This window comes from Litchfieldia alkalitelluris (genome assembly GCF_002153425.1).
Classification (GTDB): domain Bacteria; phylum Bacillota; class Bacilli; order Bacillales; family Salisediminibacteriaceae; genus Evansella; species Evansella alkalicola.
Map to the genome: position 1 here is coordinate 1136400 of NZ_KZ119600.1, position 57671 is coordinate 1194070.

Sequence of the window (57671 nt, forward strand, 5' to 3'; positions counted from 1 at the left end):
TGAATCGGAAGGATTCGATAGGGAGCATATGGACTTGCCTCACAATCAAAATGATCTTATTAAGGAAATTACATCGATACACGACAACGTTATCATCGTTCTTGTAGGGGGAGCTCCTATTGAAATGCCGTGGATCAACGGTATCAAAGGTCTGCTCAATATGTATTTATCAGGGCAAGGTGGTGCAGAAGCTACCTTTGATTTACTGTTCGGTCATGCGAATCCGAGTGGTAAATTAGGGGAGACATACGGAGAAAAATATAAGGATTACCCATCGGGGAAATACTTTCCTGAAGGCCCGTCAACTGTAGAATATAGGGAAAGCATTTATGTTGGATATCGTTATTTTGATAAGGTTAAGCTGGAACCTCTATTTCCATTCGGTCATGGGTTGTCATATACAAGTTTCGAGTTTTCCAATTTGGTTTTATCCAAGAAGGAGTTGTCTGTTGGTGAGAAGCTCACGGTAAAAGTGGATGTCACCAACACTGGAAGTCGAGAGGGCGCAGAAGTCGTACAGCTTTACGTTAAGCATAAAAATTCAAGTGTATTTAAAGCTGAGAAGGAACTGAAGGGCTTTGATAAAGTTAGCTTGAATCCTGGAGAAACAAAGCAGTGTGAGTTTGTATTAGATGAAAATGCGTTCCGTTTTTACTATACAAAAGATGCAAGATGGTGCGTGGAAAGTGGCGATTATGAGATTTTGGTAGGTTCATCAAGCAGAGATATTCATCTTACAGGTGGAGTAACAGTTCATGGTGTTGATCTTATCGGTCATGAGGAATGGCAAGAAGCCGAAAGTCCTTACACGGCGCCAACTGTTCCATTTCAAGCATCAGACCGTGATTTTTCAGTTATTTTCGGAGAAACTCTCCCAACAAAAGCAGTGTTTCCAGGTGAAAGCTTTACGTATGACTCAACCTTAAAGGATATTTCAAGGACTTATCTTGGGAAAAAAGTCTATGGTGCCGTTATGAAGCAAGTGATGACACCAACAAAGAGCCAGGATGGAGAAGTTGTGTTATCTGAAAACGAATTAGTAACAAATCATATGATGGAAAAAATGCTTCCACATAACCCGTTGAGGAGCTTAGTTATATCTAGTAATGGAAAACTGACCTATGGGATGCTGGACGGTTTGTTGTTGATTTTAAATAAGAAACGGCTAAAAGGCGGCGGGAAGCTAGTGTTAGAGGTAGTGAAGAATCTAATGCCGTAGTAAAGCTGAAATCGGTTCTTACAAATGAAGACTGAAATGGGCTCGCGTCACTGTTTGAGTCTCCATTCTGTGGAAATGAAGACTGAAATCGACACTCCGCGCAGTTTGAGTCTCCATTCTGTGGAAATGAAGACTGAAATCGTCACTCCGCGCAGTTTCAGTCTCCATTCTGTGGAAATGAAGACTGAAATCGACACTCCGTGAAGTTTGAGTCTCCATTCTTGGAAAATGAAGACTGAAATCGACACTCCGTGCAGTTTGAGTCTCCATTCTGTGAGAATGAAGACTGAAATCGGTTCTCGCAGCAGTTTGAGTCTCCATTCTTGGAAAATGAAGACTGAAATCGTCACTCCGCGCAGTTTGAGTCTTCATTCTAATCTGAGGCAGTTGGGATCACGCATCGAATTCAATATTAATAAGACTATTTATTAAATGGATCATATTTCAATTGTGTTCCGCAAAATAATTCAAAAAATTCCGTAATTTAATAGAGGAAAAAACACCATTGTTATCGTAATTAGTTATTATCGATTCCGTAATGGTGTTTTTTTACTTTAACTGGAGGATATTTAGTAGATAATTAGAACGTGATTTAGTGCAACAATCTATCGAAGGGGGTGGTGACATGAGCAAATTAGATGATTTGAAAATGATACTCGAGTCTCCTTTTGATGAAGGGAGATTTTATCAATTAGTAGATATGCTCTTAAATAAGCCCCAATTGAAAAAAGCGCAACCTCATGAAGCCCAACACACCCCACAGGCAGACACAAATTCAATAGATGCAATCACAGTATATGGGACATATCTAGATCGAGAAGCCCAATCAATGATTATATTAATAGTTAGACTAAATGGAGAAAATTCGACGCTAGATAAGCGAGATCGCCAGGCTATTAGCAAAGTATTGGAGTCTGCAGGCTGTCAAAGAGGACTGGCCGCAGTTTATTCCCCAAACTTTGAAAGATGGAAACTAAGTTTTTTGTGTATACGTAAAGAAGGATACCAGTCTATCAAAGGAGGGAAAGGGGTTTTCTCCAACACCCCTCTTCTATCTCGTAAATCTTATCGACTAGGTCCTGGTGAAAGGACAAACTACCCTTATGAAATATTAGCTGAGTTGAATAAGAAAAACTCAAGTTTTCGCATAGTAGAATTGGAGAAAGTCTTTAGCAATGAAAAGCTAGATAAGTTGTTTATGAACCAGTACAAAACAAAATACGAAAAGCTAAAATCCCATTTAGAGAAAAATCAACTTGAGTTTATGCACTTCGGGAACTTGGAAAGAAAAAAGTTTTCACAGTTAGCAAATCAGTTATTAATACAACTCATGTTTAACTGTTTTCTCCGGCAATCCTCACAAGACATCAGCATATTGCACAAGTCTAAAGGGAGTTTTGGGATAGCATCAATGGAGGAGGCAGCATCTCTTGATGGTGATGGGGTTATCACACGAGATACGTTGCAGTTGATAGAGGCGGAGACTTTAAACTCATTTCAACTATTTCCATTTGCTTCAGAAGGAGACCCTTTAGATGAAGACATTGGGATAAAGCCTGAAGCACTAGGAAGAGTTTATGAGGAGTTTATAGAAAAAGGGGAACGGATTTCTAAAGGGACTTTCTATACTCCACGGGAAATTGTTATTCATATGTGTCGTGATAGCTTGTCCAGTTTTTTATCAAGTAAGCTAAAAGTGAAAAGGGAGCTAGTTACTCAATTTATTACACGGGACACGTTCAATACTGCGGAGGAGATCTATCATTTCCTGCCAGATGTGCTTGTTAGCAACCTCGAAGAAATGGATCATGCTTTAAAAAATATAAAAGTTGCGGATTTAGCAGTGGGAGCCGGAGCGTTTCCTATTGAAATAGTCACAGAAATCGTTCGTATAAGAAGTGCAATTACAGAGTATTTCATAATGACTGGAGGAGAAAGTGACGCAAATAGGTTAGAAGGAGCCCGTTCCATTTTTCAGCTGAAAATAGATGCAATCTCAGCTATCTTTGCTGTAGATGTGGAGGATAAGGCGGTAGATATTACAAAGAAGCGGCTTTGGTTATGGCTAACAGAAGGCCGACGATGGATTGATGAGAAACAACTGTGGAGTCACTTCCACAAGCTAGGAGAGAATATTATTGTAGGAAATAGCCTCCTTGATGAGTTGGAAAAGGACTGCATTTTTCAAAACAAAAGGTTTGATATCGTCATTGGAAATCCGCCATATATAGACTCTGAAACGATGATGCTCACAGGATTGCGAGACGAGCGAGAGGATATTGCAAGGAAGTACCGCCTTACTAAAGGTAATTGGGACATGTATATTGCTTTCTTTGAGAGGGGCTTTGACCTGTTATCAAATCATGGTGTCCTCAGCTTTATCACACCCGACAAGTGGATCGCAAAACCCTTCGGGAAGAAGTTGAGGAGCGAAATGCTCCCTCACTTTGACAGTTTTTTAAAGGCGGGGCGGGGTGTTTTTGGAAGTGCAAATGTGGACGCTATCGTAACTCAGATTACTAAGGGGCCGAGGTCTGACATTCGTATTTATGATTTGGAAAAACCACATGGGAAGATTCGCGACAAAGGGACAGTCAACAAGGGAGTTCTGGCAGCAAATCACACTTTCGATGTGCTGTTTTCAAATTACATTGATCTCCTTTCTAAAATAGAGGAAAATTCATACCCCCTAGGGAACATATATACATGTGAAAATGCCTGTGCCACATCAGATGCTTATAAGCTTAAAGAAATATTATGTGATGCTATGACTCTGAATACTGACGCAGTACTTGAGGTGGAGCCGTCCCAATATTATCAGGTGATGAATACAGGAACTATAGGGCGTTACATTGGGAAATGGGGAAGGCGCCCGATGGTGTATTTGAAGGACAAATATGCTTTTCCTGTTGTGGAGAAAACAAAGTTTGAGAAACTTTTTCCTAAATCCTATTCTAAGAAAGCGTCCCGTCCGAAAATTATGATTAAAGGCCTAACCTTACTTGATGCCTGTTTGGATCAAGATGGGGTGGTGGTACCTGGGAAAACAACATTAATGATTGCAGATGAGCGGGTGGATAAGCTGAAGTTTTTACTTGGTTTTATTAACTCGAAGCTCGCTTTTTTCTATATTAAGGAAAAATATGCCTCTGCAAGCTATAATGGAGGGATTAATTTTACAAAGTCCATGATAAACAGCCTGCCATTAAAGAAGCTATCTGGACGAGAAGAACGTGAAATAGTGAAATTGGTAGATGAGATCGTGCGTATGAAAACAGATGATGTGAATGATGATACAACTGTGCATGAACGAGCTATTGATCGTATCATTTATAGTTGGTATGGTTTATCAGAAGACGAAATCAAAATAGTTGAGGGTGATTAAAAGTTGGCAGAGATCAAATATGAGGTAGAAAAGCATTTAGGTAAGGTTTCAGAAAATGCCAAAGGATGGACGAAAGAGCTTAATTTAGTGAGTTGGAATGGTCGTGAACCAAAATATGACCTACGTGACTGGGCACCGGAGAAAGAAAAGATGGGGAAAGGTGTTACTTTGTCCTTTGATGAATTAAAAGAACTAAAAGAGATTTTAAACGGAATGGAAGAGTTAAAGTAGAGAGTTTTCGTTACCAGGTAATGTTGCGCGTAGGCAACATTACCTGGTAACTTTAAAGGGAGATGGGGAGATTGTCGAAGAAAGATATGTTTTTTATTTCAGCAATTATTGTGCTTCTTTTCTTTTCTGTAATCAATTTCAACAAAATTAGTAATCTGGAAAACAACTTAAATCGAGTGAATTATCTACATTATGATGTGGAGGATGTCTATAATGCAGTCCATAGTATCTCATATGAAATAGATACAAAGCTGGAGGAATTTTTGGAGGAGCAGCTTTGGATAAGGGAAAAAAGTTACCTGGTAACGCAGGTGGATTTGGATCGAGAAACTATTGATGTTTTGATGGAATGGAGCATTCGGGACTTACAAGAAGGAGAGGAAGTTTCCTTATTGTATAGGGAAGAATCAGAACAAGAGTGGACTGAGTTACCAGTTAACACTACAAATGGATTGAACTTTAGTGTAGAGCATACATTTCAGCTTACGAAAAATTATGAAACGCAAGTGGTGGCATCCTCAGAGGAGATGACAAGAGGTGAAGGACTCCTTGAGTTAATGTTTGATGCCTATATGAATGACCGTGTTGGGATTCATGCAGATGCCTATCGATTCGACGATAATACAATAAATATTAGTATTGATATTTTCAATACTCTGGAACATGAATGGTTGCAGGAGCACAATAAGAATGACTTCAAAATCATCAAAGCAAATGCCTATTTATATTACGAAGAAGACACCTTATTGTGGGAGTCAGATTTACTCGAGGACAATGAGGATAATTTTTTAGATTCATATCATGAAAATATTTATTTCCACCCTCTTGTAGAGATCGAAGAGGAGTTTAAGGAAGAAGTGGATAAAATGAAGCTTCACGTTGTAGTGGTAGATGGCTTAGGGTTAATTTATGAGACCGTGACGAATGTAATTGAATAATAATGGTTTAGTAGATTAGTTGATATGTGTATTGATTTGATCTTGCAGCCATTTTGTTACACCTGGATGTGGAAGGTAGGCAGCCCCTTCATAATGATGGGGGATGCCTTCCAGTATTTCAGGAAGCTTCTTGGATGTATAATAGCCTTCGCTTAAAAAAACTGGAATAGCAATCACCATCCTATTCCCATCACGACTTAATTTTTTTCCAGTCTTATAGATGGTGTCAGGAAGGACAGTAGCAAAGGCTGCATCTCCGAAACCGAATTTATTCTTAAAATGTGTAACTATTCGTTCCAATGTTGATTCCCAAACTTCTTGGAAGCCTTGTCGGTTACTTCCGTGAGCCATAAGGAGAAGGCTTTCTTTAGCAGGGGTGGTACTTAAGGAACGAATTCTATCCTCCAAGACTTGTAAGATCTGTGGATGGCAATCCATGGCTTGTGTCCATGTAATTGTAGCCTTTGGAAAAATCAGCTCTATGTCTGATTGAAAAGCTGGTGTATTTAATACTCCAAGGGCATATTTAATTTCATTCAGGTGTGTACTTCCAGAGGAGACGAAGAAGGGGATAACAATAATGTCTGTTACACTTAGTTTCTCCAGGTAGCGAACACCATCAGCAATGCTTCTCCCTTCAACTAGCTCGAGATAACCAATTGTAACGGGGACGGACGTTTCAATTGCATTTACTGCGTTCTCGATTAATTTAATCCACTCCTGATTTCTTGAGCCATGTGCGATGACTAAAACACCAGTTTTCTTATTCATGTCGTTAGTTTTCATGGGTAACGCCCCTTTTTTATAAGGCTCTGTTAAACTTAGATGTTGATTTTTTGTTACAGGTACTCGCTTTCCGCGGGCGGCTGGTAAGCCTCCTCGATGCTTTGCATCTGCGGGGTCTTCCCCCTGCCTTTAATCCCGCAGGAGTCTCATACCTTCCACAAAAAATCAAAAGTGTTAAATATCAAAATTATCCTTTAACAGAGCTTTTTATAAAGAAATTGATCTAGGATCTCATTATGGATTAGGCCTTGTGGTAATTCACATTTGTGCATAGTTCAGTGCAGGTAACTCTTTTTCTTTAAACCACGCTATTTTCTCACGGAGTTGAACGACTTCACCAACAACGATAATTGCTGGAGACTTGAACTGTTTTTTCTCCACTTCCTCTACGATGTTTTTTAATGTACCAACGATGGTTTCCTGTTCCGTAGTTGTTCCCCAACGAACGAGGGCAACAGGGGTGTCTGGGGAACGACCGTGTGTGATCAGTTTCTCTTTGATCATGCGTATGTTTCCAACACCCATGTAAAAAACGAGTGTATCGATGGAGGTGGCTAGTTTATCCCACTGAATCTCCTTTTTTTCTCCACCATCCGTTCGTTTGTGTGCTGTAATAAAGGCACAGGAAGAGCTAAAGTCGCGATGGGTGAGTGGTATTCCTGCATATGCCGTTGCGGCGATGCCCGATGTAATTCCAGGAACAATCTCGAAGGGGACATCATAGGCTCTGCAATGCTCAGCTTCTTCACCTACTCTTCCAAAAATAGTAGGATCGCCACCTTTTAAACGTACTACTGTCTTCCCCCTAAGTGCGTGTTTAACTAAAATAGCGTTAATTTCATGCTGAGGGATCGTATGTCGATCAGGCATTTTTCCACAGTAAATGAGTTCTGTCAGTGGAGTAGCGTAGTCTAGAAGCCCTTTGTTAACGAGGCGATCGTAGACAATGACATCAGCTTTCTGGATAGCTTTCATCCCCTTCACAGTAATTAAATCAGGATCACCTGGACCAGCTCCAACAAGATATACTTTACCTTTTTTCATTTCCGTTTCCCCCTTGATAATAAAGATTAATTATATGAAATAATAATCAACTATATAATTGAGGCCACTGAAAAGTGTAAATATTGATTTTTATTAATGCATCAATATTCAAGAATTCTTATATAAGGAAAGCCGATGAGACCGGAGCAAGCGAGACTCCTGCGGGATCGAAGGCAGGGGTAAGACCCCGCAGATGCAATGCATCGAGGAGGCTTACCAGCCGCCCGCGGAAAGCGAGTTTGCGCAGGACTCATCGACATCTATATAGATATAATTCAATTCTTTATATCTTTTAATTTAAGTAGCCTCATATAATTCTTTGTATTTTAATTTTAAGTGACAATAAGTTATAAACCACTGACTGATTGTGTTTCATCAAAGCCCTTCAGCAAATGATCACGCCACCGATTTAAATGAGCTGCCCCTTTTTGAGCCTCTAATTGTTCAGTTGCCAAATCGATACCAGCTTCTATAGAAGATGTTTTTCCAAATAAAGTGTAGCGTGCTGCTGCGTTGAAAATGACTTGGTTTCTGTAGTAGGTTAGCTTTTCAGAATTGTCCCCCTCCAACAGGGAATGAATGATCTGAACTTGTTCTTGTAAACTAATAGCCTCTTTCTCGGGGTCTCTCCGACAAAATAATCCGTAGTCTGCTGGGTCAAGATCCCTGTTATGAACTTGGTCGGGAGTTACTTCATAAATAAAGCTCTTTCGATGAATAGGGAGGTCCTCTGACCCTTCAGCACCTTGCACAATATAAGATTTATCAAATTGAAGTAGTCTTAAATTATCTACATTCGTATCCAATACTGTTTTGTGGAAAATTCCTAACATAATAGAATTTGCGTTTGCTTGGTTTAATAGTTTTTCTACCATATTTAAGAAGGATCGAACACCAATTTCCTTTCGAATGTGACGAACCCTAGCCAGAGGAGGACAAAGTGATTCTGTCCATGAAAAACCAATGTGGTTCGTTTCGATAGAAGACGCAATTTGCTCTCCTGTCAAATCAACGGGAAGGTCTAACCCTTGGAGAACATCCTTGATTGTCGACCCGTTCTTTGGTGGTAATGTGTCACTGCTGTGCAAAAAAACAGGTATGCCACTTTCGGCAAGGAGGATGGAGACAGGTACTGTTGCTGCAAATGTTTTTCTTCCGTCATATGGGCCTGAGAAATCTACTAAATTTTTTCTAGTTTCCTCTGATAGTGGAATGGTTTCTGTAGCTCGACGAAAAGCGTGTACAAAGGCGGCTACTTCCTCCGGAGACTCTGTCTTTAACCGCTGTGCAATGAGGAAAGCTGCAATCTGGACATCTGTAGCTTCACCATTAATGATAGAGTTTGCAGCAGCTAATCCTTCATCGAAGTTTAGATCCCGTGCTCTTTTTTTCCCTTTTGCAACTTCTTTAATCCATTCCTTCATCTTGAAGACCTCCTTGACCTTGACCATGATGGACTAGTTTCTTTTCAATCAGTGGTGCTACATTCACGCTCGAAACCTTGAATTCAGGCATCTTACAAACAGGATCTAGTGCGGGACTTGTTACCCGGTTAATCGATTGGGAATTTCCCCAATGAAAAGGAGCGAAGACTGTATCTCGTCGAATTCCATTCGCGTATTTGCAACGAATAACCATAGTGCCACGGCTTGACTTAAGTTGAAATATGGAGCCGTCTTCAATTCCATATTTTGCAGCTGTGTCTGGGTGAATCTCTAATAACGGTTCCTTTGACCTTTTTAACAAGTCAGGGCTTCTCCGTGTCTGAACCCCAGTTAAATAATGCTCCATCCACCTACCAGTAGTAAGCATGAGCGGGTATTCTTGTGAGGTTTCCTCAGGATTTCTCGGCTTTTGTAATGGATAAAACTTTGCTTTGCCATCATCGTGATAGAACGTAGTTTCAAATAAACGAGGCGTTCCAGGGTGTGACATGTCTGGGCACGGCCAAAATACTTCTTCTTCCTCAAGACGACTGTAGGTTATCCCGGCATAATCTGCGAGTCCACCCTTACTTGCTAATCTAAGCTCTTCGAAAATTTCCTCTGAGGAGGTGAATGGGAAGTATTCCCCTTTTCCTAATGCAGCTGCAAGTTCACAAAGGATTTCCCAATCATGTTTTACTCCATTAGGCTTTACTCGTCCAGCCCGGCGTAGTGTCACCCTACCTTCAAGATTTGTCATTGTCCCTTCATCCTCAAGATAGCTAGAAGCAGGGAGAATGATGTCTGCCATCTCAGCTGTTTCGGAGACAAACATATCTATGACGACAAGAAAACGTAACTTCTCCAAAGCCTTTTCTACAAAAATACTATTTGGGTTTGAAACAACAGGGTTCGATGCCATGACAATCATTGACGTGATTTCTTCTCTATCAATAGCCTCCATCATTTCATAAGCTGATACCCCTTTACGAGGTAAATCCTCTTCAGGAACTCCCCATATATCAGCAATGTAGTTTCGGTGTTCCTGGTTTTCAATGGAACGGTAGCCTGGTAGCTGGTCAGCTTTTTGTCCGTGTTCCCTTCCACCTTGACCGTTTCCTTGTCCTGTTATTGCCCCGTATCCTGAAGCGTACCTTCCAATCTTACCAGTAGCTAAAGCGAGGTTGATAAACTGTCGAACATTTTCGTAACCATTAGCGTGCTGTTCTACACCACGAGCGGTGAAGATAAAGCCTGTTTCTGCTTCTCCATATTTTCTAGCAGCAAGCTCAATTTGGTCTACTGACACCCCTGCTAAATCAGCAAGTTCACTTAATTGAAGGGACTGGAGGTCGTTGGACAACGCATCAAAACCAGTTGTTCGATCATGAATGAAAGTTTTATCAAAATATCCCCCTTCAAATAAAACCTTTAACATTCCGTTTGTGATATGGGCGTCCATTCCTGGTTTTACTTGAAGATGAAGGTCCGCTATTCTAGATGTAGCTGTTTCTCTAGGGTCAATGACAATAATGAATGCACCATTTTTTTTCGCCTTCCTAAAATACGGGAGGATGGTAGGCTGACAATCTGCTATATTTGTACCTGCAAGAATGATGCACTTGGCATCTGGAATTTCATGTAGACTATTGGTGAGTCCACGGTCGATCCCAAATGCCTTGTTGGCCGCAGCTGCGGCAGCACTCATGCAAAACCTGCCGTTATAGTCAATGTGTTTCGTTTTCACTGCAACTCTGGCAAACTTTCCGAGAAGGTATGCCTCCTCATTGGTAAGGGAGCCACCGCCGTAAACGGAGACGGCATCTAATCCATCCTCTGTTTGAATGGCTTTTAGCTGTTCAGCAATATATTCCAATGCCAGTTCCCATGGGATTTTGACAAACTCTCCATCAATTTTTAAAAGGGGGTGAGTGACCCTCTCATTGCTGACAACATGTTGATGCGCATTAACTCCTTTAATGCATAAACGACCTTCTGAAGTTGGGTCTTGTTTATTCGGCTTTGTTTTAAATCGTTTCCGAGTTATTATTTTTTCTTCAATTAAATCCATGGAGCACTGGACACTACAATAAGGACATTGGGTTCGCATAATCTTTTCTTTGCCTTTGACCAGTTGCTCTGATCGAAAATGCTTTAGAAAGTCACTCAATTTTACTCACACCTTTATGGGAATGTTGGGAATGTCGTTCTCATTCTATTAAATGACGATAAAGACGATATTATCGACGACTTCAACTGGGTAAGTTTTGACACACCCGTCGTCAGGCTTTTGTACTTCTCCCGTTGTAACATCTATTTTCCAATCATGCAGGGGACAAAAAACATGTTCCCCACTCACGATCCCCTGAGCGAGGGGACCTTGCTTATGTGGACATTTATTCTCGATTGCTTTCACATTACCGCTTGTTAACCGAAACAACGCAATATGATGATTGTCGATGATAACTTCTTTTCCGATTTGAATAGGTAGTTCATCTAAGTGAGCAACTTTTACTCGTTGACCTTCTTTCATCTCATTCATGATATAATCTCCTTTCCTATTTAAGAATGACTTGTTCTTGTTCGACTTGCTAGATTGATAGGTTTACGTCTCAAACTTCTGTTTGTTCAGGAGTGATTTTATGATTTTGTTACTTCTAGTGCTTTACTTTGAAATAATTCCTCTTTGTCTTTTTCACTCTCAATGAATTTTTTCCAAGGGTCTCCAGGTATAGCAGAGAGTGTTATATCCATTCTGGAAACTAGTTGTTCTTTCATATCTTGATCTTCTAGTAATACTGATTTAACGTGATCTAAACCGACACGCTCTAACCAGTGGGAAGTTCGTTCTAGATAACGTGCATTCTCACGATACAATTGAAGGTAAGCAGCAATCATTTCTAACACTTCCTCGGAGGTTTTTACTCTGCATAAAAGATCTCCTGCACGCAGGTCAGTCCCGCCGTTTCCGCCCACGTAAATCTCCCAGGCGCCATCAACACCTACAATCCCAACGTCCTTAATTCCTGATTCAGCACAGTTTCTTGGACATGCAGATACTCCCATCTTTACTTTGTGAGGTGTATTCAAGCGTTCAAATTTCTTTTCAATCTCTATGCCTAAGCCAATGGAGTCTTGCGTTCCGAATCGACAGAAGTTTTCACCAACACAAGTTTTTACCGTTCGGATGGTCTTTCCATATGCATAGCCTGAAGGCATATCAAGGTCTGCCCAAACACTAGGTAAATCCTCTTTTTTAATTCCGAGAAGATCAATTCGCTGGCCGCCTGTAACTTTGAGTAAAGGGACATTATATTTATCTGCCACGTCTGCAATTTTTCGTAGATCCTTTGCATTTGTCACACCGCCGTACATTCGTGGGACAACAGAATAAGTACCGTTATTTTGGATATTTGCATGCATTCTTTCATTTACGAAACGTGATTCTTGTTCATCTTCATAGTCAGTAGGATGAACCATTCCGAGATAATAGTTAATGGCTGGTCGACACTTGGAGCACCCCTCTGGAGTAGACCAACCAAGAACATTCATGACTTCTCGGGTATGAGAGAGTCCTTTGTCGCGAATCTCTGCAACAACCTCTTCATGAGTAAGCGTCGTACAAGCGCAGACAGTTTCTTTTTCTGTACCAACTTCAAATTCGTCACCGAGGGTGTGTTCCAGTAAGTCACCGACTAAGCCTTTACAAGTACCGCATGATCTTGAGGCATTAGTACAGTCACGAACTTCAGCAATGCTTGCTAAACCATTTTCTTTAATTGCGGAAACGATGTCTCCTTTTGAAACACCGTTACAGCCACAGATTATTTCACTATCATCCATGTCGATGACGATGCTTTCACTTTGATCAACGCTTTGTAGAATGTTTACTTTACCTATCTCAGAGATATCTGTTTCGTTGTTAATCATATTAAGGAGCTTTGTGCCTTCTGTTGTATCGCCAAATAGAACAGACCCTACAATTCGGTTATCACGCACAACTACTTTTTTATAAATACCTTCAAATTCATCTTGAATGCGAATAGCCTTGTTGTTCTGGCTATCGTTAAACTCACCTGCGGAGAAAACATCTACGCCGCTAACTTTTAATTTCGTGGAGAGGATAGAACCTTGATAACCATTTTCAGCATCTACACCACAAATCTGTTTTGCTAAAACCTTTGCTTGTTCCCAAAGGGGTGCTACAAGTCCGTAAACCATCTCCCGGTGTTCTGCACATTCACCAAGAGAGTAAATGTCTGGAGCACTTGTCTGCATATAATCATCGACAATAATTCCACGGTTGGTTTCTATATCACTAGCTTTGGCGACGTCCACATTCGGTTTGATACCAACAGCCATCACGACGAGGTCTGCTTTGACTACTTTTCCACCTTTAAAGGTTACTTTTTCCACTCGTTTTTTCCCAAGTATGGCTTCAGTATGGTGATTCATGAGGAAATTCATCCCTTGCTTCTCTAGCTCCTCTTGTAGCATGGCAGAGGCAGTAGGGTCGAGTTGTCGCTCCATGAGGTAGTCAAGGATGTGCACGACATCTACTTCCATTCCGAGATTCAGAAGGCCTCGTGCTGCTTCCAATCCTAGAAGACCACCACCAATGACTACAGCCCTCTCGTATTTCTTTGATGTATCAATCATCGTTTCACAGTCTTCTATATTTCGGAACGCAATGACGCCGTCCTTATCTGCTCCAGGTAGTGGAAGCATGAAGGGGTGGGAGCCCGTTGCGAGAATGAGATCGTCGTAAGGGACAGAACGACCTTTATCGGTGAAAACTTGTTTGGTGTCTTTATCGATTTTTTCTACTGTTTCTCCTGTATAAAGCTGAATGTTATTTTCTGCGTACCATTCGTAGGAATTTAAGACAATATCATCGACTGTCGTGTCGCCTTGAAGGACGGATGACAGCATAATTCGATTGTAGTTAGGGTGTGGTTCTGAACCGAAGACAGTAATATCAAACCTCTCTGGATCAATGTTGAGTATTTCTTCTAAACATCTAATTCCAGCCATTCCGTTTCCAACGAGAACTAACTTTCTTTTTGTCATAATGAATTCCTCCAATTGATTATTTGTTCACTGCAACCTTTTTTACTTCAAGGTCTGGATCTGCTTCAATGGCAGTAGCGCTTACTGCTTGCTCCCGGTCAATAGAAGATTCATAGTAGTCATCAGCAAAGGAGTTTTCAGGTTCCTCTAACCAAAAGAAGCAGATGAGAAAACTAACGAAAGCCCCGCCAGCAAGAATGAAGAAAAACTGCTGTGGCGTCACAAAGGTGTATAGTGTTAAGTAAATGGTGGAACCGACATTTCCGTAAGCACCAGCCATTCCTGCAACCTGGCCTGTCATCCGTTTTTTTATCATAGGAATGATTGCGAAGGTTGCTCCCTCAGACCCTTGAACAAAGATCGATGTAAGAATGGTAAGAGCGACAGCGAGTATCAGTGGCCAGCCTGAATCGATAAATCCCATTCCTGCCATACCAAGTGTGATTCCAACCATATAAATCAGCATGACTTGCTTCCGGTTGCCCATCCTGTCAGAGAGAATCCCACCTAAAGGACGTGCGATTAAGTTTATGAAAGCAAAGGACGCGGCGATTAATCCAGCAGTAGTAGCGCTTAATGAAAATGTCATTTGAAAAAACATTGGTAACATAGATACAATAGCTAGCTCTGCGCCAAAGTTAGCAAAATACGTACTGTTTAGGGCAGCAACATTTTTAAACTCATAGCGATCATCTTCCGGCACTCCTTTACGGAGGTTAGGTACATTGACCTGCAATATTTTATAGATTTGGTAAATCATCACGACACCAATGATGCCGTATGTAGCATAAAGAACGGTTTGAGAGATAAACCCCATTCCTTCAAGTCGCCAAGCTAAAACTGCTAATGCACCACCTAAGGGAAGGGTCCAAAGAATGAGTTGAATTAAATCCTTCCAAGAGCTTACCTCCATGGCACCGCCTTTTTTAGATGGAACAAAGGTTTTTCCTTCTGGTGTATCGCGAACGGAGAAAAAGTAAATGATCCCATAGACAATACAGAAGACACCCGTTAAAGCAATGGCATAGCGCCAGCCATTTTCTCCACCAAAGGCAGTAAGGGCGATCCAAGGAAGTAGCATGGCACCAGCTGCGGATCCGAAATTCCCCCAGCCACCATAAATTCCTTCAGCAAAACCAACGTTTTTTGGCGGGAACCATTCTGCTACCATTCTGATACCGATGACGAAGCTGGCACCAATACTACTTAGAAGAAGTCTAGAGATCATAAGTTGAGTCCACGAATCCCCGAATGCAAATAAGAAAGTAGGGATAGACATTGTAATGAGTAGGCCTGAATAAACAACTCTCGGCCCGTAGCGATCAATCAGCATTCCAATAACAATTCTTGCTGGAATCGTCAGTGCTACATTAATGATCCCTAGGGCGGCAATATGTTCACCTGTAAGCCAGTCGTTAGTTTCAAGCATTGTCGTTGCTAGAGGAGCCATATTGAACCATGTAAAGAACGAGATGAAGAACGCAATCCAGGTTAGGTGTAAAACTTTCATTTGTTCATTTTTAAATTTAAAAATGTCTGAAATTCGCATTGTTTTCTCGACTCCCTTTGTATACTAGTTTTTCTTTTCTATATTTTCTGAATTTTATTAGTAAAAAAATATAGAAACTATGTAAAAAAAGATAGCCACTCAGGCTGTTATATTTGTTGACATTATGGCATAGCAAATTTGGCAGTAGGTGCTTTGTGATAGATTATCTAACAGAGAAAATCCTTGTAATAATAAGGTTTGTAAGCCCTTTATACACTATAGAAATAGGAATGTAACCGCTTTTATTTTTAAGTGTATTTACTTTATTAATTTGCCTGTAATAGAGTAAAATTAAAGTTGTACCATACTAGATGAAAAAGGTGGTACTGATTTAGCCAATCATTTTCTTTTGTAGGCTACTTTCATTTACTAATTGGAGGGATTTTGAATGAAGTACAGACGTCTTGGAAAAACAGGATTAAAAGTTAGTGAAATTAGTTTAGGTAGCTGGTTAACATATGGGAAGTCTGTAGAGGATAGCCTTGCAGCTAAGACAATACATAAAGCATATGAGCTTGGAATCAATTTCTTCGATTCTGCAAACGTTTATGAGCGCGGAGAAGGGGAAAAAGTAATGGCCCAAGTTTTGAAGGAGTATCCACGTGAATCATACGTGATTACAACAAAAGCATTTTGGCCGATGGGGGAAGGTCCGAATGATCGTGGTTTATCAAGAAAACACGTCATGGAGCAAGTGAACGCTAGTCTAAAACGAATGAACTTGGACTATGTGGATATCTTCTATTGTCACAGATATGATCCAGAAACGCCTGTGGAAGAAACATTACGCGCTATTGATGATTTAGTTAGCCAAGGAAAGATCTTGTACGCTGGTGTTAGTGAGTGGAGCGCAGCGCAAATTGAAGAAGCAGTTGGAATTGCTGACAAATCCTTATTAGATCGCATCGTTGTAAACCAACCGATGTATAACATGTTTAATCGTTATATTGAGAAAGAAGTTATTCCAGTAAGTGAGAAGTATGGCATTGGACAAGTTGTATTTTCTCCATTGGCTCAAGGTGTACTAACTGGAAAATATAAAGGTGGTAAAGTTCCTGAAAACAGCCGTGCTGCAAACGAATCTATCAATCAGTTTATTAGCGGTATGTTAAATGAAGATGTTTTCAATAAAGTAGAGCAGCTTGAGGCTGTTGCAAGTGACATCAATGCGACATTGCCAGAATTAGCATTAGCATGGATCCTCCGCCAACCGAATGTAGCTAGTGCCTTGATTGGTGCAAGTAAGCCTGAGCAAGTGGAACAGAACGTGAAAGCAATAGATGTGGAACTGTCTAAAGAAGTTATTGAAAAAATAGAGTCTATCTTAGGCTAAGTGGTTGAATAGAAATCGCAAAGAGACCCTGATCGTTCGTTGCAAAAGAACGGTCAGGGTCTTTTTTGTGGTGTTTCTAACGTTGGTACAGAGTTCGGTTGGAGGTCTACAACGATTTCAGGGCTTCACTCACTGGAGTTGTACCATCTATCAGGTCGAAGCCTCGCTTAAATGTGTTTTCTTCATTTAAGGAGGCATAAATGACTTTAGCCACATCTTCCCTTGGAATAAAACCTCGTTCAAGGTTTTCCGCTACAGTGACTTTCCCAGTGCCAGGTTCATTTACTAAACCGCCAGGACGTACAATTGTATAGTTAAGGTTGCTTGCTTCTAACATTCTATCAGCATAATGTTTTGCTACAAAATATGGTTTGATGACGTCGTTCCAGTTTTCACGGTTGTGAGCTTGGATGGCACTAACCATAATGAAGCGATCAACACCTGCTTTTTCCGCAGCTTCAATAGATTTAACAGCTCCATCTAAGTCGATTAATAAGGTTTTATCTGGTCCAGTCTTTCCTCCAGACCCTGCACTGAACACAATACCATCGATCCCTTTCATTGCCGCAGCAATTTCATCAACTGTCCCTTCCAAGTCAGCCAGTACTGTCTCTACTCCTTTTTGTCTAAAGGTTTCTGCCTGCTCTTCTTTTCGAACCATAGCAACGCCTGTATGATCAGTGCTTTCTTGTAATAAATTGATTAAGTGCTTACCAATTTGTCCGTTTGCTCCAATAACAAGTATTTTCATGTTCAATATCTCCCTTCTATATAGGATTTCCGTAAAAATAGGTCTTGTGTTGGAGATCGTTAGAGTCCACTCGCTTTCCGCGGGCGGGTGGTGAGCCTCCTCGTGCATTCGCACTGCGGGGTCTCACCAGCCTTGACTTTTGTTCTATCTCAATTATTTCAAATTGTTTTTCACTAATCAAATGTCTTGTTTATAAGAAACTTGTTCCAGTTTATATTTAGTTATTTTTACAAAAATGCAACAATTCTGTTAAATTGGGCTTGAATTACTGTCCAAGATGAAGGTGGGATGAGATAATGAGGCTAGATTTGCTCAAAGCTTTTGTTACTTCGACTAAAAACCAGGAGGGTGAAACAGTGAAGTGTAAAAAGTGTAATGGCAAAGCATTAATTCAATGTAAAGACTGTAGTGGTTTAGGGACACAGATGGGTAACAGATTATGTGAAACATGTGCTGGGGAAAAAGAACTCCCATGTCCTGAATGTAAAGGGACTGGTAAAGTCAGTATCATGACAATCTTTAAGAAATCAGGTTAAACTGCTGTGATGTGTTGTGACATTCAACTTAAAATATAGGGACTTAAGTATAAGTCAGCCACTTCTATTTTCACGATAGAAGTGGCGATTTCTTTTTAGGCTATATGGTGTTGAGTCATTAATAACCTTTGTCATAATCAACTAGGTTAGTCGTTGGAGGTTTTTCTTGTAAATACTCCTTTAAGTTAGGAATGAAAATATCCTCAATCACCCGTTGATCATAATGCTCGGTGGAACCTGCTGTATGGGGAGTAACGATGACATTATCCATTTCCCACAATGGGTTTTCCTCTGGTAGTGGTTCTGTTGCAAAAACATCGAGACCAGCCCCAGCTATTTGCTTATTCTGCAGTGCAGCAATCATATCTTCTTCCACAATGATATTCCCTCTACCAATGTTAATAAAGAATGACGATTCTTTCATGAGATCAAATTGTTTTTTGGTAAATAAATGCTCTGTTTCCTTCGTAAGGGGAAGGGTCACAACAACATAATCGCAGCGCGGAAGCATGCTATTGAGCTCGTTGGGTGTAAACATTTCATCTACAAATTCAGAAGTTTTTCCTGAATGGCGAACTCCAAGTACGTGCATTCCGAAAGCTTTAGCTATTTTAGCTGTTTCCTTTCCAATAGCCCCAACGCCAATAACTCCAATTGTTTTATTGTGTATTTCTAGTTTCATATGGGAGTGATGCCATGTCTTTTCTGTCTGGTTTCGCACATATGTATGAATTTTCCTTGTTAAGCCTAACATTAAGGCAAAAATAGTTTCAGAGATGGGATAAGCATGGACCCCATTTGCACTCGTTGTATATACGTTTCTTTGTTGTAATTTCGGTAGCGGCAGGCTATTAACTCCAGCACTCCACGCTTGAACCCAGCGAAGCTTGGAACCATCAACAAGACTGGCACTATCAATACCATCTTTCCACCCAGCAATAATTTCTGCATCATTTAAATGATCTTCCCAAATAGATCGTTCTTTCCCTGCGATAATCTCCCAAGTTGGGATAACGGCTTTGATTTGATCTAATAATTCTTCTTTTAATTGGTGAGTGATGACGAGTTTTCTTTTCATTGTGATCACGCTCCCTTCTTCCTCATCTTACGTTAGCTGGTAACTTTGCACAAGGGCAAAATCATCAAAACCCCTCTACAACAACGTTTATAGAGAGGGGTGGGGTGAGGAGTGTGCGAGTTACCTGGTAACTCGCACACTCCTCAGGGTGAAATCGCGTAAGGGTGCGGTTAACAGCCCTTTAAGTTACCAGGTAACTTAAAGGTAACTTAAAGAACGTAACTTAAATTAACAAGATCGCAATGACAGTCGCTACGAATAATCCAGCCATCACGGGTATAAAGTTTGCCCGGACGAGATCCATTGGTTTCACACCTGCAATACCAGCATCAGCTGCAACTCCGAATGCCCATGCAGCGAGTGTTCCGCCACCTGCGAAAATGGTTGCTACTTGACCGATTGAGGCTAGAACTGCAACATCTACACCAGCTGCACCTCCAAGTCCGGCTGATAGGGCGCCTACTAGTGGTAGACCTGAGAAGCCAGATCCGTCCATTCCTGCTAACAAGGAGATGATAACCATACCTATGACAAGAGTTACGGCATTTGCATCTATATGGTGTGCCATTGCCGTGCCGAGGTCAAACAGAAAGCCAGGTGCTCCTTCTCCAAGTACTGTTTCCGCATGATCAGGGTGCCCAAGTAAGAAGAATGCAGCGATCGGAATAACTGGAGCAAATATTTTTATGGCGAAATAAAAGCCTACCCGAATGTGTCCTACAATGTCTTCTATCGCTTTATTTTTCCTTGTTGTAAAGGAAGCGACAAGCATAAGAACGACAGCTGTACCCCCAAGCAGTGCTGTTGCTTCGCCACCTTGAATTGGGCTATCAGTAAAGAAGGCGCGGTACAGCATAAGGAATACAACCCCGAAAAGCATAAAAGGGACGAAGGCTGCTAGGAATTTCGTCTTCCATGTTGGAGACACATCTTCTTTTTCGCCAATATCTAAGCTATCTTCCGTTTTAACTGACCATTTTCCGTTCTTCATATTCTTCCTAAGTTTTAAATAAGCAAAGCCGATCGCAACAAACCCAACGACGAGAGAAAAAATAGCCGTGTACGGGAGAATCTGCGCTGACTCTAATCCAGCAGCAGAGGAGGTGATACCTGTTGCCCCTTGAATGACAAGGTCACCTGACAAGGCCATTCCGTGACCGAATAAGTTAATGGCGACAGCAGCTCCCATTGCAGGTAGACCAGCCTTGATGGCGATTGGAATGAGGACCGTTCCCACTAATGCAACGGCAGGTGTCGGCCAAAAAAATGTTGCTGCTAAATACATGGTTGCACCAAGTACGAAGAAGGCTGTCGTTGGATTTACCATAAGCCGCTTCATAGGGGATATCATGAGTACGTCAGCCCCGCTCGACTGCAGAGATTTTAACATCGCTACCATGAGGGCGATAACTAGCATGATATCAAACAGAACCATACCTGAATTTAAGAATGCTTCAAACACCACTTGCGCCGATGAGATGACACCGTCTACGATGCCGTGTTCCAGGTTATAAATAAAACCAAGTAGGAAAGTTCCAATGATGGATGGAAGTACTACATCCCTGCGAAAAATCATGAATGTAAAGATCGTAATGATCACAAGGAGAAATACCCAATGCGCCATTGTTAAAGATACTTGTTCCATGTAACCTCTCCTTTTTATGAAAAACGCGTTATTTCTTTTGTTTGGCTATGTTAATATTTGATGTTGATTTCTTACAGGTACTCGCTTTTTTGCGGGCGTTAACAAAGCCTTATGATTATCATTAGAAGTGGAAATAGAAACTGGGAATTGCTTATGATAATGTATGAACATCATGGGTAGATGTGCCATGTGTAAAAGCCTATTTGCAGTGGGTTATGAGTAGTGGTGTAAGATTAATGGCGTAAGAGCAAGGGTAGCTGGAAGGGAGTGGAACCAATGGAAATTGTTCAACACAAGTTTTTTCACCAAAAGACGTTGGATTTGGCTAAAAGTCTAATCGGAAAACTGTTAGTAAAGGAAACGGACGAGGGCACCTGTGCTGGCTGGATTGTGGAGACGGAAGCATATATTGGACCAGGGGATAGGGCTGCACACAGCTTTGGAAATCGGCGAACGGCAAGAACAGAGGTGATGTTCGGTCCACCTGGTTATGTTTATACGTATGTGATGCATACCCATTGCCTTGTGAACGTCGTCAGTGGAAGGGAAGGAGATCCAGAAGCTGTGTTAATCAGGGCAGTGGAGCCATGTGAGGGTGTAGATTTGATGTTTGAACGAAGGGGGAAAGGCAAGAAACGGAAGGAGTTAACGAGTGGACCAGGGAAATTGACGAAGGCGATGGGAATCGTGAAAGAGGATTATGGTCGTTCCTTGTCTGAACCACCTCTTTACATAGCCGAAGGTCGTGAACCTGGTGAGGTCGTAAGTGGCCCAAGGATTGGGATTGGAAACAGTGGAGAGGCACGGGACTATCCTTGGCGGTTTTTTGAAAAAAATAATGAGTTTGTGTCAAGGTGATGACTGTTGTTTTCCGAAAGGTGTTAAGGAGTGGAGGTGATTTGTTTAGAAAAATTGTCTCCTGTTTGATACATAAATTGTGAGTTTGTGAGCATGATAATGGATAAGGAGGCGATAAACATGGCAAAAACGGTAACCGCAGTAAGGAAGAACAATGAAGGAGATATCGTAGAGTTGCAATTATCGTCAGGAGAAGTGGTTGACTACAAGCAGGCCCAGCAAATGGCTAAAGCTGGGGATATTGAACATGTTAATGTGTTCCGCGGTCGCGATGGTGAAGAACATTTGCGTAGTGATGCAGATGGTATTGAAGAAAACAATTTAGATAATTTACCGACATTCTAAATTTGAATGAGGGCCCGTGCAGATGGAAACGATCTGCACGGGCCTATTTTTATTTAGAAGGACAAGGTTACGGGCACTATTAACAGTTTATAGTGCCCGAAATGGTGGAGTCATGGTGTTTCCGGGCACTATCCCAGCTCAATAGTTCCCGAACCCAATTTGTGAAGTGCGCTCCGGGCACTATCACGGCTCAATAGTGCCCGAAATCCTTATGGGAGGTGGGCTCCGGGCACTATGACAGCTTATTAGTGCCCGAAACCATTTTGAGACCTGGACTTCGGGCACTATCACGGCTCAATAGTGCCCGAAATCCTATTGGGACCTGTGCTTCGGGCACTATGACAGCTTATTAGTGCCCGAAAAGAATTTGTGATGTGAGCTTCGGGCACTATCACAGCTCAATAGTGCCCGAACACAATTTGTGAAGTGCGCTGCGGGCACTATCACGGCTCAATAGTGCCCGAAATCCTTATGGGAGGTGGGCGCCGGGCACTATGACAGCTTATTAGTGCCCGAAAAGAATTTGTGATGTGAGCTTCGGGCACTATCACAGCTCAATAGTGCCCGAACACAATTTGTGAAGTGCGCTGCGGGCACTATCACGGCTCAATAGTGCCCGAAATCCTTATGGGAGGTGGGCGCCGGGCACTATGACAGCTTATTAGTGCCCGAAAAGAATTTGTGATGTGAGCTTCGGGCACTATCACAGCTCAATAGTGCCCGAACACAATTTGTGAAGTGCGCTGCGGGCACTATCACGGCTCAATAGTGCCCGAAATCCTTATGGGAGGTGGGCGCCGGGCACTATGACAGCTTATTAGTGCCCGAAAAGAATTTGTGATGTGAGCTTCGGGCACTATCACAGCTCAATAGTGCCCGAACACAATTTGTGAAGTGCGCTGCGGGCACTATCACGGCTCAATAGTGCCCGAAATCCTTATGGGAGGTGGGCGCCGGGCACTATGACAGCTTATTAGTGCCCGAAAAGAATTTGTGATGTGAGCTTCGGGCACTATCACAGCTCAATAGTGCCCGAACACAATTTGTGAAGTGCGCTGCGGGCACTATCACGGCTCAATAGTGCCCGAAATCCTTATGGGAGGTGGGCGCCGGGCACTATGACAGCTTATTAGTGCCCGAAAAGAATTTGTGATGTGAGCTTCGGGCACTATCACAGCTCAATAGTGCCCGAACACAATTTGTGAAGTGCGCTGCGGGCACTATCACGGCTCAATAGTGCCCGAAATCCTTATGGGAGGTGGGCGCCGGGCACTATGACAGCTTATTAGTGCCCGAAAAGAATTTGTGATGTGAGCTTCGGGCACTATCACAGCTCAATAGTGCCCGAACACAATTTGTGAAGTGCGCTGCGGGCACTATCACGGCTCAATAGTGCCCGAAATCCTTATGGGAGGTGGGCGCCGGGCACTATGACAGCTTATTAGTGCCCGAAAAGAATTTGTGATGTGAGCTTCGGGCACTATCACAGCTCAATAGTGCCCGAACACAATTTGTGAAGTGCGCTGCGGGCACTATCACGGCTCAATAGTGCCCGAAATCCTTATGGGAGGTGGGCGCCGGGCACTATGACAGCTTATTAGTGCCCGAAAAGAATTTGTGATGTGAGCTTCGGGCACTATCACAGCTCAATAGTGCCCGAAACCATATTTGGACCTGCGCTCCGGGCACTATGACAGCTCAATAGTGCCCGAAACCATATTGGGACTGGTGCTCCGGGCACTATGACAGCTTATTAGTGCCCGAAACCAATTTGTGACGTGAGCTTCGGGCACTATGACAGCTCAATAGTGCCCGAAATCCTATTGGGAGGTGGGCTCCGGGCACTATCTCATCTCAATAGTGCCCGAAACCCTGATGGGAGGTGGGCTTCGGGCACTATGATAGCTCAATAGTGCCCGAAACCAATTTGTGACGTGAGCTTCGGGCACTATGACAATTCAATGGTGCCCGAAACCAATTTGTGACGTGCGTTCCGGGCACTATCACGGCTCAATAGTGCCCGAAACCATTTTGAGACCTGGACTTCGGGCACTATCACGGCTCAATAGTGCCCGAAATCCTATTGGGACCTGTGTTTCGGGCACTATGACAGCTTATTAGTGCCCGAAACCTGAGCTTCGGGCACTATGATAGCTCAATAGTGCCCGAAACCATATTTGGACTGGTGCTCCGGGCACTATCCCATCTCAATAGTGCCCGAAACCATATTTGGACTGGTGCTCCGGGCACTATGACAGCTCAATAGTGCCCGAAACCATATTTGGACTGGTGCTCCGGGCACTATCACGGCTCAATAGTGCCCGAAATCCTATTGGGACCTGTGCTTCGGGCACTATGACAGCTTATTAGTGCCCGAAACCAATTTGTGACGTGAGCTTCGGGCACTATCTCATCTCAATAGTGCCCGAAACCCTGATGGGAGGTGGGCTTCGGGCACTATGATAGCTCAATAGTGCCCGAAACCATTTTGTGACGTGCGTTCCGGGCACTATCACGGCTCAATAGTGCCCGAAACCATTTTGAGACCTGGACTTCGGGCACTATCACGGCTCAATAGTGCCCGAAATCCTATTGGGACCTGTGCTTCGGGCACTATGACAGCTTATTAGTGCCCGAAACCAATTTGTGACGTGAGCTTCGGGCACTATGACAGCTCAATAGTGCCCGAAACCAATTTGGGACCTGTGCTCCGGGCACTATCATCAAGGAATAGTGCCCGAAACGCTGAAGTCGCTGTAGCTCCGGGCACTATCATCAAGCATCAAGAGGTAGCTCCATCTTTTTTATACGAAGCAAGAGCCAGCATAAAAAAGGCCCGTGCAGGTAGGAAGGAAACGATCTGCACGGGCCCTATAATTAACCTAACAAGTTCTTGATGACTGCATTTGTTAGGTTTGGAACGATTTCTAAGGAGTAGCTCTTTTCCATTCGCTCATATTGTTTGTGAGCGTCAAAGCCATACGGTCCGATATTAATAACAGGAACATTGATCTCCCTTATATCATCATAATTTGCATAATGCTTTGTACCCCAACTCGGGTTGTTATCTGTGACTGCTTTTATGCCAGCATCATCATCGCTTAAGGCTACGAAGCTCATATCTGAGATATATGGGAAAAAGTTTTTCGTCACTATTGGATGTGGGTAATGCGGTTGAACAGATTCCACTCCTTTTTCCAAGGAATCGATCAAGTTTTTCTCCAAATCATTCTTTCCGCTCACTTCGATCCTAGGTGAGTAGAGGGAAGAGTAAAAGACGATAATTGCTGGATCCTTGTCCGTCATCCATTTCCATGCCTCTTCCACTACCCTCACTGCAAACATTCTTGTATCAAGTGATTCGTCGAGTAAAAGCTCTTCTTTGAATTCCTTCATATGGTCTTCGTAAGCAGAACCATGTTCCGTGTTGAGTAATTGATCCAACTCTTCATACGTCATCACTCGAGTTTTCCAAGGGATATCCACATAGGGCTGAGAACTTGCTTTGCTAAAAGCTTTGTACCTTTCTTTGTATAAGTTTAAGGCGTTCTCAAAGGCAATCTCAGCTTGATCCTTTAGCTTGGACAGGACATCACGTGGTGACCATGAATGGATGAAAAAATTAAAGTAAACGTAAGCAGAAAGTGCTGTTTGAACTGTATAAGATGGCTTTAAATCTGTCTGTTTTAACGATACTGGAGGCACTGTCGTTTCTCCAAAAGCTTCATTACAAAGGTCTGGATTATAGTTAATTTGTCTTGTTAGTTCTGCTACTATAAAGTTAGGATCTAGGCCTTCAAAACAGGAGCCGACGTGCGTTTCTGCTCCAGTGATAAAGAAGGAAGGCAGCAGTTTTCCAACGGTCCCCTTGTAGATATATCTATTCTCGTCCCCTTCATATCTAGGTGAAACGAAGTCAGCGTTAATGGCTGCAACATATTCAAAGCCATGTTCTTCCCGAAGACTCTTCAGATCCTTTAATGCTGATAAAATGCCCCGGGAGCCGTCCTCTTCATCACATTCCAGTACAACGAGTAAATTGCCTTCTAATTCCTCAGGGTGCTGGGAGTAATATTTTAATAAATAGAGATGACTGGCGAGACCGCTTTTCATATCAAGAACTCCGCGTCCAAAATGATAGTCTCCTGATTGTAACTGCTCCTCCACAAGTGAGGGAAGGTCTTCAGACTCTAGTGCTTTATGAAGTTCCTCAGGGTCACAAGCCACATCTTGTAATTGATTGAAATCATCGATTCCTACAGTATCCATATGACCCATTAAGATGACGGTTTTATTAGATTGGCCCTTGGTCCCCTTTACGAAAGCTAGAACATTGTACCTTTCTTGTTCATCATTCACCGTCTGCTGTCGAATGATATGGGACGGGTTTTCCTTGAAATAAGGGAAGGAGGAAATTAGTGTATGTAATACTTGGCTAATCTCCTTTTCCCCTTCTGTATTAACAATGCTTGTGATATTCACAAGCTGATTGGTGTAAAATAGAACGTCTTCTCGGCATGGAAGCATGGTCATAAGGCCGTTCACACTCCTTTTTTATGAAAAATAAAGTTGTCTTTGCAAACAAATGATCATTAGCCACATTATGATGGATAACTGGCAACGGAAAAATGAAGCTAATGGCTAGTTTTTTATAATTACCTAATTATAAAGGAAGAAGTCCGATTAGTAGAATAGAAAGGTATGAAATCTACCAACAAATTTTTTCCGACAATAGTTGCTGTGTTGTAAATAAGTTATTCATCATCATCTGCGTCTTCATCATGCTTCTTCTTCGCGAAAAATCCAAAGGTATAGGCCCCTAAAAAACATAGGAAAAAGACGGTTGCAATAATGATTGTGTCACGGATCGGATAATCAGGTGTTACGAGCTGTATAAATAGTCCCATGATAATTCCAATACTTAATGAGATCGTGAATCCTACGGGATAGGAATTAAAATGGATTTAGCTTTGGGCGGCTTATTTTCATTTGCGATGGAAACTCTCATACTAAGAAGTCCAGAAAGAATCCCCGTGATAAGAAGGATAAAGGTTAAAGGTGTTCCTGAGGTGCCTTGACCTTGAATGAAGGCTTCATAGACCCAAAGTCCAGTTAATAAAAGAGTCTGTACAATCGCAATAATACGGATATTTTTTAAGTTTTCGAGCTTCAGTCGTTCGTCTTCAATTTTCTTAAACAAGTTACTCACTCTCCTTATCAATCCAAAAAATTTCATCTAAGGTTTTGTCAACGGTATGACAGATGTCGAGGCACAGCTTCAGGCTAGGGTTATATTTCCCTTTTTCAATCAGACTGATGGTTTGTCTAGTTACGCCAATTTTTTGAGCAAGTTGCTGTTGGGTTAGTTCTGCTTGTACTCGAGCAATCTTTACATTGTTTTTCATCGAGCTAACCAGCCTTTCTAAAAGATGGTGCATTCATTGCTGTTGGATGTTATTTTGATATGATTGTAACATATATATTCCTTAATGCAATGTATAATTTACATTAGTGAGTTGTGAGAAGTTAGGATTATGTGGGATTAATTTAACTAAGTAAAAAAACTGTCTGGTTAAGTTAGACCAGACAGTTTCCTATGGGAAAGGAATAGAAAAGAAGTCACACCCGTTCAAAGCATGACCCCTTTTTTGCAACGATATAATTATTTTCTTCCAAAATAAAGCAATCCAAAGATCAACCAGAATAAGGTAACGACTATGGACAGGATTAATATGGCGACAGGTCCGAATTGGAAGATTAGCGGTAAGGACGCCGCTGTGAACAAACCACCACCAACAAGTGGTTCAAATAAGATCTGTTTATACCCGAAACCTTCCAGTGCTGGGGTACGAACGTTAGGGTCAGCAATTCGGATTAACAAGAGTCCTGTTGCGGTGATCCCTGTCGCTTGACCGAAGTCACCGATTCCCCGTTCAAACCAGTATGATGGAATCATTTTAGGTGCCAGTACTATAAAGGCAAAGACGTTCCAGATGACACCAGCCGCTGCAAGGGTAAGGAATGGAACGATATTATCCCCAATGACTGCTAGGGATACGGTTCCTAATGCACTGACGATTAATAAATCGAGGGAAAGGCCTCCGATTCGGTCGATCATACTTCTATCGATGACTTTGAACCTATCGTATTTATCGGAAAAAGCTTGTACAATAATTCCCCCAACCATGGCTAATGGGAATAAAGGTAAATAAATCATTAAATAAGTATCTGTTAATGGTCCCCAAGTCACAGACTCTAACCAGATTAAACCTTCTAGCAAAATGGCGCCAATACCGATTGCAACCCCAACGTAAGCGAGATGCAAGGAAAGAGGCTCAATGGATTCAGGACGCGTCGTAATTTTTCCAGCAGCTTCACGGTGTTCAAATTCAATGATCCCATGATTCTGAGTCGTGGATATTCCAGATTTAGCGCCAATTTGTTTGGCTCGGCCAGTCCGCGCCCCCCAGTTGATTAAGATGATTCCGACAATCACCCCAGTTAAGATACCAACTGTAGCGAGACCGATTGCTAAATCGACTCCTTCCGCAAAACCCAGTTCCTCAAATGTCCCAGAGAGACCAGCAGCAGTCCCGTGTCCACCTACAAAGCTAATTTCGATCAAGGCACCAGCTAAAGGGTTTACGCCAAAAAACGGTGTTAGTATAAATATAACGAGTAATAAACCGATCACATATTGTCCCCAGGATACCATTTGTCCCATCGCCACTTGAGGTCCACCAATAATCCAAACATTTTTTAAGCTAGGGAGTGTTTTTCCTAAAAAGAGTGAGGCAAAAACGATATTAATGAAAAGTCCAGGCAATGTTCCCCAGACTGCTAGGATGTTATCACTAATAAATCCGTTTGCTAAAAATGCATCATCAGAACTAAATAGTCGTACAATTCTTCCTAATACTTCAGGACCTACTAGCAGAGCTATGATCCCGGCGATAATGGAGGAGGGGAGATAGAGTCGTTGAAGCAATGGTGTAAAAACCCGTATCCATTTCCCCAATACGATAAATATGCCTAATACGATAAAACTAAGTCCGACTATTTCTGGTGTCATCTGGCAAATCCTCCTTGAATAAAAATTTGGTAAAGTTAGGTGAAACTGTTATTAGATGTAATATAATTTAATCTATACTGCAAATTTGACAAAATATCAATAGAAAACTCACATTTTCTTAGTTTGGTGTAAAAAGCCATCAATATGCACAATGTGACTTCTCTTTCCATATTCGCTTACCCTAAATTTAGGAATTTTAAAAACGTTTATAATTGGCTTTTCCTACAAATAATTTTTTTTACCTCAGTAAACGATATATAGTATTGATGAGATGAATAGGCTGGTGATTTAAACATGACTTATGTATTACTACTTATAGGCTTTGGTTTACTGATTAAGGGTGCAGATTATTTTGTGTTGGGATCGTCAAAAATAGCGAGTTTATTGAACATCTCTCCTCTTATTGTGGGGCTTACCATTGTGGCATTCGGAACAGGGTCTCCAGAAGCAACGGTTAGTATCATTGCTGCAATTGAAGGGAATTCTGAGGTGACTATCGGAAATATCGTAGGGAGCAATATTATCAATACGGCCCTTGTCATTGGTCTGACAGCATTTATTTCTCCTTTAGTTGTGCAGAGTCAGACCCTTCGTAAAGAAATTCCGTTTACATTGCTCGCTAGTGTTGCCCTACTTGTTTTAATCAATGATATGCAGTTTCAGTTAACAGATGTAAATGTGATTACACGGTCTGATGGGATTATCCTGCTCATGTTTTTTTCAATCTTTATGTACTATATTTTTGAGATAGCTCGAAATAGTCGTGATAAATCATTGGAAGTTAAGGTGGAAACAAGTCGTAAGGAGTGGGGGAAGAATATTCTCGTTACTGTCGGTGGACTTGCTGCCATTATTTTAGGTGGGTATTTTGTAGTAGAGAGCAGTACAAGTATTGCACTTAACTTTGGAATGAGTGAAACACTGGTCGGTCTAACGATCGTTGCGATCGGTTCCTCCTTGCCAGAGCTAATTACTTCCGTTACAGCTGCTTTGAAAAAACAAAGTGAAATAGCTCTTGGGAACATTGTTGGTAGTAACATTTTTAATATCCTTTTTGTACTTGGAGTGTCTTCCTTAATCACGCCACTTCCAGTAAACAATATCATTTTTGTTGATGTTATCTTCATGATTGTCTTGACGGTTGCACTACTTATTTTCTCTAAAACGCAGTGTAATGTTGGTAAGTATGAAGGTCTAACCCTCGTAGTGGCTTATATTTTATACTTTGTGTATATCATTATTAGAAATTGATCAGACTTTTCCCTTGGGCAATCCGCTCGGAGGAATGAGGAAATCATCAACACCAGATGGGTTGATATAATAAGGGGAGAAACTTCCCTTATTTAAGAAATGGAACCAAAAATAGTGAAAATAGAAGGAAAAATTCCTGCTAATTTCTAAATAAACAAGATAATTAGATGTCTGTTTGTTCATAAAGGGAAAAACGAGACTGTCGATTTATTGTAGTTTATTTCACTTCTATCCCTTATTTCACAAACTTCTTGGCTTTTATTGAGTTTTTTCACAAAGTTTCACTATTTTAATGCTTTCTGCCCTTTTTAAGGCCTTCGATATTGTCCTAATTTACCTATTTTACCTAATTTGGGCAGACGGGGGCCTTTATCCGATTTTCGCATTTTTTATAACGGTAAAAAGGCTTTATGGGTTCAGCTAATTTCTTCACCATTATTTTCAAGTTGATAACCATTGCCGTCAATTTAGATGTTATCCTTAATGATTCTCTCCCTCTTGTTCTTGGTTTCCTGAGTCCATGATGGTTGGCTGCTTCATTATTCGTTCTTTCCACATCGTACCGATCCCTTAATGCATCTTTTCCAACTTCAGTTAAATTATAGGATTTTCCTTGTTCCATTATTTCATAGTAATCACTGATAAAAACGGTACGACCTTTTTCATTGGTTGTACATTGTTCAAATAGTGGACAAACTTGACAAGTTTTCGCTTCGAATTTGAATTGATTCCCTTGATTTACGTTATTTCGCACTTTCTTAGAAGTCGAATACCCTTGAGGACAGATGACCTCATCCAAATTGGCATCATAAACAAACCAATCGCTTTCTAATAACCCCGTTGGATTTTTATATTTTTGTATAGGAGCTGTCATTAAAATTTTCATTCCTTGTATTTTCTGACGATTTTCACCTGTGCCATAGGCCGTATCACCTATGAGCTGTTTCGGTGCAATTCCGTAACTACCTATCATTTCTTTCACCATTGGACCAAGACGCTCTCCGTCCCACTCATTGCCTGGAATGGGTTCAATATTCAAGACTAATCCGTTCTCCCTCGACTCTAAGACTTGGATTTTATCTCCGGTAAACTTCAAGGATTTCGATTTATATCCACTCCGAATTTCTGGATCATAGGCACTTCGAATTCGATCTTTTGGTTTTTCTTTTTTTGATAATTCTTGGTACTGGGGTTGTCCCTGTTCGGCCCCTTCGTGCTTATCCTGATCAATTGATTTAGTGTTTTCCTGTAAAATTTGATAGAGAATGGCTTGAAGTTCCAAACAACGAAGTTGTTGTTTTGATTTCTTCCATGTCCAGAATATAGGTTTTACTTTTTCATTTTCTAGCCAATGTAACAGGCTATAGGCTTCCACCACCAGGCGACTAAATAATACCAATCGTCGCTTTTCAGGTATTTGATCCGAGAGTGGCTTCATAAAGCTTTTGAGTGCACAATCCTTTTGAAGATAGGTATACAGCTTTGGATATGTACGTTCGATGTGATGAATAATTTGAAGGATTCCTTGTTGGATTAAGCGATACGACCCTACTTTGGCAATGTTAGCATACGTATGAAAGGAATCAATAAGCCAACGATCATCTTCTTTCCCCCACAGCCCTTTGTCTAAAGCTTGGGAAAGAATGTGGTGGTGACACGCATCAAATAGGGCAGAACCCATGCGATCTCGATCGAGCCCTAAGGTACTATGGTCGAAACCGTTAAAAGCAACGGGCACTCCCAAAAAACGTTTTATATGTAGATGATAAAGAATGGCCACTTCCATTTCACGATCAGAGTAATTGTGATAGCGTTGAGCAAAATGAATCTTTAATTTAAGAGAAGGAGCATAAGGACGTTGTCCTTTAGAGGAATACAAGGATGCACAGAGTTCATCTGCAAAGGAAAAGTCAATCACTTGTTCTACTCGGCTCCAGAAAGGATGGGAAGGGACTGAAGAGAAAACTTCATAATCTGCGAAAGACAACTGACCAAATGTTTTATATTGAATATGAGCCATCACGATCACTCCATATATAAGATTTGTCTTAATTTTACCTTAGATATGGAGGAAAGTGATAAGTTAATGAAAAAAGTATGTGAAATAGGGGTTTATTATGAGTTAATCGACAGTCTCAAAACTACCCTTATTTATGCCTAACTAAGTTACATCTGCTGTTTAGAGGGAAAAACTCCTCTTAATTTATATATAAAATTTGGTTATTCAACTATTGAGGAATGATTTTATTCTGTAAAAAACAATTTTGACAATTCTTCCTCTTCCTGTGTTTCTTTATGCACATTCATAGACAAAGTGAATATATAACAACAAAAATCACATGTGATTTCTGCTATGAAACCGCATGTGATTTTGCTTGCGAATGGAACGTTAGAACCTCTGAAGTAAACCCCTTAATGGTAGAGGAGGTCCAGCTTTTGTTTTAGCCAAAACCGCCGATTGAGTTGATTAGTTGATTAATGATTGAAGTGGTGCAGGAATTCTACCACCTCTAGATACGAAACGATCAGAACTAAATGGATTTACACCCATGACAGGTGCACGGCCGAGGAGGCCACCGAATTCAACCATTTCCCCTTCTTTTTTCCCAGGGACAGGAATAACACGGACAGCCGTTGTTTTCTTGTTAATCATCCCGATAGCTGCTTCATCGGCAATCATTGCAGACAAGGTCGCTGCTGATACCTCTCCTGTAAGGGCGATCATGTCAAGACCAACGGAACATACGCAAGTCATGGCTTCTAGTTTTGAGAGGGTAAGGGCATCGTCCATAATCCCCCGAATCATTCCATTATCCTCACTGACAGGTATGAAGGCTCCGCTCAAACCACCAACGTAGGAGCTAGCCATAGCACCACCTTTTTTCACAGCATCATTCATTAGGGCAAGGGCTGCAATGGTTCCGTGGGTACCTACACGTTCTAATCCGATCTCTTCAAGAATTTCTGCGACACTATCGTTCATAGCGTTGGTTGGTGCGAGGGATAAGTCCATGATTCCAAATGGCACTTCAAGCCTCTCAGCGACAATTCTTCCTAACAATTCCCCTGCTCGGGTAATTTTAAATGCCGTCTTTTTGATCACGTCAGCCACCTGTCCTAAATCGGCATCAGGATGACGCTTCAACGCATTTAGGACAACGCCAGGGCCGCTAACACCTACATTGATGACTGCTTCCCCTTCACCAGAACCGTGGAAAGCCCCAGCCATGAATGGATTATCTTCTACAGGATTACAGAAAACAACGAGTTTTGCACAGGCAATTCCATTTCTGTCTTTCGTTAGTTCTGAAGCCTTTTTAATGATTTCTCCCATTTGGCGAACGGCGTCCATATTGATCCCTGTGCGCGTTGTAGCCACGGAAATGGAGGCACACACACGCTCCGTTGTGCTCAAAGCTTCAGGCAGGGCATCTAACAAAGTTTGGTCCCCTTTGGTAATTCCCTTGTGGACGAGGGCAGAGTATCCACCGATGAAGTCCACTCCTAATTCTTTAGCAGCCCGATCTAACGTTTTTGCCAATTCTACCGCTTGTTCAACCGTGGCATTGCCTAGAATTTCAGCAATTGGAGTGATTGATATTCTTTTATTGATGATTGGGATGCCATATTCCTTTTCCACCTGCTCGGCTGTTTCCTTTAATTTCGCTGCATAGCTTGTTATTTTTTCGAAAACTCGTGTATTCATTTTTTCAAAATCTGAGTCTGCACAATCACGAAGGTTGATCCCCATGGTGACAGTACGTATATCAAGGCTCTCCATTTGAACCATTCTGATTGTTTCTTGTATTTCCGCAAATGCTAAATTCACAGTAGTTACTCCTTCCAAATTCAGTAATTCGTTTATTCGCAGCTTTAGTTAAACTATAATCTAACTAAGGTTCCAATTAAGCATACAATCTATTTGCAGTTCTAGTTAACTATACTCGGTGCATAGATTGGAAAATTTCTTCGAGTTGTATATTTATTTTTAACCCTAATTCGTTACTCACTTTATCGAAGGCGGTTTGTAATTCTTCTAGATCCTCCAGTTCCGATACATCTACAAGCATCATCATGGTGAAAAAATCTTGTAGAATGGTTTGACTAATGTCCAATACATTAATATGGTTATCCGCTAGAATCGTAGTAACCTTTGCGATGATTCCAACTTGGTCCTTTCCTATAACACTTACAACAGCTCTTTTTTGACTCATTTTGATCAACACCTCACAAGTATTTTGGGTAATAAAAAAAAGATTGGAATATCTCCAATCTCATTGAGGTCAGTACCGAATAATTGTACACAAAATATGTATGAATTACTCTCCTGTCCTTTTGCCTGAGATTGTGAATCCTTCGGCGCCACATGACGTGAACTCTCCAGAAGTTGCTCCTGTTATAGTTTTATCCATAACGATCATTGCTACTTATAAATTATTTAATTAAAGTGATATTACCAATATTTATTATATCCGTCAACATAATGGTTTGTTAATCGTATTTTGTTGGAGTTGTTACTACTGTGATGTTGTTTTGGTTGAAGGGGTGGGGGAGGGTCGGATTTAGGGATGGCTGGAATGGGGCCTCGAATCTGTCGGGGTTGGGAGTTTAGGTTGTGTTATGTTGGAATGCGGCCTGAACTCGCTGGTGGAGGGGAACTCAGTCCGCATTATGCAGGAATGCGGCCTGAACTCACTGGTGGAGGGAAACTCAGTCCGCATTATGCAGGAATGCGGCCTGAACTCGCTGGTGGAGGGGAACTCAGTCCGCATTATGCAGGAATGCGGCCTGAACTCGCTGGTGGAGGGAAACTCAGTCCGCATTATGAAGGAATGCGGCCTGAACTCACTGGTAGGGGGAAACTCAGTCCGCATTATGAAGGAATGCGGCCTGAACTCACTGGTGGAGGGAAACTCAGTCCGCATTATGAAGGAATGCGGCCTGAAATCGCTGAGGGAAGGGAACTTAGTCCGCATTTTGCAGGAATGCGGCCTGAACTCGCTGGTGGAGGGAAACTCAGTCCGCATTCTGCAGAAATGCGGCCTGAAGTAGCTGGTGGAGGGAAACTCAGTCCGCACTCTGCATTATCCAATAATGCGAAAACGCTACACACTGAGTTCTGTTACTAAGGTGGTTGCCATGCATACGATGAAGAAGGGATACCTGATACTATATTTCATTTAAATGAACTTGAAAGCTCTATTATTTGTAAAAAATGGTTGTGTTGGATTACGGTAAAATATGATACAATTTTTCATCAATAAGGTCTATTGAAGTTTGATCTTGAGTTATCATCACAATCCTTAAATAGATTCATTTAAAGGGGAGAGGCTAATATGTTTTCTAAATTGTTTGGAACAAGGAAATGCTACATTTGTAAAAAGAAACTCGTGAGTCCAAGCAAATATTTAGATGATGCTGGACAGCCGGTAAAAGTCTGTCAAAAGTGCGTTCCTTACGCTGAACGGAGGGCACTTAGAAAGATATAGGATTTATGGCGCCATGAAAGAGAGCGCCTCGCCAGTTATGTCAACAGCCCATTTCATAGAGACATGAAATGTAATACTTCGTCATTTAAGTCGTCAAAGTCCATTCCATGGCGAAATAAAATAGCCCCCCCGCCCCTAATTATGTCGCCCTTAGCTAGCTATTTGCTACCCTTTCAGCGCTATCATACTCATGCGATTCCCCAAAAATCTCAACTATTCTCCTCGCCACCTCCCCATCCTCTTGCCCCGCCCTCGCGCCACCCACGCCACTAATTACAACCACGACCAGGATAACAACCACGTACTGCCCACAACCACGCCACTAACTACGACCACAATCAAAACAAACTAACTTCAATTCTTTCTCTCTTCCAACAAACTGTACTAGCCTATACCAATAGAACATTGTATACTCGACTGTAGCAAATATGATGAAGGTGATGGTATGGGGGAAACGGAAACGCAATTTAAGGACCTGCCGCAGGGAGCAGAACTTAACAAAGAACTAAAAGCAAAAATGGCACCAGCAGATACAAGTGATAGCCTCGTGAAAAATCATGAGTTTGATGCACCTTATTTCAGAGAGTTGGAGAAAAAGGGAATCCACTTAAATAAACCGCAAATTGAAGCAGTTCGTCATTTTGAAGGGCCACTTCTCACCCTTGCTGGAGCAGGGTCTGGGAAAACGTCTGTGCTTGTGTGTCGAACTGGATACTTAATTTCCGTCCAAAAGGTCAAACCGACAAATATTCTCCTTGTAACCTTTACAAGGAAAGCAGCAGATGAAATGAAAGAAAGAATTAGTAAGCTACCAGGACTAACGCGGCAGCATGCGAACCAGGTTCAAGCAAACACTTTTCATGCTTTTTTCTTAAGGCTGTTAAAAAGCAGAGGATACGATCAGGAGATATTAAGTAGCGAACGGCAAAAGCAAATTACGATAAAAATTATTCTCAGAGAGCTCGGTTTAGAGGATACGTACCAACCAGAAACACTAATTGCTCTCTTGTCCTCCTATAAAATGAATATGATTAGCATGGACAAGATACCTGAGAAAACAAAGGTGGATCAGGAAGCGAAGGAAGTTTTCAAGAGATATGAAAGCTGGAAAAAAACGAATCACAAAATAGATTTCGATGATATTTTGGTAGAAGCCTATCAGTTATTACAAAGAGATCCGCAGCTTCTTCAAGCCCTTCAAAAGCGTTTTACCCAAGTTATGGTTGATGAATTTCAAGATACCAATCTTCTTCAATATGAACTGATAAAGATGATTGCGAAAGCGCACTTGAACCTGTTCGTTGTGGGAGATGACGATCAGACAATCTACTCCTTTAATGGTGCGCGCAATGAATTCATTCTGGAGTTTACGAATGAGTTTAAGTCGGCAAAAACTGTGACACTCGACATTAATTACAGGTCACCTGACACAATTGTTGGCTTGGGAAATGCTGTTATAGAGAAGAATACGATGCGGAAAAAGAAGACGCTGCAGGTAACCCGCGAGAGTAGCTCGCCTCCTCAATTTGGACAACCACCTACAACGGATGAAGAAGCCGTTTTAGTCGTGGAGGATATTCAACAAAAAGTGGAAGCAGGAACCCATCAATATGGTGATTTTGCCATTCTTCACCGAGCTGCGAGTAACAGCAGGGCGATCTTTGAACAATTAACAATGGAGGAAATTCCTTTTCTTCAGTTTTCCATGAATGATCAGCTGTTTTATGACCATTGGACCGTAAAACCAATTGTGGATCATTTACGCCTTTCCATCAACCCACGTGAGTTTTCTGCAATGGAGAGTATCTTGCCGACTCTTTATATCAACAGGGAGAAGGGCATGCATGTCATTCATGGCCAAGAGCTGGGCAATAAAAAGAAGTATCCATTAATTCACTTGATGAAACTGGCGAGCTTAAAGGACTATCAGAGGAAAAAAGTAGAAGAGCGGATTCAACTGATAAAAAGTCTTAGTGGAATGGAGCCACAGCATGCAATCAAGAAGCTTAGACAGAAGTTTTATGAGAGCTATGTAGAAGCGGATGATCGCCAGACCCTTACTGTTCATAAGGAAACTGTGAAGGAAATGCTGGATGAGCTCGAGGCATCATCCAAGAGGTTCGGGACCATTTCTTCTTTTCTTAGCTTTATAGATGATATGAACAACATGCACAAGAAAATGAAAGAGCTTAATAAAACTCCTGACGCGAATGTGGTAAAACTGATGACGATCCATCGATCAAAGGGACTGGAATTTCCTGTTGTCTACTTAATTGGAGCATCTGAAGGAATCTTGCCACACACCTCGGCTTTAGAAGCTGGGAAGATGGAAGACAACGTGAGTTTTCAGAAAAATAATAGCGTTAAGCACGCGATCGAGGAAGAACGACGATTGGCTTACGTTGCTATCACCCGGGCAATGAATGAGCTTATAATCACGTCCCCTGAGTACAACCGTGGGAAAAGCGTGAGGCCATCGAGGTTTATATTAGAGCCTTTTGAGAAGGAAAAAACAAGTGGAGCTGTGAAAAAGAAAATTAAAATCCACGACGGGAAGAAGAGGAAGAGGGACGGAGCCACAGAAAATGGGGAACAACTACTTATCACAGTCCTAGCTTGGATCTGCACAAAGGACGGGTGTCGTGCGTGGACGAGAATAAGGACGGAAGTGGATCAGAAGTTGTCTGCCAAAAAATGTCCTCTTTGTCAAAGTGAAATGGAGCAAGGGGAGAAGAAACTGCTTGAAAAAGCTTAGTGAAGTAATTTCACTATATTTTTGCAAAAAAATCATGTAATTATTCTGTATTTGAAATGACATCATCCCTTGTCTTTATGCTTCTTAAAACGTATACTTCGAGGTGAATAGGAAGGAAATAAGTCCGAGGAGTGATTGGAATGAAATACCGTACGCTTGGAAAAACAGGATTACGTACATCTGTCGTAGGTGTCGGAACTTGGCAGTTTGGGGGAGAATGGGGGATGGACTTCACGCAAAAAGAAGTCGATGCAATCTTACATAAAAGTAAGGAAGTCGGGATTAACCTCATTGACACGGCAGAATGCTATGGAGACCACCTTTCCGAAAAATTTATAGGCAACTTTTTAAAGCAAGATCACAGGGAAGACTGGCTGGTGGCTACTAAGTTTGGTCATAAGTTCCACCATAACTTCGAACGGACGAATCACTGGTCCCCTGAGGAGGTACTTCAGCAACTAGATGATTCATTGCGAGCCCTTCAGACTGATTATGTAGATTTATATCAGTTCCATTCCGGTAGTGATGAAGCATTTAGAAACGATGATTTGTGGACCTTGTTAGATAAACAAGTGCAAGCAGGAAAAATAAGGCATTTGGGCATATCCATCGGTAGTAATCAAAATATCTATCAAACGGAGCTTGCTACAGAATACAATGCAAAGGCCATTCAAGTTGTTTATAACCGATTAGAGCGGGAGCCAGAGGAGGAAGTTTTCCCGTCCTGTGAAAATCAAAATCTAGGAGTTCTTGCAAGAGTTCCTTTAGCGAGTGGATATTTGAGCGGGAAATATAAGCCAGGTGCACAATTCGGAGAACAAGATGTAAGACATAAGCATGACATGGAAGAGGTGGCCAAAAAGCTACGTGAAGTGGAACGAATTCAACATGAAGAAGTTCCTGAAGGCGTCAATATGGCACAGTGGGCCCTTGCATGGTGCTTAAAGCATCCAGCAGTAACAACCGTTATCCCTGGCTGTAAAAATGTGGAGCAAGTGGAGCTGAATGCAAGTGCAGCAGATCTTGACCTTGTGAAAGAGGACCATCCACAAGCAGTAAAGTAACGATATAAGATATAAGGTATAAGGTATAAGGTATAAGGTATAAGCTAAAGCGCAAGTAACGCGTAGCAAGTGGTGCTGGAATTAGAGATAAAATAACTTCATCTTTTACAAAAAAGCTGTCTCAAAAGTTAAGTTAAGTTTTAACTTTGAGGCAGCTTTTTTTAGGTGGCTCTGCTAATGCCCAGGTCAAGGTTTTTCCTTCATAGACGCTATTGCTTTAAACATTTCTTCTGGATTCTGTGTGCCGATCACTATCGTTTCCTTATTTAGATGTAATTTGATTCCATGCTTCCCGTGCATTGTATAGGAGGTTCCTCCTTGGAAGTCGAACCGAATTCCCGAACCTCCAAATTCAAGGGGGCTAAAAACTATTTGCTCATACTCTTGTATATCATGATATAAAAATTTTCTATAGTGAAGATGAAACGGGATAAAGCGGATATAGACACCATCATCTCGGACCTCGGTTATTAATTTTAGAAAAGCTATGAGTACCAATGGAAAAATAACTCCAAATATTAGCCAGAAAATAATCAGTATTACATTCGGAGCAGGATTAGTACCTACAGGAACCCCTAGAATTACTTGTTGGATAAAGGCGTACCACAAAAGTAAAGCCAACCCGAAAACTAACGCCTTTGCCCAAATTTGACCTGGTTTTTGAATTTCTCGATAGATAACTTTACTTTGACTCCCCATTCAATTCACCCTTTTTCACGGAAATCAGACTTTCACTTTTACCTATATTAACATAAAGAGACTCTATTTTTCTTTTTTAAATGCTTTTCTTGAGAGGTGTGTGTAAAACGTTAAATGGCATGATTTTATAAGGGGAAAATCTCCGTGGCTTGTTTGCACCTCCGAAGGAAACCCGTTATCTCTTTTGGGTTAGTTGAAACCATATGGTAATTAATGACTTTCGTTATTTGAATGTATTGCATAAGTTAGAAGTAAGTGTGTTTATATAGAGAGATAAAGGTGGGCATACCATTGTCAGATCAATTATTAGACCTCACAGGTAACTGGATAGAATCGATTGGAGCGACAATCGCAGCTGTTGGCGAAACACAGCAATTATATAGTCAAAAAGTTGAGGGCTTTAAGCTTGGTGTAGTTGGAAATAGTGTCCAAGGGGTAGGAAATGCCTTCCAAGCGATTGCAGAAACAGATGATGGGTATGTAGAGTTAGGTAACTGGCTACAGGCAGCAGGGACGTCAAGTAATTCCATTGCTGAATATCGCATGCTTTATGATCTAGGTAACAAATTTGATAACAATCTAATGGAAATAAACGGAGATGTTCTCCAAGCAATTGGAGCATTTTATGCTTCCATAGGGAGAATAGAGCAAAATCCTAAATTAGTATACGGAAATTTACTTCAATCATTAGGCGCAATTGTAGAAGCTATTGGGGTAATACACACAATTAATTCAGATGAAGTAACAGGACAGAAAATGGAGACTGTTGGTGGGTGGCTCCAATCAATTGGTACTATGTATCAAGCAATCGGTGCTACTAGATTGTATTTAAATGGCATGAGCCCTGATGGAAATAATAGTGCGAGTGAAGATGGGGTGGGTACAGATGAAAACGAACAAGAAACTGCCGTGGACACCTAGGTAATGACAAATAACTCAATTGACTATTAACTTTAGGATTATACTAATAATATATTTTTTTCAAACAAAAGGTGGACGATCAAATGTCTAACCATTTATATACTATCAGTAATTGGATTGAGGCAATTGGTGCCAATCTGGCCGCCTTGGGTGTAAGTATTGAGATTAGAGATAGCGTAGATGGAAAAAGAATACGCGTTATTGGCGATGGTATACAAGGGGTGGGGAACTTTCTAATTGCAGAGACCACCCCTGCAGATGGTCTTTCAATATTGGGTAACAGACTACAGGGGATAGCTTCTTCTGGGAATGCAGTGCTTGCATATAGGGAGATATATGTAGATGAAAAAGTGAACGATCAGCTGGAGATCATAAGTGATTGCGTTCAAGTAATTGGCTCCTACTTAAGTGCGATTGCAAGAAGAGAGGATAATCCTCCAAAGGCAATAGGTAATACAATTCAAGCCCTTGGTGCTCTTATTGAAGCTGCTGGTGTGTTACACATATTAAAAGATGATGTTGAAAAAGGGGATGAATTAAGGAGTGCAGGAAAATGGATTCAAGGATTTGGTACGATCATTCAAGCAATTTCTGTAACTCCTGGTTTAAGGGAACTCCTAAACCAAGGGGAAGACAATGACTTGGAAGTGAGAGAGAGTTAGTTATTTTTTTTGCAAAAATTGATATGAAGCCATCGATTATGGCTAGTTTAATATACAATCAAAAACTAAGGTTATGAATATAAGTAAATGAAGGTGGATTCAATTCATCAATTCATGTTTAGGTAGATAGAAGGTGAAGGAGATGGCAACGGATTCACGGGACGTCATAGGTAACTGGTTAGGTGCGATTGGAACTACCATTGGTGCGGTTGGACAGACAAAAGATTTGTTTGGAAGACATATTGTTGGCCAGCATTTGTGGATTGCTGGTAAAGGGACACAAGGGGTAGGTGCTGCTATCCAAGCTGTGGCAGAGGATGAAAATGTGTTAGCAGAGTTAGGTAACTGGCTCATATCAGCTGGTTCGTCTACCGTTTCAGCAGTCGGTGTTAAGGATCTACCAAATGCCTATGAGAAGGAAGCTAAGAAGCGATTTGGGATAAAACATGATAATGAACCTAAAAAGCAAGATGAAGTAGATAATAAAAAATTAATTGTGATTGCGAATGCGCTGCAAGCAAAAGGTGCTTTTATCGTTGCTTCACAACGGGATCATCCTAAGCGTAAAGTAGGAGGTTTCATACAGTCTTATGGGGCCTTCATTGAAGCATTAGGGACATTAACTGAGATATCTTCTGATGAAAAAACCGCACAGTATTTAGCAGTATTAGGTGCGTGGCTACAGGCAGCCGGTATATCCTTGCAAGCTGTAGGAACAACGGAGCAATTTATTGAAGATAATGCTGAAGGGGAAGATACTGATATTGCCTAACTGTATGTAAGGGATATAGTATGAAGAAATGTTGTATTTAGGGCTAGGGGAAAGTGTTGTTTATAAGAAAGGCTCTGTTAAAACTAAGTTGTTGATTTTTTGTTACAGGTACTCGCTTTCACGCAAGGTACAAGTGCGACATCTGCTCAACTTTCGCAGTGTCTTCTTTGCCGCGGGCGGCTGGTAAGCCTCCTCCAAATTCCGCCTAAGAACATGCCCACTTCCTGTGGGCAACGGCGTAATGTCGGCGTCCTGCCTCCTGCATCTGCGGGGTCTTACCCCTGCCTTTAATCCCGCAGGAACGAGCGTTTACATCACGAGTAAGCTTCGAGTTGTCTCGACGGATATACTACAGAGCATTTGCTTGTAGAGGAAGAGACAGGTATACCTTCCACAAAAAATCAAAAGTGTTAAATATCAACATTATCCTTTAACAGAGCTATAATAAAAGAACTTATTACCCCCTTTGTGAATAAAGTAGCAGGAATTCAATGTTTATCTATCGAACTAAAGTACAATTACTACTACTTTATTTTTGCAATATTAAAGGAGCTGAGGGGATATGGAGATAGAGGATATTTATGGAGATCTACCAAGCTTAGAAACCGATAGACTCGTTTTGCGGAAAATAACGTTAAATGACGTAGATGATATGTATAGCTACAGCTCCAGTAATGATGTATCAAGGTATGTGACTTGGGATACTCACGACAGTATTAAAGATACGAAAGCCTTTGTGAAGTTCGCCAAAAACCAATATGAAAATAAGAAGATAGCTCCTTGGGGCATTATTTTAAAAGAAAATGATAAATTCATAGGAACGATAGACTTTGTATGGTGGAAGCCCGTTCATAAAACAGCCGAAATTGGTTACGTCCTCTCGCAAGAATATTGGGGACAAGGGCTTATGCCTGAAGCTGCAAGGGAAATCATTAAGTTTGGATTTGAGAAGATGGATCTGGTGCGAATCCAAGCTAAATGTTTTGTAGAGAATGTTCCTTCGCAGAGGGTCATGGAAAAGGTAGGAATGACATACGAAGGAACATTACGAAAAAGTATGTTGGTAAAAGGTGAGCATCGGGACTTAAAAACTTACTCGATTTTAAGAGAAGAGTTTGAAGGAAAGAGTGTTGATTAAGTCTTCCATTGATGATTCTCATTCATTGGGGATTTTCTATATTTAGATAGTTATTTATAGTTTTAAACAGGTTTAGTAGAGGATGTTCCATCAGTGGCTGAAAGGTGAGGGTGATGCCACTTGCAGGAACATCTTTTTTTGTTTTTTGATTGTTTGTTGGTTGTTTGTTTCTTTGTATACGAGGGGGGTTTTTATGGACAGTTTATCAATTTGAAGCTTGCTTAGTGTCTTTGAGAGTGAGTGTCATGGACAGTTTAGCAATTAAAAATAGGAAAACTGTCTTTGAAGGCTTGTTTGAAGGACAGATTTCTAATTAAAACTAGGAAAACTGTCCAAGAGAGATCAAGAAGTTTCATAGACAAAAATTTTCGTATTACAAATATCGACATATTAATATTTTAATATAACATTAATATTGGAAATTAGACATAATTTGTGCGATAATTGTCTGGTTTTTAGTGGTAATATTTTATTATTGTAGAGAATTAAATTAGGAGGGTGACAGAATGGGATTTATCGATTCAATATTAGATGGAGTAAACTACATCGTTGACTTTGGAAATAACATCTTGTGGACTTATGTTCTTATCGGTTTATTGATTGGGTTGGGGATTTATTTTACAATTCGAACGAAATTTGTACAGTTTCGACTCTTCGGAGAAATGTTTCGAGTTATAACGGAGAAGAAAACGAGTGACAAGGGAATCTCCGCGTTCCAGGCGTTTACAATCAGTACGGCATCAAGGGTTGGAACGGGTAACTTAACAGGTGTGGCACTAGCAATTGCGATAGGTGGTCCAGGTGCTGTTTTCTGGATGTGGATGGTTGCAATTATTGGTATGGCGACTTCTTTTATAGAAAGTACGTTAGCGCAAGTGTACAAAGTGAAAGATGGGGATAATTTCCGAGGTGGTCCGGCGTATTACATGGAAAAAGTGCTTAAAAAACGTGGACTTGGTATCGTCTTCGCTATTTTACTTACATTATGCTTTGGTTTGATCTTTAACTCTGTTCAAGCAAATACGATTACAGGTGCATTTGAAAATGCATTTGGAACGAGTCCATTTATTCTAGGATTAATCATTGCTACTGTTGCGGGGATTATCATTTTTGGTGGCGTGAGAAGGATTGCGCGAGTAACGCAAGTCGTTGTTCCGTTTATGGCTATCATATATTTAATCATTGCCTTCTATGTCGTTGTTACAAATATCACAGAAATTCCAGCTGTGTTTAACTTAATCCTATCTAGTGCATTCGGTATGAATGAGATGATTGGAGGAGGAATTGGTGCTGCAATCATGCAAGGGGTTAGACGTGGTTTATTCTCCAACGAAGCTGGTATGGGTAGTGTGCCGAACGCAGCTGCAACAGCAAACGTTAGTCACCCTGCAAAACAAGGGTTGTTACAGAGTCTTGGCGTTTTCTTTGATACAATCATTATCTGTTCAGCAACGGCGTTTATCATTTTATTAACAGATGTGTATCAAATGGGAGAATTAACTGGTATTCAATTGACACAAGGAGCTTTAGAAACGCATGTTGGTGCATGGGCGACAAGCTTCGTTGCAATCGCTATTTTATTCTTTGCATTTAGCTCCATTATCGGTAACTATTACTATGGTGAAACGAATATTGAGTTTATCCGTAATAATACAATTTGGCTTCAAGTTTACCGTACAGCAGTAGTTCTCATGGTTGTCTTTGGTGCTGTTGCTGAGGTTGGCCTCGTATGGAACATGGCTGATTTATTTATGGGACTAATGGCGGTTATTAACTTGATTGTGATCTTCCTCATTGGTAAAGTTGCTTATCAAGTATTGGATGACTACACGAGTCAACGTCGCAAAGGCAAAGACCCAGTTTTTTATTCAGAAAACATTGAAGGACTTGAAGGTGCTGAATGCTGGGACAAAGCTGAATTAACTTCTCGTGAAAATAAGTAAATTAGGTATCTCATAAACAATAATTTTTTCAAAAAATGATGATGTATCATAAAATAAGCACCCGATGTGACACCCCCATTCAAACAGTGTAGAATGGGGGTGATTACGTTTGGAAATAAAAGTATAGAGGTGTAAAAATGAAAACATTGTCACTGAAAAAATCAATATTTGCGCTCATTGTTACTAGTGTTCTAGCTTTGGCAGCTTGTGGGCAAGGGGACGGAGACGAATCTGATTCTCATGGTGCAAATTCAGAACTAAATTTAGATCCATTGGCAGTAGAGTTAATTATGGATGAAGAAGGGGATCCAGGTACGGAGATTGTAATCCAGGCATTAGTTACACAAGGAGAAGAAAAAGTGGACGATGCTAGTGAAGTCATATTTGAGATTTGGGAGCAAGGACAGAAAGAAGAAAGTGAATTCATTGAAGTGGAAGAGTCTCTTGGGGATGGGGTATATGAGTTAGTCCATATATTCGAAAATGAAAACATCTATTTTGTTCAACCACATGTTACTGCCCGCGGCCAACACATGATGCCAGTAGGGGAAATAAAAATTGGTGATGCTCCAGAAAGACTAGAAGAAGATGAGTTAGACGATCACGACCATATGGATCACGACCATCATGGTGGTGAAGATGGAGAAGGTGATGGCCATCATCATCATGTGGAAGATCTGACGATTGACTGGAAAACAGGAGAAATCATTCAATCAGAAAATACAGAGTTGGCGGTATACATTGAATTAGAAGGTTCCGCGTTAACAGGTGGGGACATTCAATTTGAAATTTGGCAGGACGGTGATGAGCGGCATACATGGCTAGAGGCCGACGAAACTAATCCAGGTGAGTATACGGCGACACACACTTTCGAAAGAACTGGAGATTATTTCATTGAGATACATGTAGAAGATGATTCTGGTTTACATGAGCATAAATTAATGGAAGTGTCGGTTGACCATTCGCACTAGAACAATGAGGCTGATCCTAAAACAACTTTTAGGGTCAGCCTATTGTATAGATAACAAACATTCATGGGTGAATCTTTGTTAGAGGGTAAATCCATGATAGAATGGGTGCTGGTGATGAAAATGAGGAACAAGTATATACAAATATATAAAGACATTGTGGATGACATAACTAAAGCTACATACCAGCCACAAACCCTATTACCTTCAGAGCATGAGTTAATGGACAAGTACGGTACTTCTAGGGAAACGATTCGTAAAGCTTTGACGTTGCTTGCACAAAACGGTTTTATCCAGAAGGTTCAAGGGAAGGGTTCGATCGTATTAGATACACCTCGCTTCGATTTCCCAATATCAGGTCTAGTCAGCTTTAAGGAGTTAGCCAATCAGCTTGGGGAAAACCATAAGACAATTGTGGAAAAACTTGAGTTGCTCCCGCCTACAGAAGATATGAAGGGCATATTACAAATAGATTCTTCAGAGGAAATGGTGTGGGAAGTACAGCGTGTGAGGGAAATTGATGATGAGAAGATCATTTTGGACAAAGATTATATTAAGTCCTCTAAGGTGGAAAAATTAAGTAGGGAAGTCTGTGCTTCCTCCATTTATGAATACATCGAAGGGGAATTGGGATTAACGATTAGCTTTGCTAAGAAAGAAATCACAGTAGAGGAACCAACGAAAGAGGATAGGAACCTTCTTGATTTGGAAGGCTTTTCGAATGTTGTTGTCGTCAAAAACTATGTGTATTTAGAGGACGCTAGTATTTTTCAATATACAGAGTCCAGGCACCGTCCCGACAAGTTCCGTTTCGTCGACTTTGCAAGGAGAACGAAAAACTAATCAAATTAAAAACTGTCTTTACTGCTCCTGCTGAACCTAACTTCAGATTTAGAGTTTTGTAAAGACAGTTTTTTTATAGGCGCTTACGCTTTTCTTGTCTAGCTCCAGCGCCTATCGGCCCAAGAAACTTTCCTCACCTCGTCTACGATAAGTCAACATCAACTCACTACGTTCGTTGTGTTTCCTTTATCTCACGATAGCTTCTTCGGATTAGCTCCTCCAACGAGCGTTTACATCACGAATATGCTTCGAGTTGCCTCGACGGATACACTCCAGAGCGATGCTAGTAGAGGAAGAGGCAGTTTTTGTGGCCGATGATCAAGGCGCTTGCGCTTTTCTGATTAACCTGTTTTTTTCTTAAGGTCACTGATGATGGTGCGTTTTAGCTGGCGATCGTGAATCGTTTCATTGAGCCAGTCTTTTGGTGTACCGCCAGTTTCTTCTTTTACACGGCGGATCAATCGGCTTAAAATGTGGCGCATCACACCAGTGTAGAAAAGATTGTCAATTTTTTTAGCAGAATTCAATAGCTGTTCTACAGCATTGTGATCACTCACAGGAACATGCTTGACGGCTACGTTTAGGAAGTCTTCAACTATAGCAGATTCGTTGTAGGAAAGGTAGTAGGATGTAATGTCTTCGATGAGGTCCGGGTGAGTGGCAACTCGTTCCCCCAACTTAGGGATAAAAGTGTCTAATCTGTGATTGATTATAAATTGGAACGATTTTATTGGATTGGCTAGTTTAATGGCTTCTGATAAGGCTGACATAATCAGTGATTGATCAGATTTACCATCAGCATTTTGGATAGCAATGAGCCTTGATGGCCACAAATGTTTAATGTCCTCTAGATGTTCGTCCGTGAGATGTTTCAAGATATTCTCGTTTTTCATCCTTGCTTCTTCCATCGGCCTTAAGGCATCGCGGAGGTCGTCCTGCGTCACTGTATGCAGTTTTTTCCGTTCTACAATTTCCTTGTAGTTTTCTAACGTCTTCGCTGCTTCCTGTGTTGTCTTGTTTGATAAATAAAAAGAATCTAGGAAACGTCCAGTTCGGTCGATGACTGCAAAAATCACAGGTGTTTCGTGATCGAATAAGAGGATATTCGACTTTTTCTTTGATATATGTTCCTCGTATTTTACAACATAGCTGCGACTATTTTGTCCATCTAGATTTACATTTTTTCCTAAGAAGCTTGGTGGTAATGTACCCATTGGCATTCACCGGTCCTTTCAAATGTTTTAATTAAAGTGACAGCCTTTACTTATCTTAAGTAAAGGGAGGCTAAGCAATTTGAGGTTTCATTGCTTTTATGTGCTTCTTGGTGTGAAAGGAGTTGGTGGGTAGTCGTGTTTTTTTATCTCCTATCTCCATCATACCTGTCTTTTGCCTTTAATGCTAATAAGAATAAAAAAATTCTTAAAATTGTTAATGTAAAAAAAACGAAGTCACTTCGTTTTAGACGATAGGACTTCGTTATATTTGATTATATATTTTCCTTATTAACACGCTGCGTTGCGGCTTCTGCACGAGCTTGTGCTTCACGATCTTCCGCATCAGCTAATTCTTCAGAATACTCTACTTCGTGATCCTTTGAAATATTTGGTAACTTTTGATTGCTTCTTTTTTCATTATGTTTTGCCATGATGTCTTCACCCTTTCGTCATCTTGGTGTTGGAAAGCTATTAGAGGTTCGCACCATTACCTTTCGCACGTTGATACTCCCGATCCGCAGCTTTAAAATCAGATTGATATAATACTTCCTGAGTTTTATTAATAGTACGGTGCTCTTCTTTTGTTCTTCTTTTCTTGCTTTCCATATCTATCACCTCATTAGTCATTTTAATCACATATACAGTATGACCTTTAAGATGTAACAATATTCAATTGCCCCAACATTACTCACCTCAGTATGTTTATTAAGGCTGGCTTCAGATTAGGGTATTGGAAGGTAAAACCATGTTCCTGAAGCTTATCTGGTAGAACCCGTTGTCCTTCCACTACTAAAATGCTCATTTCCCCTAACACGATTTTTAGCAGGAAAGCTGGCACTGGCGCCCAATGCGGCTTGTTCAAAACGCTTCCCAATGTTTTGCCAAAGTCGTTCATCCGAAGAGGTTCAGATGCTGTCATATTGACTGGTCCACTAATCTCTCCTTGCATGAGGCAGAAGTGAATGGCATTAACTAAGTCGTCGATATGAATCCAGGACAACCACTGCTTCCCACTGCCCAATGGACCTCCGATAAAAAGCTTGTACGGAAGCAACATCTTGTTTAATGCCCCTTCATCTTTATCTAAGATCATGCCAAATCTAGCAAAAACGACGCGGACGGAATCGGGAACATCGTTTGCGGCTTGTTCCCAAGTTTTTACGACATTGGCTAAAAAATCATTACCGCTCTTGTCCGTTTGTTCAGTGAAAGTTGATTCTTCCGAAGTGCCGTAATATCCAATAGCAGAAGCGTTAATCAATATCTTGGGCTTCGTCTCCATCTTTGTGATGATACGAGTGATTTCCTTCGTAGCATCGATTCTACTTTGCAAAATATCTTGTTTCTTTGCTTTCGTCCAACGACCACTATTGAGGTTTTCGCCAGCTAAATTAATGAAGGCAGTTATATCAGTCAATGCCTTCTCTGGCTCAGCTTGTTCTGTCAGCCATTCCACATATGTAATGTCTTTATGTTGTGTGTGTGGTTTATTTCTTGTCAGAATAACTACCTGGTGCCCTTCTGCCACAAGCTTCATTGTTAGATGCTTTCCTACAAACCCAGATCCACCTGCAATTGCGATTTTCATAACGCACACCCCTCAGAGCATTTTATATTACACGTAACCGTTTGTGTATAAAATCAAACTATTTTGTTAGAACATTAGCATTGCTTTCATAGGAATGCAATGAAATAATCATAGAGACAATAATTTTTTATCGTAAAAAATACAGAGGTGACGGTGCTATGCCAGCTATTAGTAAAATAACAGTAGCTAAAAAGAATAAAGGTCGTTTTCATATATATGTAGATCGCGGGCAAGGAGATGAATATGCCTTGACAGTTTCTGAGGATATATTCGTAAAATGGAGTTTTTCCAAAGGGATGGAATTATCGGAAGACGATATCGTAAAAATTCGTGAAGAAGACGTACTAGATAAAGCGTTTCAAAAGACCCTGAACTATCTCTCATATAGAATGCGTTCTGAAAAAGAAGTGCTGCAATATATGAAGGACCAAGAGGTTGGGGAAGAGGAAGCTAGGCGACTACTTGATAGATTACAGGACTTGAACCTTCTTGATGATCGGGCGTTTGCAGAAGCCTTTGTTCGGACGAAGAAGAATACACAAAAAAAAGGTCCACTTCTAATAGAGCAAGAGCTGTATCAAAAGGGGATTTCCCAAAAGGATATTGATCATGCCTTAAAGGAATATCCTGAGGAAGAGGAGCTTGAAAATGCTATAAAGACGGCTTCGAAAAAGCAGACGAGCTACAAGAAGGAAGGAAATCGACAGCGTAAACAAAAGCTCTTGCAGTTTTTAATGCAGAGGGGCTTTAGTAACGGCATTGCTAAACAGGCAGTGGACAAATGTGAAGCGGAAATTCCTGAGGATTTTGAATGGGAGGGCTTAGTTAAACAGGGGGAAAAGGCAATAAAGAAGTTTCAGAAGTATGAAGCCTGGGAAAGGGACCAACGAATCAAGCAATACTTGTATCAACGGGGGTTTTCTGGGGACTCCATCGAGGCTTGGTTTTCTAAAATGAAAGAGGAAGGTTCTCTTGCGGAAGATGAATGAGGCTTGGGTCTTCTTTCAGTTTCAGGGGCAGTTAGGAATAACAGACTAGTTGATGGTGCATGAGGTAAATAGGATTTGGACAATATAAAACTGGAAAATGTGGCACACTAAAACACTGAGATTCGATTTCGGTGTTTTTTATTTGAAAGTTGTATGAATTGTTTGAAAATAATTGTAAAATGGAAAAGGAATGTGTAGGGGTACTCATATATATAGTTATTTGATGTGAATTTTATTTTTTATGGAAAGGATTTTGAATATGACTTCAATCGTTGCTCTCACGCCAATTCTTGCTGTAATGTTATTCCTCGTTGTCCTAAAAATGTCTGCAGTACGTGCTATGACGATAAGTTTAATTGCAACAGCAGTTTTGGCAGTTATCTATTGGAAGGTGCCACTAAAAATTATTGCAGCTTCGACAATTGAAGGGATTATCATCGGTATCTCTATTTTATATATCGTCTTTGGTGCAATTCTATTGTTAAATACATTAAAGCTTTCTGGGGCGATTGATAAGATTCGGACAAGCTTTATGGGAATCTCAGGGGATCGAAGGGTTCAGCTCATTATTATTGCATGGCTCTTTGGTTCATTTATTGAAGGGGCAGCTGGATTCGGAACACCGCCAGCCATTGCAGCACCATTGCTTGTTGCTTTAGGTTTTCCAGCATTAGCTGCAGTAGTATTAGCATTGATTGCAGATAGTAGTCCTGTTTCCTTTGGTGCAGTTGGAACGCCGATTATTGTCGGTGTCGGTCAAGGGGTTCAAGAGGGAGCGCACGTTTCTCCAGTAGTAGCACCTTATGTTGAAGCAAGCGGTGGTATTACTGGTTTTCTACAAAGTATTGCTAGCCAGGTGATGCAGATAGATATATTTGTAGGAACGTTTATGCCACTTATTATCGTTGCTATGCTCACACGATTTTTTGGTGAAAATAAATCGTGGAAGGAAGGTTTGGCAATTTGGAAGTTTGCCATTTTTGCAGGGTTAAGTTTCACTGTTCCAGCTTTACTTGTGGCTACATTTTTAGGGCCTGAGTTCCCAGCTATTTTTGGAGGATTGATTGGTCTAATTATTGTGGTTCCAGCGGCAAAAAAAGGGTTTTTATTACCGAAGGAAGAATGGGAATTTCCTGATCGCAAGGATTGGCTACAATCATGGATAGGAACATTAATTGAGAAAGATGACGATAAAGAAGGGGAAAAACCGAAGCTTTCGTTAGTGCAAGCCTGGATTCCATACTTATTAGTTGGCTTTTTCTTAGTATTAACAAGACTTGAAGTATTGCCATTTAAAGAGATGCTCCAAAGTGTGAGCATTGAATATAATCAAATTCTCGGTTCTGACATACGAGCGGCAATTGAACCATTTTACTTACCAGGATTTGTGTTCCTTCTTGTAGTTATCATTACAATATTTATTCATAAAATGAGCTTTTCAAAGGTGAAAGCTGCTTTTACAAAGTCTGGAACAGCAGTTATTGGAACTGGAATCACCTTATTTACGGCAGTACCAATGGTGAGAATCTTCATCAATTCTGGTGTCAATGAGAGTGGACTCATGAGTATGCCGTTAGAACTCGCTAGTACAGCGGCTGGCATCATGGGAGGTGTTTGGCCGTTAGTAGCTCCAATGATCGGAGCGTTAGGATCGTTTATATCAGGGAGTGCTACGTTCAGTAATATGATGTTTTCTTTATTCCAGTCAAGTATCGCTGAACAAATTCAGGCTGATCCACGTTTGATCTTGTCGTTGCAAGTACTAGGTTCGAATGGTGGAAATATGATTTGCGTTGTAAATGTAGTAGCCGCAGCTGCAGTAGTAGGTTTAGTTGGGCGTGAAGGGGCAATTATTCGTTTAACGATTGTGCCGATGCTGTATTATTCCTTATTTGCAGGGGTCATTGGTATGATACTCACCCTGTTGCGATGACTTGTTGCCTGCTAGGTAGGGCGTAGTGAAGGAGTAGACCGAATTGTGTTTTTATAATGGCAAGGATAGGTGTGGTTTGGAATCACGAGGTATTGACTATCTTGTGGTTCCTTATTTGATTCTACCTCGTCCTATCCCTAAGTGTAGCTGGAGTTATGCGTTATTCTTTCATCTTTTCCAGGCTTTATTTATAATAAAGGTAACAAAGTAGCTTTTAAGGAGAATAATATATGGATAAGCGATATAGCCAAATGACAGAAGAAGAGTTACGTAATGAAATTGCAGACTTAAAGGTGAAAGCACAAAAAGCTGAGCAAATGGGAATGGTAAATGAGTATGCAGTACATGAGCGCAAGATGATGATGGCTCAAGCATATATGATGGATCCTTCAGCATTTAACTCAGGTGAAACGTATGAAATAATTGGTTCAAGGGATACTTTTAAAATATCTTATATGAACGGTGTTTTCGCATGGGGAAATCGCAACAACAGCCAAGAAGAAGAAGCATTACCAATCTCTGTGTTAGGAAACATCATCGTAATATAATTTTAAATTAAAAAGCTGCTTCAAACAGCTTGGTAGAAGCTGTTGAAGCAACTTATTTGTAGAGTTTCAACTACGATCTTTTTCGCGTCTGAACCTCTAATATTTGCACATCTAATGCTCGTCTGGTTTCCCCATTCACTTGGTGATACGCATGCTTTGGATTTGAACGTGGTGATTGGAATGGATCCTGATAACCTCTTCCCGTTTGTGGCAGGTGTTTATAGTGCATGACTTAACGCCTCCTCAAATTTGGGTATACATGCATCAATCTCTAATCAAGGTCCCTTATTATTTAGGTTTTCGATCTTGAGTTGAAGCTTGCATACGTTCTTGTGGGTGGTCATTGATTGTTCCATCAGCCCGCTTGGAAGCATAAGCTGCTTTTGCCCTTGGCTCACCGTCTAATGACATACGCTCTGGAAAATCCTTTTCTTTGTTGCGCATTGGGAAAACCTCCTTATGGTACTTAACCCATGTAAGCATCTGCCCTTTTTCTCTCTTTTTTAGGGCAGTTATAGTGTGTGTGTTCTTTAAAAAATAATGAAATGTAATTCCTGACAAGGGGGGAGAAATATGAATGATTATTTTGAACGATTAACGAACAAACTCTTGGAGCAAAATGAGCAAATGTCTTATTCTGAAGCAAGAACTTGGGTGGAAATTCTTTGGGAGGATTTCGAAAGTACTTCTGCGAAAGCAGGCCGTAAGTACCGTGGTTCAGAAATGACAGAGAAAATTATTGAAGAGTGGATCAACCGTTATGGTCCAAAGCTGCATGAGGTATTATTGGAAAAACCAAGATACCGCAAGCTTTTCAAAAATAAAGAATTTTACCATTAAAAAGAGGTTTTCCAGTGGTCGATATAAAGCCACTTGGAAAACCTCTCTTATGTTTCTATGGCAATTTCAAGCTTTCGCTGAAGTGTTTCATTATTATAAATCCAGCCTGTATAGGAGGATAAAATACTTAAGTTTTCATCCAATCGAACAATGGCGATAAAAGGGTAATGGCCTTTACTACGGTAGCGCAAATCAACGAATTTCACTGTGAAACCGTGATCTTCCTCTGTTACCTGCCAATGATAAGCTGGTGAAAAGGATAGAAAGGCATGCAAATTTTGATCTTTACATGCAGCGTTGATAATTGGATCATCTGGAATTGGTTCGAATGGATATGTTTCGTAATAGTTAATCACCCCATTCTTCACTTGAGCAACGTGCATTTTTTCCTGTGTTCGAATAACAACATGCCAATGGTGCCATTTAAACGTTGGTGAGGTGAAAATGTGCGTCGCATCAGGGTGCTTCCTTTTTAACAAATGGTAGACCTTCCGTTGGGTCCTAATGCGCCAAATATAGTACCCTGTTAACAGGATATACAAAGTAAGGAACGTCCAGCCTGGATCTGTTCCGTAACGCCAAAATATAATAGCCACGATATGCGCCGTAAAAATAAGAGGATCAAATATATTGATAATGCCAAGTGCAATCCATTTTTCCCTTATGGGTGAAAAAAACTTGGTCCCGTATGCATTGAAGATGTCCACAAAAACGTGGAGAAAAACAGCGAGAAACGTCCAAAGCCATAAATGTAATAAATTTAAATCAGGCATCGTAGCACCTAATAATATGGTGATGGCAGTTGGCCAAATAAACCAAAAGGGGATAGAGTGGGTGACGCCACGATGATTCCGAATGTAAACAGCATTATTTTTTAATTTCAATATTGTATCAAAGTCAGGAGCTTGTGATCCGATTAATGCACTAACCATTACTGCTTGTGTCATGGCAGGATTACTTGATACAACTGGGTCTAGCGTAGCGAGGCCCCCGATTGCGATTCCCATTACAACATGGGTTCCCGTATCCATTTGATAACCCTCCTTACCTATACGACATTTTCTTGATACAATAATTTATAGTTATTTTATTATGTTATGTAGAGTGGAGTTTATCCCTATGCTTTATGTGAAAGAGAGCAACCTGTAGCCCAAATTCTAACATCATTATTTTTCAAAGGCTACTTCTAATCTAAGGGGATTTTAGAAAACTCACTACTATTATTACCCTATTCAAGCAGTTTTCAAAAGGAGAAATTCAAATATGAATGATTTACAAATTTTTATTGAATATAAAATATCTGCTGACATGGTACATGAATATGAGAACCATATGCAGAAAGTTCTAGACGAATTAAGGGCATTTGGTGCTGCAGATGTTGAGTGGTTTGAAGCGGCAGACCAAGAAAATTTGTATGTGGAGATGTTCCTCCTTCCCACTATGGAAAGCTACGAATTGATAAAGGGAAAACGTAGAGACGGTGCTGACCCCGTATTTGGACAGCTCGACAAATATATTGTTGGTGGTTTACAGAAGCTCCATTGTTGGGCATTTGTCCAAAGGGGGAGCAACAGGTGACGACTTTAGAAAAATTAAGTAACTGGAATATAAAAGGATATCAACAGGATCTCTTGAAATGGTACGACGAAAATAAACGAGACCTTCCTTGGCGTCGAGAAAGGGATCCATATAAGATTTGGGTTTCTGAAATTATGCTTCAACAGACGAAGGTTGACACAGTTATCCCATATTATAATCGCTTTATGAAGTTTTTTCCAACCGTACAAGCCCTTGCGGAAGCTGAAGAAGAAACGGTTTTGAAAGCATGGGAAGGCCTTGGGTACTATTCAAGGGCTCGAAATCTGCACAAGGCTGTGAAGGAAGTCCAAGAGAATTATGGTGGACAAGTTCCAGCTGAAAAAGAAGAGGTGCATAAGCTAAGTGGAGTTGGTCCGTATACAGCAGGCGCAATCTTAAGCATTGCATTCAATATCCCAGCACCTGCAGTGGATGGTAACGTCATGCGAGTCTTATCACGAATTTTTTCCATATATGACGACATTTCAAAGGCTACTACGCGAAAACGATTTGAAAGTATTGTGGACGAGATTATTTCAAAGGAAAATCCTTCTCATTTTAATCAGGCATTAATGGAGCTTGGGGCGTTAATATGCACGCCAAAGTCACCTGCCTGTTTAATCTGCCCTGTTCAAGAGCATTGCGCTGCTAGGGCAGAGGGAGTTCAAGAACTATTACCTGTGAAGGCAAAAAAATCGCCACCGAAGAAAAAACAGATGAAAGCCATTGTCCTAAAAGATGATGCAGGTCGAATATTGATCCAGCAACGTCCTGAAACAGGAATGTTGGCTAAGCTCTGGCAATTTCCTAATATCGAGGCAGAAGAGGTTGTGGAAGATTACGCTGATTTGAAGAAGCACTTGTTATTTATGGGACTTCAAGTCGATATTTTTGAGAAAGTACATGAAGTCAGGCATGTTTTTACTCACCTCATTTGGGAAATTGATGTTTATATCGGCGAACTTAAAGGAATGGCTCGTGAGGCAGATTTGGAATTAGCCAGCTTACGCTTAGTAGAAAAGGGAGATGTAGACTTGTACCCATTCCCGGTCTCACATCAAAAGATTAATGACTTTGTTTTAAAGAAGGGAGATTTCTAATATGGATTTACGTTTGACTGGTAAGCACGTGTTAGTGACTGGGGGATCTAAAGGAATTGGAAAGGGAATCGCAAAAGGTTTTATAGAAGAAGGAGCGAAGGTTGCCGTTGTT

53 protein-coding genes and 1 riboswitch (2 of these 54 cut by a window edge) are annotated in these 57671 nt (G+C 41.0%); of the genes, 26 read left to right on the forward strand and 27 right to left on the reverse strand.

What is annotated here, in order from left to right:
• Positions 1–1219, forward strand: the final stretch of a protein-coding gene (locus tag BW724_RS05255; RefSeq protein ID WP_088074180.1) for a glycoside hydrolase family 3 C-terminal domain-containing protein. The gene continues 1247 nt to the left of window position 1, outside the view; 1219 of the gene's 2466 nt are visible here — the last part of the coding sequence; the start codon falls outside the window, past its left edge; the stop codon is at positions 1217–1219.
• Positions 1220–1237: 18 nt separating this feature from the next.
• Here the strand turns inward: BW724_RS05255 and BW724_RS23170 are convergent, their stop codons facing one another.
• On the reverse strand, positions 1238–1591 hold the full coding sequence (locus BW724_RS23170; protein ID WP_140354911.1) for a hypothetical protein: 354 nt from the start codon (positions 1589–1591) through the stop codon (positions 1238–1240).
• A gap of 253 nt (positions 1592–1844) precedes the next feature.
• Here BW724_RS23170 and BW724_RS05260 point away from each other — a divergent pair, with 253 nt between their 5' ends.
• The 3 genes from BW724_RS05260 to BW724_RS05270 all read left to right on the forward strand — a co-directional run bounded on the left by BW724_RS05260 (position 1845) and on the right by BW724_RS05270 (position 5773).
• Entirely contained in the window at positions 1845–4604 is a 2760-nt protein-coding gene (locus BW724_RS05260) for an Eco57I restriction-modification methylase domain-containing protein (RefSeq protein WP_088074181.1), read from the forward strand.
• A 3-nt stretch (positions 4605–4607) separates the two neighbouring features.
• Entirely contained in the window at positions 4608–4835 is a 228-nt protein-coding gene (locus tag BW724_RS05265) for a YdbC family protein (protein ID WP_088074182.1), read from the forward strand.
• A 71-nt stretch (positions 4836–4906) separates the two neighbouring features.
• A complete protein-coding gene (locus BW724_RS05270) occupies positions 4907–5773 on the forward strand; it encodes a hypothetical protein (protein WP_088074183.1) in 867 nt (288 codons plus the stop codon).
• Between the two features lie 15 nt (positions 5774–5788).
• Here the strand turns inward: BW724_RS05270 and BW724_RS05275 are convergent, their stop codons facing one another.
• The 7 genes from BW724_RS05275 to BW724_RS05305 form a co-directional block, all read right to left on the reverse strand.
• Positions 5789–6559, reverse strand: coding sequence for a sirohydrochlorin chelatase (locus BW724_RS05275; protein ID WP_235848906.1), 771 nt, complete (start codon positions 6557–6559; stop codon positions 5789–5791).
• A 258-nt stretch (positions 6560–6817) separates the two neighbouring features.
• Positions 6818–7603 carry a uroporphyrinogen-III C-methyltransferase gene (gene cobA / locus BW724_RS05280; RefSeq protein ID WP_088074184.1) on the reverse strand — a complete coding sequence of 262 codons (786 nt, stop codon included), beginning with the start codon at positions 7601–7603 and terminating at the stop codon, positions 6818–6820.
• A gap of 347 nt (positions 7604–7950) precedes the next feature.
• Complete coding sequence (locus BW724_RS05285) at positions 7951–9027, reverse strand: anthranilate phosphoribosyltransferase (RefSeq protein ID WP_088074185.1); 1077 nt, start codon at positions 9025–9027, stop codon at positions 7951–7953.
• On the reverse strand, positions 9011–11197 hold the full coding sequence (nasC, locus tag BW724_RS05290; RefSeq protein WP_417891443.1) for an assimilatory nitrate reductase catalytic subunit NasC: 2187 nt from the start codon (positions 11195–11197) through the stop codon (positions 9011–9013). The genes BW724_RS05285 and nasC overlap by 17 nt, the downstream gene beginning before the upstream one ends.
• Positions 11198–11245: 48 nt before the next feature.
• On the reverse strand, positions 11246–11569 hold the full coding sequence (gene nirD / locus BW724_RS05295; protein WP_088074186.1) for a nitrite reductase small subunit NirD: 324 nt from the start codon (positions 11567–11569) through the stop codon (positions 11246–11248).
• 98 nt (positions 11570–11667) lie between these two features.
• Positions 11668–14097: a nitrite reductase large subunit NirB gene (gene nirB, locus BW724_RS05300; protein WP_088074188.1), complete on the reverse strand. Its 2430-nt coding sequence runs from the start codon at positions 14095–14097 to the stop codon at positions 11668–11670.
• A gap of 19 nt (positions 14098–14116) precedes the next feature.
• Entirely contained in the window at positions 14117–15646 is a 1530-nt protein-coding gene (locus BW724_RS05305) for a NarK family nitrate/nitrite MFS transporter (protein WP_088074189.1), read from the reverse strand.
• A 388-nt stretch (positions 15647–16034) separates the two neighbouring features.
• Between BW724_RS05305 and BW724_RS05310 the strand changes: the two genes are divergently transcribed.
• Positions 16035–16979, forward strand: coding sequence for an aldo/keto reductase family protein (locus tag BW724_RS05310; protein WP_088074190.1), 945 nt, complete (start codon positions 16035–16037; stop codon positions 16977–16979).
• A gap of 106 nt (positions 16980–17085) precedes the next feature.
• On the opposite strand, the gene BW724_RS05315 is transcribed toward BW724_RS05310, so the two are convergent.
• Entirely contained in the window at positions 17086–17730 is a 645-nt protein-coding gene (locus BW724_RS05315) for an SDR family oxidoreductase (protein ID WP_088074192.1), read from the reverse strand.
• Positions 17731–18086: 356 nt separating this feature from the next.
• Between BW724_RS05315 and BW724_RS05320 the strand changes: the two genes are divergently transcribed.
• The gene (locus BW724_RS05320) at positions 18087–18266 is read left to right on the forward strand and encodes a hypothetical protein (protein ID WP_140354912.1); all 180 of its coding nucleotides are present in this window, start codon (positions 18087–18089) and stop codon (positions 18264–18266) included.
• 118 nt (positions 18267–18384) lie between these two features.
• On the opposite strand, the gene BW724_RS05325 is transcribed toward BW724_RS05320, so the two are convergent.
• Both BW724_RS05325 and BW724_RS05330 read right to left on the reverse strand, forming a co-directional pair.
• On the reverse strand, positions 18385–19344 hold the full coding sequence (locus BW724_RS05325; RefSeq protein ID WP_088077712.1) for a D-2-hydroxyacid dehydrogenase: 960 nt from the start codon (positions 19342–19344) through the stop codon (positions 18385–18387).
• Positions 19345–19567: 223 nt separating this feature from the next.
• Positions 19568–20989: a hypothetical protein gene (locus BW724_RS05330; RefSeq protein WP_088074196.1), complete on the reverse strand. Its 1422-nt coding sequence runs from the start codon at positions 20987–20989 to the stop codon at positions 19568–19570.
• A gap of 276 nt (positions 20990–21265) precedes the next feature.
• Here BW724_RS05330 and BW724_RS05335 point away from each other — a divergent pair, with 276 nt between their 5' ends.
• Positions 21266–21847, forward strand: coding sequence for a DNA-3-methyladenine glycosylase (locus BW724_RS05335; protein ID WP_088074198.1), 582 nt, complete (start codon positions 21266–21268; stop codon positions 21845–21847).
• 120 nt (positions 21848–21967) lie between these two features.
• Entirely contained in the window at positions 21968–22192 is a 225-nt protein-coding gene (locus BW724_RS05340) for a DUF3892 domain-containing protein (protein WP_088074200.1), read from the forward strand.
• Between the two features lie 2877 nt (positions 22193–25069).
• On the opposite strand, the gene BW724_RS05345 is transcribed toward BW724_RS05340, so the two are convergent.
• From BW724_RS05345 to BW724_RS05360, 5 genes are all read right to left on the reverse strand, one after another.
• Positions 25070–26719 carry a M20/M25/M40 family metallo-hydrolase gene (locus BW724_RS05345; protein WP_088077714.1) on the reverse strand — a complete coding sequence of 550 codons (1650 nt, stop codon included), beginning with the start codon at positions 26717–26719 and terminating at the stop codon, positions 25070–25072.
• A 227-nt stretch (positions 26720–26946) separates the two neighbouring features.
• Positions 26947–27099, reverse strand: coding sequence for a hypothetical protein (locus tag BW724_RS23515; RefSeq protein WP_176371308.1), 153 nt, complete (start codon positions 27097–27099; stop codon positions 26947–26949).
• A gap of 32 nt (positions 27100–27131) precedes the next feature.
• On the reverse strand, positions 27132–27392 hold the full coding sequence (locus BW724_RS05350) for a hypothetical protein (protein ID WP_088074201.1): 261 nt from the start codon (positions 27390–27392) through the stop codon (positions 27132–27134).
• A gap of 1 nt (position 27393) precedes the next feature.
• The gene (locus BW724_RS05355) at positions 27394–27597 is read right to left on the reverse strand and encodes a helix-turn-helix transcriptional regulator (RefSeq protein WP_088074202.1); all 204 of its coding nucleotides are present in this window, start codon (positions 27595–27597) and stop codon (positions 27394–27396) included.
• Between the two features lie 257 nt (positions 27598–27854).
• Complete coding sequence (locus tag BW724_RS05360; protein ID WP_088074203.1) at positions 27855–29264, reverse strand: sodium/glutamate symporter; 1410 nt, start codon at positions 29262–29264, stop codon at positions 27855–27857.
• A 294-nt stretch (positions 29265–29558) separates the two neighbouring features.
• On the opposite strand from BW724_RS05360, the gene BW724_RS05365 reads away from it, so the two are divergent.
• Complete coding sequence (locus BW724_RS05365) at positions 29559–30515, forward strand: calcium/sodium antiporter (protein WP_088074205.1); 957 nt, start codon at positions 29559–29561, stop codon at positions 30513–30515.
• 346 nt (positions 30516–30861) lie between these two features.
• On the opposite strand, the gene BW724_RS05370 is transcribed toward BW724_RS05365, so the two are convergent.
• The 3 genes from BW724_RS05370 to BW724_RS05380 form a co-directional block, all read right to left on the reverse strand.
• On the reverse strand, positions 30862–32535 hold the full coding sequence (locus BW724_RS05370) for a transposase (protein WP_088073754.1): 1674 nt from the start codon (positions 32533–32535) through the stop codon (positions 30862–30864).
• Positions 32536–32982: 447 nt separating this feature from the next.
• On the reverse strand, positions 32983–34344 hold the full coding sequence (locus BW724_RS05375; protein WP_088074207.1) for a PFL family protein: 1362 nt from the start codon (positions 34342–34344) through the stop codon (positions 32983–32985).
• Positions 34345–34453: 109 nt separating this feature from the next.
• A complete protein-coding gene (locus BW724_RS05380) occupies positions 34454–34729 on the reverse strand; it encodes an ACT domain-containing protein (protein ID WP_088074209.1) in 276 nt (91 codons plus the stop codon).
• Positions 34730–34832: 103 nt separating this feature from the next.
• Positions 34833–34909, reverse strand: a riboswitch (glycine riboswitch).
• A gap of 183 nt (positions 34910–35092) precedes the next feature.
• Here BW724_RS05380 and BW724_RS05385 point away from each other — a divergent pair.
• The 3 genes from BW724_RS05385 (at position 35093) to BW724_RS05395 (ending at position 39823) form a co-directional block, all read left to right on the forward strand.
• Positions 35093–35644 carry a hypothetical protein gene (locus BW724_RS05385; RefSeq protein ID WP_176371309.1) on the forward strand — a complete coding sequence of 184 codons (552 nt, stop codon included), beginning with the start codon at positions 35093–35095 and terminating at the stop codon, positions 35642–35644.
• An 805-nt stretch (positions 35645–36449) separates the two neighbouring features.
• Positions 36450–38759, forward strand: coding sequence for a UvrD-helicase domain-containing protein (locus BW724_RS05390; protein WP_088074212.1), 2310 nt, complete (start codon positions 36450–36452; stop codon positions 38757–38759).
• Positions 38760–38899: 140 nt separating this feature from the next.
• Positions 38900–39823: an aldo/keto reductase gene (locus BW724_RS05395; RefSeq protein WP_088074214.1), complete on the forward strand. Its 924-nt coding sequence runs from the start codon at positions 38900–38902 to the stop codon at positions 39821–39823.
• Positions 39824–40009: 186 nt separating this feature from the next.
• Here the strand turns inward: BW724_RS05395 and BW724_RS05400 are convergent, their stop codons facing one another.
• Positions 40010–40522 (reverse strand): DUF6141 family protein, encoded by a 513-nt coding sequence (locus tag BW724_RS05400; protein ID WP_088074215.1) that lies wholly within the window; start codon positions 40520–40522, stop codon positions 40010–40012.
• Between the two features lie 291 nt (positions 40523–40813).
• Between BW724_RS05400 and BW724_RS05405 the strand changes: the two genes are divergently transcribed.
• The 7 genes from BW724_RS05405 (at position 40814) to treR (ending at position 47769) form a co-directional block, all read left to right on the forward strand.
• Positions 40814–41443, forward strand: coding sequence for a DUF6944 family repetitive protein (locus BW724_RS05405; protein WP_088074217.1), 630 nt, complete (start codon positions 40814–40816; stop codon positions 41441–41443).
• Positions 41444–41526: 83 nt separating this feature from the next.
• Positions 41527–42105, forward strand: coding sequence for a DUF6944 family repetitive protein (locus tag BW724_RS05410; RefSeq protein WP_088074218.1), 579 nt, complete (start codon positions 41527–41529; stop codon positions 42103–42105).
• 142 nt (positions 42106–42247) lie between these two features.
• The gene (locus tag BW724_RS05415; protein ID WP_140354913.1) at positions 42248–42877 is read left to right on the forward strand and encodes a DUF6944 family repetitive protein; all 630 of its coding nucleotides are present in this window, start codon (positions 42248–42250) and stop codon (positions 42875–42877) included.
• Positions 42878–43439: 562 nt separating this feature from the next.
• Positions 43440–44015 (forward strand): GNAT family N-acetyltransferase, encoded by a 576-nt coding sequence (locus tag BW724_RS05420; protein ID WP_088074222.1) that lies wholly within the window; start codon positions 43440–43442, stop codon positions 44013–44015.
• 506 nt (positions 44016–44521) lie between these two features.
• Entirely contained in the window at positions 44522–45958 is a 1437-nt protein-coding gene (locus BW724_RS05425) for an alanine/glycine:cation symporter family protein (RefSeq protein ID WP_088074224.1), read from the forward strand.
• Between the two features lie 137 nt (positions 45959–46095).
• Positions 46096–46929: a FixH family protein gene (locus BW724_RS05430; protein WP_088074226.1), complete on the forward strand. Its 834-nt coding sequence runs from the start codon at positions 46096–46098 to the stop codon at positions 46927–46929.
• 120 nt (positions 46930–47049) lie between these two features.
• Positions 47050–47769 carry a trehalose operon repressor gene (gene treR / locus BW724_RS05435; protein ID WP_176371547.1) on the forward strand — a complete coding sequence of 240 codons (720 nt, stop codon included), beginning with the start codon at positions 47050–47052 and terminating at the stop codon, positions 47767–47769.
• Positions 47770–48110: 341 nt separating this feature from the next.
• Here the strand turns inward: treR and BW724_RS05440 are convergent, their stop codons facing one another.
• The 4 genes from BW724_RS05440 to BW724_RS05455 all read right to left on the reverse strand — a co-directional run bounded on the left by BW724_RS05440 (position 48111) and on the right by BW724_RS05455 (position 50571).
• A complete protein-coding gene (locus BW724_RS05440) occupies positions 48111–48983 on the reverse strand; it encodes a hypothetical protein (protein ID WP_088074230.1) in 873 nt (290 codons plus the stop codon).
• 272 nt (positions 48984–49255) lie between these two features.
• Positions 49256–49414: a YfhD family protein gene (locus BW724_RS05445; RefSeq protein WP_088074232.1), complete on the reverse strand. Its 159-nt coding sequence runs from the start codon at positions 49412–49414 to the stop codon at positions 49256–49258.
• 40 nt (positions 49415–49454) lie between these two features.
• A complete protein-coding gene (locus BW724_RS05450) occupies positions 49455–49589 on the reverse strand; it encodes a YfhE family protein (protein ID WP_088077716.1) in 135 nt (44 codons plus the stop codon).
• An 82-nt stretch (positions 49590–49671) separates the two neighbouring features.
• Positions 49672–50571 carry a TIGR01777 family oxidoreductase gene (locus BW724_RS05455; protein ID WP_088074234.1) on the reverse strand — a complete coding sequence of 300 codons (900 nt, stop codon included), beginning with the start codon at positions 50569–50571 and terminating at the stop codon, positions 49672–49674.
• Positions 50572–50729: 158 nt separating this feature from the next.
• On the opposite strand from BW724_RS05455, the gene recX reads away from it, so the two are divergent.
• The 3 genes from recX (at position 50730) to BW724_RS05470 (ending at position 54041) form a co-directional block, all read left to right on the forward strand.
• Entirely contained in the window at positions 50730–51560 is an 831-nt protein-coding gene (gene recX / locus BW724_RS05460) for a recombination regulator RecX (protein WP_088074236.1), read from the forward strand.
• A 259-nt stretch (positions 51561–51819) separates the two neighbouring features.
• Positions 51820–53493, forward strand: a complete 1674-nt coding sequence (locus tag BW724_RS05465) for an L-lactate permease (protein WP_088074238.1) — start codon at positions 51820–51822, stop codon at positions 53491–53493.
• A 230-nt stretch (positions 53494–53723) separates the two neighbouring features.
• Complete coding sequence (locus tag BW724_RS05470; RefSeq protein ID WP_088074240.1) at positions 53724–54041, forward strand: YfhH family protein; 318 nt, start codon at positions 53724–53726, stop codon at positions 54039–54041.
• Between the two features lie 70 nt (positions 54042–54111).
• Here the strand turns inward: BW724_RS05470 and BW724_RS05475 are convergent, their stop codons facing one another.
• Both BW724_RS05475 and sspK read right to left on the reverse strand, forming a co-directional pair.
• Positions 54112–54270 (reverse strand): YpzG family protein, encoded by a 159-nt coding sequence (locus tag BW724_RS05475; RefSeq protein WP_088074242.1) that lies wholly within the window; start codon positions 54268–54270, stop codon positions 54112–54114.
• 59 nt (positions 54271–54329) lie between these two features.
• Positions 54330–54485 carry a small, acid-soluble spore protein K gene (gene sspK, locus BW724_RS05480; RefSeq protein WP_088074244.1) on the reverse strand — a complete coding sequence of 52 codons (156 nt, stop codon included), beginning with the start codon at positions 54483–54485 and terminating at the stop codon, positions 54330–54332.
• Between the two features lie 129 nt (positions 54486–54614).
• On the opposite strand from sspK, the gene BW724_RS05485 reads away from it, so the two are divergent.
• The gene (locus BW724_RS05485; protein WP_088074245.1) at positions 54615–54881 is read left to right on the forward strand and encodes a YfhJ family protein; all 267 of its coding nucleotides are present in this window, start codon (positions 54615–54617) and stop codon (positions 54879–54881) included.
• A 47-nt stretch (positions 54882–54928) separates the two neighbouring features.
• On the opposite strand, the gene BW724_RS05490 is transcribed toward BW724_RS05485, so the two are convergent.
• A complete protein-coding gene (locus BW724_RS05490) occupies positions 54929–55912 on the reverse strand; it encodes a metal-dependent hydrolase (RefSeq protein WP_088074249.1) in 984 nt (327 codons plus the stop codon).
• Between the two features lie 232 nt (positions 55913–56144).
• On the opposite strand from BW724_RS05490, the gene BW724_RS05495 reads away from it, so the two are divergent.
• The 3 genes in view from BW724_RS05495 to BW724_RS05505 are tightly spaced (at most 1 nt apart) and all read left to right on the forward strand, a layout consistent with a single transcriptional unit that may run on beyond the window.
• Positions 56145–56459, forward strand: a complete 315-nt coding sequence (locus tag BW724_RS05495) for a hypothetical protein (protein WP_088074251.1) — start codon at positions 56145–56147, stop codon at positions 56457–56459.
• On the forward strand, positions 56456–57559 hold the full coding sequence (gene mutY / locus BW724_RS05500) for an A/G-specific adenine glycosylase (protein ID WP_088074252.1): 1104 nt from the start codon (positions 56456–56458) through the stop codon (positions 57557–57559). Before BW724_RS05495 ends, mutY begins: the two co-directional genes overlap by 4 nt.
• A 1-nt stretch (position 57560) precedes the next feature.
• Positions 57561–57671, forward strand: partial view of an SDR family NAD(P)-dependent oxidoreductase gene (locus tag BW724_RS05505; protein WP_088074254.1) — the start only. It continues 648 nt past the right edge of the window; the window shows 111 of its 759 coding nt (coding positions 1–111); the start codon lies at positions 57561–57563; its stop codon lies beyond the right edge, outside the window.

Excerpts from the sequence above, each read along its gene's own strand:
- BW724_RS05425 (WP_088074224.1), top strand. The coding sequence starts at position 44,522 with ATGGGATTTATCGATTCAATATTAGATGGAGTAAACTACATCGTTGAC.
- sspK (WP_088074244.1), bottom strand. The coding sequence starts at position 54,485 with ATGCGCAACAAAGAAAAGGATTTTCCAGAGCGTATGTCATTAGACGGT.
- BW724_RS05345 (WP_088077714.1), bottom strand. The coding sequence starts at position 26,719 with ATGCTTCCATGCCGAGAAGACGTTCTATTTTACACCAATCAGCTTGTG.
- BW724_RS05430 (WP_088074226.1), top strand. The coding sequence starts at position 46,096 with ATGAAAACATTGTCACTGAAAAAATCAATATTTGCGCTCATTGTTACT.
- BW724_RS05410 (WP_088074218.1), top strand. The coding sequence starts at position 41,527 with ATGTCTAACCATTTATATACTATCAGTAATTGGATTGAGGCAATTGGT.
- BW724_RS05335 (WP_088074198.1), top strand. The coding sequence starts at position 21,266 with ATGGAAATTGTTCAACACAAGTTTTTTCACCAAAAGACGTTGGATTTG.
- cobA (WP_088074184.1), bottom strand. The coding sequence starts at position 7,603 with ATGAAAAAAGGTAAAGTATATCTTGTTGGAGCTGGTCCAGGTGATCCT.
- BW724_RS05395 (WP_088074214.1), top strand. The coding sequence starts at position 38,900 with ATGAAATACCGTACGCTTGGAAAAACAGGATTACGTACATCTGTCGTA.
- BW724_RS23515 (WP_176371308.1), bottom strand. The coding sequence starts at position 27,099 with ATGGGACTATTTATACAGCTCGTAACACCTGATTATCCGATCCGTGAC.
- BW724_RS05370 (WP_088073754.1), bottom strand. The coding sequence starts at position 32,535 with ATGGCTCATATTCAATATAAAACATTTGGTCAGTTGTCTTTCGCAGAT.
- BW724_RS23170 (WP_140354911.1), bottom strand. The coding sequence starts at position 1,591 with ATGAAGACTCAAACTGCGCGGAGTGACGATTTCAGTCTTCATTTTCCA.
- BW724_RS05275 (WP_235848906.1), bottom strand. The coding sequence starts at position 6,559 with ATGAAAACTAACGACATGAATAAGAAAACTGGTGTTTTAGTCATCGCA.
- BW724_RS05330 (WP_088074196.1), bottom strand. The coding sequence starts at position 20,989 with ATGGAACAAGTATCTTTAACAATGGCGCATTGGGTATTTCTCCTTGTG.
- BW724_RS05365 (WP_088074205.1), top strand. The coding sequence starts at position 29,559 with ATGACTTATGTATTACTACTTATAGGCTTTGGTTTACTGATTAAGGGT.
- BW724_RS05440 (WP_088074230.1), bottom strand. The coding sequence starts at position 48,983 with ATGGGTACATTACCACCAAGCTTCTTAGGAAAAAATGTAAATCTAGAT.
- BW724_RS05485 (WP_088074245.1), top strand. The coding sequence starts at position 54,615 with ATGAATGATTATTTTGAACGATTAACGAACAAACTCTTGGAGCAAAAT.
- BW724_RS05385 (WP_176371309.1), top strand. The coding sequence starts at position 35,093 with ATGGGGCCTCGAATCTGTCGGGGTTGGGAGTTTAGGTTGTGTTATGTT.
- BW724_RS05380 (WP_088074209.1), bottom strand. The coding sequence starts at position 34,729 with ATGAGTCAAAAAAGAGCTGTTGTAAGTGTTATAGGAAAGGACCAAGTT.
- BW724_RS05260 (WP_088074181.1), top strand. The coding sequence starts at position 1,845 with ATGAGCAAATTAGATGATTTGAAAATGATACTCGAGTCTCCTTTTGAT.
- BW724_RS05465 (WP_088074238.1), top strand. The coding sequence starts at position 51,820 with ATGACTTCAATCGTTGCTCTCACGCCAATTCTTGCTGTAATGTTATTC.
- nirD (WP_088074186.1), bottom strand. The coding sequence starts at position 11,569 with ATGAATGAGATGAAAGAAGGTCAACGAGTAAAAGTTGCTCACTTAGAT.
- BW724_RS05495 (WP_088074251.1), top strand. The coding sequence starts at position 56,145 with ATGAATGATTTACAAATTTTTATTGAATATAAAATATCTGCTGACATG.
- BW724_RS05420 (WP_088074222.1), top strand. The coding sequence starts at position 43,440 with ATGGAGATAGAGGATATTTATGGAGATCTACCAAGCTTAGAAACCGAT.
- treR (WP_176371547.1), top strand. The coding sequence starts at position 47,050 with ATGAGGAACAAGTATATACAAATATATAAAGACATTGTGGATGACATA.
- BW724_RS05490 (WP_088074249.1), bottom strand. The coding sequence starts at position 55,912 with ATGGATACGGGAACCCATGTTGTAATGGGAATCGCAATCGGGGGCCTC.
- BW724_RS05355 (WP_088074202.1), bottom strand. The coding sequence starts at position 27,597 with ATGAAAAACAATGTAAAGATTGCTCGAGTACAAGCAGAACTAACCCAA.
- BW724_RS05475 (WP_088074242.1), bottom strand. The coding sequence starts at position 54,270 with ATGCACTATAAACACCTGCCACAAACGGGAAGAGGTTATCAGGATCCA.
- BW724_RS05470 (WP_088074240.1), top strand. The coding sequence starts at position 53,724 with ATGGATAAGCGATATAGCCAAATGACAGAAGAAGAGTTACGTAATGAA.
- BW724_RS05450 (WP_088077716.1), bottom strand. The coding sequence starts at position 49,589 with ATGGAAAGCAAGAAAAGAAGAACAAAAGAAGAGCACCGTACTATTAAT.
- BW724_RS05390 (WP_088074212.1), top strand. The coding sequence starts at position 36,450 with ATGGGGGAAACGGAAACGCAATTTAAGGACCTGCCGCAGGGAGCAGAA.
- BW724_RS05325 (WP_088077712.1), bottom strand. The coding sequence starts at position 19,344 with ATGAAAAGAAAACTCGTCATCACTCACCAATTAAAAGAAGAATTATTA.
- BW724_RS05445 (WP_088074232.1), bottom strand. The coding sequence starts at position 49,414 with ATGGCAAAACATAATGAAAAAAGAAGCAATCAAAAGTTACCAAATATT.
- BW724_RS05415 (WP_140354913.1), top strand. The coding sequence starts at position 42,248 with ATGGCAACGGATTCACGGGACGTCATAGGTAACTGGTTAGGTGCGATT.
- BW724_RS05360 (WP_088074203.1), bottom strand. The coding sequence starts at position 29,264 with ATGACACCAGAAATAGTCGGACTTAGTTTTATCGTATTAGGCATATTT.
- BW724_RS05400 (WP_088074215.1), bottom strand. The coding sequence starts at position 40,522 with ATGGGGAGTCAAAGTAAAGTTATCTATCGAGAAATTCAAAAACCAGGT.
- BW724_RS05305 (WP_088074189.1), bottom strand. The coding sequence starts at position 15,646 with ATGCGAATTTCAGACATTTTTAAATTTAAAAATGAACAAATGAAAGTT.
- nirB (WP_088074188.1), bottom strand. The coding sequence starts at position 14,097 with ATGACAAAAAGAAAGTTAGTTCTCGTTGGAAACGGAATGGCTGGAATT.
- BW724_RS05455 (WP_088074234.1), bottom strand. The coding sequence starts at position 50,571 with ATGAAAATCGCAATTGCAGGTGGATCTGGGTTTGTAGGAAAGCATCTA.
- BW724_RS05340 (WP_088074200.1), top strand. The coding sequence starts at position 21,968 with ATGGCAAAAACGGTAACCGCAGTAAGGAAGAACAATGAAGGAGATATC.
- recX (WP_088074236.1), top strand. The coding sequence starts at position 50,730 with ATGCCAGCTATTAGTAAAATAACAGTAGCTAAAAAGAATAAAGGTCGT.
- BW724_RS05285 (WP_088074185.1), bottom strand. The coding sequence starts at position 9,027 with ATGAAGGAATGGATTAAAGAAGTTGCAAAAGGGAAAAAAAGAGCACGG.
- BW724_RS05310 (WP_088074190.1), top strand. The coding sequence starts at position 16,035 with ATGAAGTACAGACGTCTTGGAAAAACAGGATTAAAAGTTAGTGAAATT.
- BW724_RS05315 (WP_088074192.1), bottom strand. The coding sequence starts at position 17,730 with ATGAAAATACTTGTTATTGGAGCAAACGGACAAATTGGTAAGCACTTA.